The sequence below is a fragment of the Pseudomonas sp. V88_4 genome (genome assembly GCF_029967985.1).
In the GTDB taxonomy this organism is placed as follows: Bacteria; Pseudomonadota; Gammaproteobacteria; order Pseudomonadales; family Pseudomonadaceae; genus Aquipseudomonas; species Aquipseudomonas glycinae.
In genome coordinates, this window is record NZ_JASCAF010000008.1 from 1 (window position 1) to 40,666 (window position 40,666).

The 40,666-nt window shown below is 59.9% G+C and carries 38 protein-coding genes and 1 tRNA gene; 20 read left to right on the forward strand and 19 right to left on the reverse strand.

Going from position 1 to position 40,666, the window contains the following annotated elements:
* Positions 1-168: 168 nt before the first annotated feature.
* The 3 genes from QLG12_RS06535 to QLG12_RS06545 form a co-directional block, all read right to left on the reverse strand.
* Complete coding sequence (locus tag QLG12_RS06535; RefSeq protein WP_282474165.1) at positions 169-669, reverse strand: DUF3916 domain-containing protein; 501 nt, start codon at positions 667-669, stop codon at positions 169-171.
* A 134-nt stretch (positions 670-803) separates the two neighbouring features.
* Positions 804-1,259, reverse strand: a complete 456-nt coding sequence (locus QLG12_RS06540; RefSeq protein WP_282474166.1) for a GNAT family acetyltransferase — start codon at positions 1,257-1,259, stop codon at positions 804-806.
* Between the two features lie 160 nt (positions 1,260-1,419).
* Positions 1,420-1,782, reverse strand: a complete 363-nt coding sequence (locus QLG12_RS06545; RefSeq protein WP_282474167.1) for a hypothetical protein — start codon at positions 1,780-1,782, stop codon at positions 1,420-1,422.
* A gap of 571 nt (positions 1,783-2,353) precedes the next feature.
* Between QLG12_RS06545 and QLG12_RS06550 the strand changes: the two genes are divergently transcribed.
* Positions 2,354-3,568 (forward strand): aldose 1-epimerase family protein, encoded by a 1,215-nt coding sequence (locus QLG12_RS06550; RefSeq protein ID WP_007958156.1) that lies wholly within the window; start codon positions 2,354-2,356, stop codon positions 3,566-3,568.
* Positions 3,569-3,895: 327 nt separating this feature from the next.
* Positions 3,896-5,302, forward strand: coding sequence for a GABA permease (gene gabP / locus QLG12_RS06555; RefSeq protein WP_282474168.1), 1,407 nt, complete (start codon positions 3,896-3,898; stop codon positions 5,300-5,302).
* Positions 5,303-5,461: 159 nt separating this feature from the next.
* Here the strand turns inward: gabP and QLG12_RS06560 are convergent, their stop codons facing one another.
* The 3 genes from QLG12_RS06560 to QLG12_RS06570 form a co-directional block, all read right to left on the reverse strand.
* Positions 5,462-5,866, reverse strand: a complete 405-nt coding sequence (locus QLG12_RS06560; protein WP_197870718.1) for a hypothetical protein — start codon at positions 5,864-5,866, stop codon at positions 5,462-5,464.
* A gap of 15 nt (positions 5,867-5,881) precedes the next feature.
* Positions 5,882-6,388 carry a peptide-methionine (S)-S-oxide reductase MsrA gene (msrA, locus tag QLG12_RS06565; RefSeq protein ID WP_064381985.1) on the reverse strand — a complete coding sequence of 169 codons (507 nt, stop codon included), beginning with the start codon at positions 6,386-6,388 and terminating at the stop codon, positions 5,882-5,884.
* A gap of 121 nt (positions 6,389-6,509) precedes the next feature.
* Positions 6,510-8,111, reverse strand: coding sequence for a sensor domain-containing diguanylate cyclase (locus QLG12_RS06570; protein ID WP_197870714.1), 1,602 nt, complete (start codon positions 8,109-8,111; stop codon positions 6,510-6,512).
* A 220-nt stretch (positions 8,112-8,331) separates the two neighbouring features.
* Here QLG12_RS06570 and ycaC point away from each other — a divergent pair, with 220 nt between their 5' ends.
* On the forward strand, positions 8,332-8,964 hold the full coding sequence (gene ycaC, locus QLG12_RS06575) for an isochorismate family cysteine hydrolase YcaC (protein ID WP_007958138.1): 633 nt from the start codon (positions 8,332-8,334) through the stop codon (positions 8,962-8,964).
* 77 nt (positions 8,965-9,041) lie between these two features.
* Here the strand turns inward: ycaC and QLG12_RS06580 are convergent, their stop codons facing one another.
* From QLG12_RS06580 to QLG12_RS06590, 3 genes are all read right to left on the reverse strand, one after another.
* Positions 9,042-9,779 (reverse strand): Fic family protein, encoded by a 738-nt coding sequence (locus QLG12_RS06580; RefSeq protein ID WP_282474169.1) that lies wholly within the window; start codon positions 9,777-9,779, stop codon positions 9,042-9,044.
* The gene (locus tag QLG12_RS06585) at positions 9,776-10,039 is read right to left on the reverse strand and encodes a hypothetical protein (protein ID WP_236194742.1); all 264 of its coding nucleotides are present in this window, start codon (positions 10,037-10,039) and stop codon (positions 9,776-9,778) included. The genes QLG12_RS06580 and QLG12_RS06585 overlap by 4 nt, the downstream gene beginning before the upstream one ends.
* A 215-nt stretch (positions 10,040-10,254) precedes the next feature.
* Complete coding sequence (locus QLG12_RS06590) at positions 10,255-11,244, reverse strand: zinc-dependent alcohol dehydrogenase family protein (RefSeq protein WP_282474170.1); 990 nt, start codon at positions 11,242-11,244, stop codon at positions 10,255-10,257.
* 126 nt (positions 11,245-11,370) lie between these two features.
* Here QLG12_RS06590 and QLG12_RS06595 point away from each other — a divergent pair, with 126 nt between their 5' ends.
* The 3 genes from QLG12_RS06595 to QLG12_RS06605 all read left to right on the forward strand — a co-directional run bounded on the left by QLG12_RS06595 (position 11,371) and on the right by QLG12_RS06605 (position 14,735).
* Positions 11,371-12,252 (forward strand): LysR family transcriptional regulator, encoded by an 882-nt coding sequence (locus tag QLG12_RS06595; protein WP_085604866.1) that lies wholly within the window; start codon positions 11,371-11,373, stop codon positions 12,250-12,252.
* A gap of 107 nt (positions 12,253-12,359) precedes the next feature.
* Positions 12,360-12,434: transfer RNA gene (locus QLG12_RS06600), tRNA-Arg, on the forward strand.
* A 24-nt stretch (positions 12,435-12,458) separates the two neighbouring features.
* Complete coding sequence (locus QLG12_RS06605) at positions 12,459-14,735, forward strand: hypothetical protein (protein ID WP_282474171.1); 2,277 nt, start codon at positions 12,459-12,461, stop codon at positions 14,733-14,735.
* Between the two features lie 77 nt (positions 14,736-14,812).
* Here QLG12_RS06605 and QLG12_RS06610 read toward each other — a convergent pair whose 3' ends face one another.
* The 4 genes from QLG12_RS06610 to xylA form a co-directional block, all read right to left on the reverse strand.
* Positions 14,813-15,949 (reverse strand): sugar ABC transporter permease, encoded by a 1,137-nt coding sequence (locus tag QLG12_RS06610; protein ID WP_197870710.1) that lies wholly within the window; start codon positions 15,947-15,949, stop codon positions 14,813-14,815.
* Positions 15,950-17,506 (reverse strand): D-xylose ABC transporter ATP-binding protein, encoded by a 1,557-nt coding sequence (gene xylG, locus QLG12_RS06615; RefSeq protein ID WP_282474172.1) that lies wholly within the window; start codon positions 17,504-17,506, stop codon positions 15,950-15,952.
* Positions 17,507-17,584: 78 nt separating this feature from the next.
* Positions 17,585-18,586 carry a D-xylose ABC transporter substrate-binding protein gene (gene xylF, locus QLG12_RS06620; protein WP_169429994.1) on the reverse strand — a complete coding sequence of 334 codons (1,002 nt, stop codon included), beginning with the start codon at positions 18,584-18,586 and terminating at the stop codon, positions 17,585-17,587.
* A gap of 143 nt (positions 18,587-18,729) precedes the next feature.
* Positions 18,730-20,046, reverse strand: coding sequence for a xylose isomerase (gene xylA / locus QLG12_RS06625; protein WP_282474173.1), 1,317 nt, complete (start codon positions 20,044-20,046; stop codon positions 18,730-18,732).
* A 188-nt stretch (positions 20,047-20,234) separates the two neighbouring features.
* Here xylA and QLG12_RS06630 point away from each other — a divergent pair, with 188 nt between their 5' ends.
* Complete coding sequence (locus QLG12_RS06630; RefSeq protein WP_197870702.1) at positions 20,235-21,410, forward strand: DNA-binding transcriptional regulator; 1,176 nt, start codon at positions 20,235-20,237, stop codon at positions 21,408-21,410.
* 8 nt (positions 21,411-21,418) lie between these two features.
* Here QLG12_RS06630 and QLG12_RS06635 read toward each other — a convergent pair whose 3' ends face one another.
* The 5 genes from QLG12_RS06635 to QLG12_RS06655 form a co-directional block, all read right to left on the reverse strand.
* A complete protein-coding gene (locus QLG12_RS06635; protein ID WP_282474174.1) occupies positions 21,419-22,681 on the reverse strand; it encodes an FAD-dependent oxidoreductase in 1,263 nt (420 codons plus the stop codon).
* Positions 22,671-24,263 carry an aldehyde dehydrogenase (NADP(+)) gene (locus QLG12_RS06640; protein ID WP_282474175.1) on the reverse strand — a complete coding sequence of 531 codons (1,593 nt, stop codon included), beginning with the start codon at positions 24,261-24,263 and terminating at the stop codon, positions 22,671-22,673. The genes QLG12_RS06635 and QLG12_RS06640 overlap by 11 nt, the downstream gene beginning before the upstream one ends.
* A gap of 79 nt (positions 24,264-24,342) precedes the next feature.
* Positions 24,343-25,290: a dihydrodipicolinate synthase family protein gene (locus tag QLG12_RS06645; protein WP_197870696.1), complete on the reverse strand. Its 948-nt coding sequence runs from the start codon at positions 25,288-25,290 to the stop codon at positions 24,343-24,345.
* 58 nt (positions 25,291-25,348) lie between these two features.
* A complete protein-coding gene (locus QLG12_RS06650; RefSeq protein WP_282474176.1) occupies positions 25,349-26,275 on the reverse strand; it encodes a 4-hydroxyproline epimerase in 927 nt (308 codons plus the stop codon).
* 22 nt (positions 26,276-26,297) lie between these two features.
* Positions 26,298-27,929 carry an APC family permease gene (locus tag QLG12_RS06655; RefSeq protein WP_282474177.1) on the reverse strand — a complete coding sequence of 544 codons (1,632 nt, stop codon included), beginning with the start codon at positions 27,927-27,929 and terminating at the stop codon, positions 26,298-26,300.
* 222 nt (positions 27,930-28,151) lie between these two features.
* On the opposite strand from QLG12_RS06655, the gene QLG12_RS06660 reads away from it, so the two are divergent.
* Together QLG12_RS06660 and QLG12_RS06665 are read left to right on the forward strand one after the other, a co-directional pair.
* Entirely contained in the window at positions 28,152-28,922 is a 771-nt protein-coding gene (locus tag QLG12_RS06660) for an AraC family transcriptional regulator (RefSeq protein WP_236194730.1), read from the forward strand.
* Positions 28,923-28,986: 64 nt separating this feature from the next.
* Complete coding sequence (locus QLG12_RS06665) at positions 28,987-29,259, forward strand: hypothetical protein (protein WP_129972637.1); 273 nt, start codon at positions 28,987-28,989, stop codon at positions 29,257-29,259.
* 56 nt (positions 29,260-29,315) lie between these two features.
* On the opposite strand, the gene QLG12_RS06670 is transcribed toward QLG12_RS06665, so the two are convergent.
* Positions 29,316-29,744 carry a hypothetical protein gene (locus QLG12_RS06670; RefSeq protein ID WP_282474178.1) on the reverse strand — a complete coding sequence of 143 codons (429 nt, stop codon included), beginning with the start codon at positions 29,742-29,744 and terminating at the stop codon, positions 29,316-29,318.
* Between the two features lie 143 nt (positions 29,745-29,887).
* On the opposite strand from QLG12_RS06670, the gene QLG12_RS06675 reads away from it, so the two are divergent.
* The 11 genes from QLG12_RS06675 to tssD form a co-directional block, all read left to right on the forward strand.
* The gene (locus tag QLG12_RS06675; protein WP_282474179.1) at positions 29,888-32,014 is read left to right on the forward strand and encodes a TonB-dependent receptor; all 2,127 of its coding nucleotides are present in this window, start codon (positions 29,888-29,890) and stop codon (positions 32,012-32,014) included.
* A gap of 42 nt (positions 32,015-32,056) precedes the next feature.
* Positions 32,057-32,587 (forward strand): hypothetical protein, encoded by a 531-nt coding sequence (locus QLG12_RS06680; RefSeq protein WP_232253915.1) that lies wholly within the window; start codon positions 32,057-32,059, stop codon positions 32,585-32,587.
* A gap of 271 nt (positions 32,588-32,858) precedes the next feature.
* Positions 32,859-33,815: an AraC family transcriptional regulator gene (locus QLG12_RS06685; RefSeq protein WP_197870682.1), complete on the forward strand. Its 957-nt coding sequence runs from the start codon at positions 32,859-32,861 to the stop codon at positions 33,813-33,815.
* A 141-nt stretch (positions 33,816-33,956) separates the two neighbouring features.
* Positions 33,957-35,312, forward strand: a complete 1,356-nt coding sequence (gene benA, locus QLG12_RS06690) for a benzoate 1,2-dioxygenase large subunit (protein ID WP_197870680.1) — start codon at positions 33,957-33,959, stop codon at positions 35,310-35,312.
* Positions 35,312-35,800 (forward strand): benzoate 1,2-dioxygenase small subunit, encoded by a 489-nt coding sequence (gene benB / locus QLG12_RS06695; protein WP_236194724.1) that lies wholly within the window; start codon positions 35,312-35,314, stop codon positions 35,798-35,800. Before benA ends, benB begins: the two co-directional genes overlap by 1 nt.
* Before the next feature lie 46 nt (positions 35,801-35,846).
* A complete protein-coding gene (benC, locus tag QLG12_RS06700; RefSeq protein ID WP_236194723.1) occupies positions 35,847-36,854 on the forward strand; it encodes a benzoate 1,2-dioxygenase electron transfer component BenC in 1,008 nt (335 codons plus the stop codon).
* Between the two features lie 27 nt (positions 36,855-36,881).
* The gene (locus QLG12_RS06705; RefSeq protein ID WP_197870674.1) at positions 36,882-37,643 is read left to right on the forward strand and encodes a 1,6-dihydroxycyclohexa-2,4-diene-1-carboxylate dehydrogenase; all 762 of its coding nucleotides are present in this window, start codon (positions 36,882-36,884) and stop codon (positions 37,641-37,643) included.
* 22 nt (positions 37,644-37,665) lie between these two features.
* Positions 37,666-38,787, forward strand: coding sequence for a muconate cycloisomerase family protein (locus QLG12_RS06710; protein WP_282474180.1), 1,122 nt, complete (start codon positions 37,666-37,668; stop codon positions 38,785-38,787).
* An 18-nt stretch (positions 38,788-38,805) separates the two neighbouring features.
* Positions 38,806-39,096: a muconolactone Delta-isomerase gene (catC, locus tag QLG12_RS06715; RefSeq protein WP_197870670.1), complete on the forward strand. Its 291-nt coding sequence runs from the start codon at positions 38,806-38,808 to the stop codon at positions 39,094-39,096.
* Between the two features lie 41 nt (positions 39,097-39,137).
* The gene (gene catA, locus QLG12_RS06720; protein ID WP_197870668.1) at positions 39,138-40,052 is read left to right on the forward strand and encodes a catechol 1,2-dioxygenase; all 915 of its coding nucleotides are present in this window, start codon (positions 39,138-39,140) and stop codon (positions 40,050-40,052) included.
* Positions 40,053-40,374: 322 nt separating this feature from the next.
* Positions 40,375-40,666 (forward strand): type VI secretion system tube protein TssD (gene tssD / locus QLG12_RS06725; protein WP_282474181.1); only part of this gene is annotated, 292 nt, incomplete at its 3' end.

The window sequence follows — 40,666 nt, forward strand, 5'->3', positions numbered from 1 at the left end:
GTGTCCTTGGTTTTCTGGTGTGTGTTCGCAACTATCACCGTAGACCAAGGCCAGCCCTTCTTCATTTTTTGCTTTCAGCTCAATCGGTTAGCTACTAAGTAAGTGCCATTCGGGACTGATTTATTTGTCTGGAATAAAACAGGCCCTTTTGTTAGCTCTAGCCTTTGATCAAGCACGCTCCCCGATACACCACCACTGAACTTCGACTTCATCATCGTCCTGGGTTACATCATGCCCATGCTCAATGAATTGCTCGGGCACATCCAAGGCAAGCTTGTCGCTCAAGAGTATCGGAGCCAGCGAGTTCTGCTGCCCCAGAAAACTCAAGTAGTACTCACGGTCATAGAACACAGTCACTTCACTCTGGTGTAACCAGGGCCAGGTCAATAAGCAGGCGACGCGGTAGTAGCCTTGGCTGCGATCCGCCGCGCGGGAAAGGTGGGCTGCTGCTTCGAGCAATTGCTGAACACAGAAGGCCTGCACCTCAATACGTGCCTGCGGACCTTGAACGAGGGTATTGATTACCGGGATTTTCCAGTTTGAGTAGCGCTCGTGCTCATCGAAGCGAGGATGGAACTCGCCACTGAAAGTCGAGGCCCAGTATTCCAATGCACGGAGATGGCGGGGGATGTTTCGGAGTTTTTTGTTACTGAGGCGCAATCTTCGCAAGGGCATGTCCTTATGGGGTGTGATGACGCTAACGGCTAGAGCAAAAATTGGGGACGAGAAAAATGGCCACTGCTCACGCCTGCGTCAGCGCCATTCTCTCCCGGAACTTAAGTCAAGGCGACTTGACCGGGCGTTTACCGATAGGACTTATCTTCAGGCACCACTATATTCGACTCGATCTTCTTCCCCATGCTGATGCGAGGTTCGGTCGAGTAGCCCAGCGATTCATAAAAGGCTTTGACACTTTCATTTGAGCTGACGATCTGCAGATTGATTTTCATGCAGCCTCGCGCCGTCAGAGCCCCCTCTGCATGACGGACCAGGCTCATCCCTATGCCTTTTCTGCGGTGCGACGGGTGCACCGCCACCGAGTACAACCATCCACGATGGCCGTCGTATCCGGCGAGAACGGTGCCAACAACTTCATTTCCTGACAGGGCAACAAAGAAAAGGCCATCCGCTGCGGCCAGTTTTTTGTCGATGGCGAGGCTGGGAGTGTTGTGCGCGGTTTCGTAGCCGAAAACGGTTTCCCAGAGTTCCACAACGCAACGGCGATGGTGTTCGTTTGAGTAGTCGGCAATAGCGTCCATGTTGTAGCCCTCACATTGAAGGGGCTGACGCTAGCGCCTTGGCGTGGGTAATGTCCACTGTCTCTTTTTCGCCAATAGCTGCCATTTACCATGGCAGCTATTGGCAACGCTCATTCCCTCTGTCGATGCGTACTATCCGGACGCTATAGAGGGCAGGGGTTTAGTTCTTAACCTCAACATGATCCAGCGCCTGATTCACCGCCAACTCACTCAACATCACCAACTGCGCAATCCCGATCGCAGTCTTGCGATGAGCCGGTTCCAGCGTGGCAGCAAAGTTATTAAGCATTTCACTCGCAGAGCCCAATGATTCGCTGGCGTTGGCCAAGAGGGATTCGGTGTTATAGGCCGGATTGGCCAGGTACATGGGGTCGTGTTTGTGGTGGCTACCCATGATCCGTTGCTGCGGTGTGAGGTAGTGATCGAGCGCGCGTTCGGCCGCTTCGTTGAGCGTTCGGGAATCGGGGAATTTGTAGGGAGAAACCGGATCGGTTTCCGGTGGGTTCGGTGTTGGCTTGAACATAGATGTAACTCCAGGGTGAGAAAGTGGAGCCATCAGCCTCGCTACCAAACGAGGGTGGTGGCCATACGGAGGTTGGTAGACCGGTCACCTGGATACCCGGCGCGTCCGAAGACGCCCTACGCATGGCCACCATAAAACGAGGACGAAAGAGTCCCTGCAATCTGGTGTTGCGATGCGACAGGTAATCCGGGCTACCAAACCCGATCACTGTTTTTCAGTGACCCGGAAACGATAAAACCCGCACCCCAGACGCACAAGCCGGCGGATTCTGGCGTAGTCGTAGGCAATGACGCAAGACGCTGTAGCCGTGGTGAAGTAATGCCGGGCGTTTCTAAACACCATTCATAAAACGCTTAAACACATCGCTCTCGCCATGTCGAATCAGACGTCCATGCCGCTCCTGAATACAAGCGGACTCCAGCCTACGGAATAACGCGATCACATCGATTTCAATTTTGCTGTCCGTACCCATTCTTTCTCGGCCCCTACCAGCGCCGCGTCGCTTTTTAAGCTTGATGAAACGTTTCAGCAGGTTTATAAAAACGGCACAACTCCAAGAAAGGCTGCTCCCATGACCCCGCTCAAACTCGTTGTTGCCCTCAGCGCACTGTCCGCTGCTTCCCACGCCATGGCCTGGGATTACGTTCTGCTCGACACCGACAAGGCCGCTCAGAACTGGCAGATCACCAGCCAGCAACTCGGCGTGAAAACCGACAAACCCTTCAGCGTCAGCCTGCGCACCTTGCATGGTGGTCGGCAGGAGGGCGTCAGCATTGTCGACATCGATAACGGCACGATGAAACTCTCGGTGGTGCCGACGCGGGGAATGAACGTCTTGCAGGCCTCGGTCGGCAATGTGCGCATGGGCTGGGATTCGCCGGTCAAGGAGGTGGTCAATCCGTCCTTCATCGAGCTCAATGGCCGCGGTGGTCTGGGCTGGCTGGAGGGTTTCAATGAGCTGGTGACCCGCTGCGGATACGAATGGGTCGGCCATCCCGGCGTCGACAACGGCGAACTGCTGACCCTGCACGGCCGGGCCGCCAACATTCCTGCAAACAAAGTCACCCTGCACATCGATGAAACGCCACCGTACGCCATCACCCTGCGCGGTGAACTGAAAGAGCAGGCGTTCAAGAAAGTCGACTTCTCCGTCGCCACTGAACTGGTCACCGAGCCCGGCAGCGTAGTGTTCGCCCTTAACGACACCCTGACCAACAACGGTGACTATCCGAAGGAATATCAGGCGCTGTACCACAGCAACTTCAGCACCCCGTTCCTGGAGCAGGGCGCTCGTTTCGCCGCGCCGGTGAAACAGGTTTCGCCGTTCAACGACAAAGCCAAGGGCGATTTGGCTGAATGGCAAACCTACCGCGCACCGACCAAGGACTACGACGAAACGGTTTACAACGTCGTGCCCTATGCCGATGCCAAGGGCGATACGTTGACCGTGTTGCATAACAAGGCCGGCAGCCTGGGTGTTTCGGTTGGCTTCAATACGCAGACATTGCCGGTGTTTTCTCTGTGGAAGAACACCGATACCCAAGGTCAGGGTTATGTCACCGGGCTGGAGCCGGGGACGAGTTTTTCCTACAACCGCCGTTATCAGCGGCCCCTGAACCTGGTACCCACCATCGGGCCGAAGGAACACAAACAGTTCCGCATCAGCTACAGCTTGTTGGCGGATAAGGCGGCGGTGGACAAGGCCTTGAAGCAGGTGAGCGACATTCAGGGCGGGCGGGAGACCGAGGTGCGGCAAACGCCGTTGGTTGATCTGACCAAGGGCTGACACCGGCCAAAAATGGGGGACTGATTTATTTTTCCTGAATAAATCAGCCCCCCCTTTTTATTCTGTGAAGGCGATCTCGAACGGGCCCGAATGCCATTCACCATGTCGAAATCAGACGCCCCCATGCCGCTCCCAGGCTATTTGCGATCAACGCCGGGCACGTAAGGTGACGCATCATTTCATCGCCCTGCGTCGTTGTCCGACCGCGTTGTAACGCTGCAGCGCTTGAGGTGCGCCGCTCTGGAGCAGGGCAACAGGAAGAAATGATGATCGCCTGACACGTCGTCAGTACGCCCAAACGTCGATCACCAGAGAACAACAAAAACAATGAATAGCTTGAACTCGAAGGACTCGAACGGTCAGTTGGCGCAGGGCTTCAAGCCGCGTCATGTCACCATGCTTTCCATTGCCGGCATCATCGGTGCGGGGCTGTTTGTCGGCTCCGGCCACGCCATTGCCGCCGCTGGCCCGGCCGTCTTGCTCGCTTATCTCTTCTCCGGTCTGCTGGTCGTGCTGGTCATGCGCATGCTCGGTGAAATGGCCGTGGCCCACCCGGACACGGGATCGTTTTCCACCTATGCCGATCAGGCCATCGGTCGCTGGGCGGGGTTCACCATCGGTTGGTTGTATTGGTGGTTCTGGGTGCTGGTGATTCCGATTGAAGCGTTGGCCGCCGGGCATGTGTTGAATCAGTGGTTTCCTCAGGTCGATGCGTGGTTGTTCGCGTTGCTGTCGATCATTTTGCTGGTGGTGACCAACCTGTTCAGCGTGTCCAAGTACGGCGAGTTCGAGTTCTGGTTCGCGATGGCCAAGGTGGTGGCGATCATCGGGTTCATCGGTCTGGGTTTTGCGGTGTTGATGGGCTGGATTCCGGAGCGTGAGGCCAGCGGGTTGAGCCGGTTGATGGAAGAGCACGGCGGTTTTGCGCCCAATGGCTTGTCGGCGGTTGTCGGGGCCTTCATCACGATCATGTTCAGTTTTATCGGGACCGAAGCGGTGACCATCGCGGCCGCCGAATCGAGCAACCCGGCGCAGAACATCGCCAAGGCGACGCGCTCGGTAATCTGGCGCATCGGCGTGTTTTATCTGCTGTCGATTTTCGTGGTGATTTCCGTGGTGCCCTGGAACGATCCACTGCTGGCGTCCGTCGGCTCATATCAGCGGGCTCTGGAGCTGATGAACATTCCCAACGCCAAATTCCTGGTCGATGTGGTCGTGCTGATCGCGGTGGCCAGTTGCATGAATTCCTCGATCTACATTTCCTCGCGGATGCTGTTCTCGCTGGGCCGTCGCGGCGATGCTCCGAAACCGCTGAAAGTGACCTCTGCTGCGGGCGTGCCGAGGGCGGCGGTGATCGCCAGCACCGTGATCGGTGCCGGGGTGACGCTGTTCAGCTATTTCATGCCGGCCGGGTTGTTCCAGTTTCTACTCGCCAGCTCCGGCGCGATTGCGTTGCTGGTGTATCTGGTGATCGCGGTTTCGCAATTGCGCATGCGCCGGATGTTGCGCCGGCAGAACATAGAACTAACGTTTCGCATGTGGCTGTTTCCATGGCTGACCTGGCTGGTGATTGCGTTCATCTGCGCCGCGCTCGCGGTGATGATGGTGACGCCCGAGCATCGTCTGGAAGTGACGTCGACCATTGGGCTGGCGCTGGCGATTTCCTTTATCGGGCTGGTGACCACACGGCAGCATGGGCAGGCGAGGGCGGCGGTTGCGGCGGGCAAGGCCTAGGTGTGTCGCAGGCGTGAACTGTGGGACTATCGCCGGCATGCCTGACATACGACCGGAGCTCCAAAACGCAGACCAACCGCCGCGCTCAATCTCAGGATGTCGAGTGCATCAGCGCACTCGTCACTGAGGCCTACACGCCCTACAGTCTTGGTTGTTTCTCTACTGTTTTGGCACTCGTTTCATTGCTTCCAAAAGCTGCCCATCAAAATATTCGGTGTCATCACGTTCATCTGCGACTATGCGCCGTTTCGCCTCAATGAGCATGTGCTCGAAAGCAACATCCTGATTCAGAAAAGTCGCGACCATCAGATCACTCAACTGCTCGATGGGTGTATCCCAGGCCTCTCTGCAGCGCTGCGTGAGCCCTGTCGGGGCATCTCCTGACCAAGGGCCTAAAAGTTTTGCGACGGTCAGCTTCGAGGTCATAGGGTCTTGCTCATAAGGAAATATGAAGGGAGCGCCATTTCCAATGGCTAGAACAAACTGAGGGATTGTTGATGCTCGTACCTCAGGTACGAGGAAGAAAGGGATCAGGCACAACGCGACAAACAACGCGTTGCGCACCGACCCCGCTGCACCTCAACCGCGTTTCGGCAGCTTCCAGTTCGGGCGAATGAAGTGGCAGGTGTAGCCATTCGGAATGCGCTCGAGGTAATCCTGATGCTCCGGTTCCGCCTCCCAGAACGGTCCCGCCGGTTCGATTTCGGTGACCACACGACCTGGCCACAGGCCCGATGCGTCGACATCGGCCGCAGTGTCTTCGGCGATATCGCGTTGCTGCTCGTTCAGGTAATAGATCGCCGAACGATAACTCGGACCGAGGTCGTTGCCTTGGCGGTTGGGGGTGCTGGGGTCGTGGATCTGGAAGAAGAACTCGAGGATCTGCCGGTAGCTGATCACGGTGGGGTCAAAGACGATTTCGATGGCCTCGGCGTGGTTGCCATGATTGCGGTAGGTGGCGTTCGGCACATCGCCGCCGGTGTAACCGACCCGCGTCTGCAGCACGCCGGGGTAGCGGCGCAACAGATCCTGCATGCCCCAGAAGCAGCCGCCGGCGAGAATCGCAGTTTCGGTTTGAGTGGTCATGGCATGTCCTTCCTCTCGAATGGGTCGCAGATGTTCCTTGATATGAGGGAGTGTGGGCTGATTCCAAGGTTGATTCGGTAAATAAATCGTGAAGCGTGGAGTTGGCTGGTGGTCATTGCACTCAGCGATCCATGCGCGGCATTGCCGCAATCGGCTGGATTTGCCGGGAAGCCTGCGCCGAACACCAGCGATTCCGGCCTTGTTGTTTGGCCTGATACAAACAGGTATCGGCTGACTTGAGCAAACTGGCCGGGGTCACCGTCTCGTCTACCGGATAGCGGGTGGTGATCCCGGCACTCGCGGTGACATACCCCAGCGGGTGCGCGGCATGTTCAATCTCCAGCGAACGAATGGTCTGCAGAATGTCTTCAGCCACCTGAATCGCCCCGGCGCTGTCGGTGTTGGGCAGCAGCACGGTGAATTCCTCGCCGCCGTAGCGCACGGCCAGATCCGAGGGCCGCTTGACCGCTTTGCGGATACCGTCGCCGACCGCGATCAGGCAATCATCGCCGGCAGCGTGGCCGTATTGGTCGTTGTAGCGCTTGAAGTAGTCGACATCGAGCATGATCAACGACAGCGGCGAACCCTGACGGCGTGCCAGACGAATCTCATCCGTCAGCGCCGCGTCCAGGCGTCGGCGGTTGCCCAGGCCGGTGAGGCTGTCGGTCAGCGCCATGTCGCGCATCGTTTTGTGCGCGGAACGGATCTCCCGCTCCATTGCCATCCGCTGACGCAACTGGCTCAGCACGATGAGCCCGAAACAGGCCAGCACCAGAATCAGGAACACCAGCACGAAACCGTTTTTCAGCAGATCCTGGCGCCACGGCGTAATGATGGAGTCACGGGACAAACCGGCCTCGACCACCAGCGGGTAGGTAGTCAGGGCGCGATAGCCGTAAAGGCGTTCGGTGTCGTCGACCACCGCCCTGATCTGGACAATGCCCTGGTTGGCGTTGGGCAGGTAGGTCTTGAAGATCTCGCTGTTCGCCAGGCTTTTGCCGACCACCGAGGCAATGAACGGCCGGCGCACAAGGATCGTGCCGTCGCGCATTGCCAGCACCAGCGCGCCTTTGTCATCGATGCGGAAGTCACCGTAATAGTCGACGAAATAACTGACCTTGACCGTCCCCAGCAACACGCCGGCGAACGAGCCGTCCGGGTTATTCAAACGCCGTGAGATCGGAATGATCAGGTCATGGGTGGAACGGCTTTCCACCACCTGACCGATGCGCACGCCTCGGTCTTCATGGGTGCGGTGGTACTGGAAATAATCGCGGTCGGCGTTGTTGGCCGTCTCGGGCGTGACCTCCTTGTCGGTCACGATCCAATGGCCGTCCGGGCCGTAGATGAACAGGCCGTGCAGCTGCGGCATGATTTTCGATTGCTGAATGAGCAGTTTGTGAATCCGCGCCACATCGAGGTTCTGCAGCCCATCGCCTTCGACACGCTCGGCCAGCCCGGCAGTCAACACATCGACCTGGCGAATGGTGTCCTCGGCGTGTTGCGCCGTGGCGCGGGCGAGGTTGGTCACCGAATCGCGCGCGGAAGCAAAGACCGAACGATAGTCGCGCCACGTCCGCCAGCTCTCGACCGCCAGAAAGGCCACAACCACCATCAGCATGAAACTGACGGTCAGCCGAAAGGTCGAGCCGGCGTTCACGCCTTGGCGGGGTGCGCGCGGTGCTTGATCGGGAGTGGGCGCTTGCGTGTTGCGTCCGGGCATCAACATTTCCCTGGAGGTCGTTCTGAGCGGGTGAGCATTATGACAAGGATAGGCGCGAAGGTCGGGCTGGCTGTGTGAACTGGCTGGCAGTTTGAGTTGATTGTCCGCTTTGGGTTGACGGTGAAACGCTTTTCAGACGATTTATCGCTTTAAGGCGAGTCAGTAATCTGTGCCCATCTTGAACGCAAACGCACTTCCACAACTAAAAAGGGATTCACACATGAGCACTCCAACCTACAACCGCCTGAACAAAGACGACGCCGTAGTTCTGCTGGTCGACCACCAGACCGGTCTGATTTCTCTGGTTCAGGACTTCTCGCCAAACGAGTTCAAGAACAACGTACTGGCGCTGGCCGATCTGGCCAAGTTCTTCGAATTGCCGACCATCCTCACCACCAGTTTCGAACAAGGCCCGAACGGCCCGCTGGTGCCGGAACTCAAGGAAATGTTCCCGGACGCGCCATACATCGCCCGCCCAGGCCAGATCAACGCCTGGGACAACGAAGACTTCGTCAAGGCGATCAAGGCCACCGGCCGCAAGCAGATCATCATTGCCGGCGTCGTGACCGACGTGTGCGTAGCGTTCCCGACCCTGTCGGCGCTGGCGGAAGGGTTTGACGTGTTCGTGGTGACCGACGCTTCCGGCACCTTCAACACCACCGTGCAACAAGCCGCGTGGAATCGCATGACCCAGGCCGGCGCACAGATGATGAACTGGTTCTCGGTGGCCTGCGAACTGCACCGCGACTGGCGCAACGACATCGAAGGCCTGGGCAACCTGCTGTCCCAGCGCATCCCGAACTACCGCAACTTGATGAACGGCTATGCCGCACTGACGGCGCATCAGAAATAACCGGATGCCGGATAGACGAAAGCCTGCTTTGAAAAAAACAGGCTTTCTTTTTTATCGCGTTATTCCGGGCGCGTCCGTCATTCGATTGGCTGAGCTCTATAGGTTTTATAGAGCTGCTGAACCTCTGGGTCGTCAAGGCTCCCATACGTAATGCCTTCCTTGTCCAGACCATCCAATCCTTTTATGCCGCCGATCATTTCCGGCCATTCGTCACGGCTGGAGATGTCGGTGACGAAAGGTAACAGGTAGGTGTCGAGATGCCCTTTGAATGGATCTTGAATTTCATTGCTGAGTGCGCGGAGATATTCGTCCTTGTTGGTTTTTGACCAATCGATGGCAAATCTCGTCCGATAGCACAGTTCCATGTACACAAGCAGTATTGTGCGGCCATTGCCATCCAGAAACGGGTGAGCAGAGGCGAGCTGCCCCATCACTTCCCCTGGACGATCTCTGAAGCGTTTCTTGTTTGCTGCAAGTTCAAGAGCGTACTCGACGGACCTTTTAATGAGGTCGGGACGTTCAAAGACGGTGTGGTGAGGATCTTCTTTCGATCCCTTGAAAACAGCGAGGTGGGGTACCAGTTCGTTCCTGTCTTTTCCCGCCCAGGGATAAAAACCTGAGAACAGGATTTCATGTGTCTTAAGAACGGATTTGAAATCGATGGTTTTTTTCTTGGCCAGATAGGCCAGAGCGTCTTCGATACTCGCTTCGAAGGCGAGATGCTCGGATTCTTTTACTTCAGTGGGGTCTTTGAGCTTGAGCGAGTTTTGAAGATAGCCCGCTGTTTCGAAATCGCCGAAAGGGTCAAATATCATGCACTAAGCTTCTTTTTCGAACGCCTTTTTTCCTCAAGGTAGCGTCCTTGAAACGACATGATTTCGGATTTGTTCAGCACACCTTTCTTTTTGAGATTGACGAGCAACTGCTCAACGCCGTCCAGCTCAACTACATCTCCTGCCAGACGAGTGATGGTAACCGCCATGCAGCTCATGCTGTCACGGTCTGCGGTAACATGATGCGCCTTGGCAAGCCGACGAACCTCGGTTGCGACACTGTCAGTGGCTGGTTTAGTCATTTTTAAAGCCCTTGTTCACTTGCTTTGAGCATAGCATGACGCCGGTTCCGCAGATTTTCCAGCCGGCGCATTCCGAACTGCCACAGTCTGATGAACGGCTACGCAAGCTCGCAGCCAACCAAAAACTAATGCTTTCTAATAGACGAAAGCCTGCTTTGGAAAAAGCAGGCTTTCGTCGTTTCTACCGCAAACAGAAGAGCAGGGGATTCATCACCTCAAACCGTGACGACAATCTTCCCGACCTGCTGATTGGCCTCAAGAAAGCGATGCGCCTCCTGAATGTCATCCAGGGCGAATGTCCTGGCAATGATCGGGTTCAGCGCACCCGATGCCAGCCCGTCGCCGATGAACGTTTTGGCGCGTGCCAGGATGGCCGGATCGGAGACGATCTCCGTATAGAGGTAACCCTTGAGCGTCAGGCATTTGCCGAGCACGGTGAACAGCGGGAACGGCGTCGGTTCCGGGCTCAGGGCGCCGTACTCCAGCAGGATGCCGCCGCGCGCCATGCTTTGGGTCAGCGGTTCGAACGACGGGCCGCCCACCGGATCGAACACCACCCGCGCGCCTTTGCCGTCGGTCAGCGCCATGACGGCTGCAACCATGTCTTCTTCATCGCTGACGATCACATGCGCGGCGCCGGCGTCGAGCAAGGCCTGTTTCTTGGCACGGGTGCGGGTGACGGCAATCGAGGTGGCACCGACCATTTTGGCGATTTGGAAAGCTGCCAGGCCGACGCTGCTGGAGGCGGCGGTGACGATCACGAAATCGTCCTTTTGCAATTTGGCCTGTTCGACCAGCGCACCCCACGCGGTGACGTATTGCATCCAGGATGCTGCCGCTTGTTCAAACGACAGGTTCTGCGGGTGCTTGACGGTGAGGTGGGCGGGCACGTTGGCCAGCTCGCCGTAAGTGCCCCAGCGCGCGATGTCCAGCGGCGGAATCAGGCTGACGGCATCACCGATCTTGAACTCGCTGGCGTTGGCGCCAACTGCGACCACCACGCCGGCAGCTTCGTAGCCGAGACGACTGGGAAACTCCGCTTCCTGCAGATAGGCGTGGTTGCGGAACATCACTTCGGCGCGATTCAGGCCAAAGGCTTTGACCTCGATCTGCACTTCGTCCGCAGCGGGCGCCGGGACGTCGACGTTTTCCAGTTTCAGGACGCTCGCGTCACCGTATTCATGAATCCTGACAATGCGTGCCATGTGTACTTCCTCGGTTATCGATGAAATTGCACCGGCGTTGTCCGGTGCCATGGACGCCAATTTAGGCTTTGGCCTGCTGCGGATAAAGGCCTAAGATGGCGCAACACTAGAAACAACGAGTTTCCAATGGATCGCCTCACACTCATGGCCACCTTCGTCAAAGCGGTGGAGCTGGGTTCCTTCAGCGCGGTGGCGGACGAACTCAACCTGTCCCCGCAAATGGTCGGCAAGCAAGTTAAAATGCTCGAGCAGCATCTGGGCGTTTCGCTGCTCAACCGCACCACTCGCAAGCAGAGCCTCACGGATTTCGGCCGCACGTTCTATCAGCGGGCGAAGCTGATTCTGGCCGATATGGATGCCGCCGAAGAAATGGCCGCCGTGACCCGGGGCGTGCCCAGCGGTCGGTTGCGGATCAATGCGCCCGTCACGTTCGGCGTCAGTTCGCTGTCGCCGAAGCTGCTGGAGTACATGGTTCGCTATCCGCAAGTGTCGGTGGACCTGACGCTATCGAACGAACTGGTCGACCTGGTGGACGGCGGATACGACGCGGTGTTCCGCATCGGCGAACTCGCCGACTGTGGCCTGAAGGCACTGCCGCTGATGCCCTATCAAATGGTGCTGTGCGCAGCGCCGTCCTACCTCGCACGCCGCCCACCCATCACCACGCCTTGGGATCTCCAGGAACATGAATGCCTGGCATTCGCCTATTCGGACGGCCGCTCACACCTGCGATTCGAAGGCCCGGAAGGCTGTATCGACGTACCGATTAAAAGCCGATTGACGATTAATCAGGGCGATCCGTTGCTGTCCGGAGCAGTGGCGGGGCTGGGGGTGGTGATGTTGCCGCTGGAACTGGTCAAGGATTCGCTGCGAAGCGGGACGCTGGTGAGTCTGCTGCCGCAGTACAAGGTGCCGGTTTCGCCGATGAATCTGTTGTATGCGCCGGATCCGAGGCTGACGCCGAAGTTAAGGAGTTTTATTGATTTTGTGCGCGTAGCGTTTGGATAAGAGCTGCATTGAGTGATGAAGGCTTAACGATCAGAGATTTGTCGCAACAAAATCCCTGAATCCGAGCTTCACATACTTTCGCGACTCATCGACAATGCGCGCTCTGTTCCGGGGTAGTTCAGCGGTAGAACACTCGGCTCCTAACCGGGTGGGCGCTGGTTCGAATCCAGCCCCCGGACCCACTACATAGTAGGTCACAAGGAAGTATGTTCAGGCCTGAGGGTGAATCGGGTGCGCTCGGCGAAATAAACGCCGGTTATGCGCACTTTCAAGTGTCTCGCGCGCTTACTGCACGCGACAACGACGCCAGTCCGAAAGCAATTGCCAGGATCGAACGCTGGCAAAAGGTTCTCGAAAACCTGATGCATGGCCGTGCACTGTATGGCTCGCGGACGCCGTTTGCCGACCTGCCAGAATGGATCACGCTGGAAGTGGCCACCGGCGGCTTTGCAACGGGCAACCTTCTGGCCGGTGGCGAGTTGACCGCTCATGAGCGCCTGTTGGCGTCATCGATTCCTGGCATTCGAGCGGGTTACGAACGGCTCGATTTGAATAGGTGGCATCTTTCAGACGAAGGCGTCAGAACGCTGCAAGAGCGATTGACGAACGAAGACTATCGGATCGATGTACCGGAAGAGGCTGCGTTGCTGACAGTGGCCTGGTTTCTGGGGCAACAACGCGTCGAAGAAGCGAGAACGTTGATCGAGCAGATCGCGCCTTTCTTCGAACGAGTGCGTTTTTTTCCCGTAGCAGCCAATGAGCGCCCGCTCTCGATGGCTGAAGTTGAAGTTTTCAATGCTGGCCAAATCAGTCTGCGCCTGTCCGTTCTCTCACCCCAGCCTCGTCTTGCCGTTCAAAAGCATGTTGTTGAACGCAGGTTGCCTCTCTACGACGCGGCGGTCTCGCTATTCCTGCTGACGTACAACGATGGTTGGCCTTGCCGGCATTACCCTGAAGGGTGGTTCGAGCGTGCTTCGGTGCTTGGTAAAGAGTTTGATAACGCCACTGAGGCTGATCCCCGTCGTACGGATAATTCCAGTGATCGAGTGACGGAGTTGCTGGCATTGCTCAAGCAATGCTCTATCGATCCTGCATCGCTAACGGGGCGCCAGGTTGGGCGAATTCGCAGAATCGTCGATGACTTTGTAGCCAAGCATGGACACCCTAAGTCCGAAGATCATTCCAGCAAGCGCGCACAGCAGCGTCATCACGTATCAGCTTCGGCACACCATCTGATTGCCAAGGCTGCTTCCGTGCGACTTGCGAGATATCCAGTCTCGGAAGGCATCTCTGATTTCGCGCCGTTGCTGACGCCCATCACCAACGAAGAGGCGAAGGTTTATTCATTTATGGAGGGGGAGACCATTCCTCCTTCGATTCGTCGACGCCTCGAACGTTGCAGAAGGGGAACGGTTGCAGAGTTGATTGAACATGGGGTCATTACATCCGCAGATACAGTGGCGAAGGTGCTGCCGGCGATGACGGCGCAAATCTGTAGCGCCGGATATCGAGACGTAGCGCTGCGGGCACTGTCTGTCGCTACCTATCGTGCTTTCAGGCGTCGACGCTCTCTATTGTTGCTGAACATGCAGCGTCAGGTGAGAGTCGATGATTTGCCTTGGGTGAAAGCCCTGAAGACCGAGTACGAGGCTGGCGCTCTTGCGATTGAAGGTGCCAGACAGGCTTTGGTCGAGGCGTCCGCGTTGACCCTTGTTGCATTTCCTCAGGCCATTCTGCCCAACAAGTTGCTTCAGGAATTTTCCTCGCTTGCCGAATCGGCCAAGCTGGATCTTCCCTTCGTAGAGGAGATCGCGGCTGACATTTTCATGGGCGCTTTCTCCGGCAAGTTCGTGAAGGCTGCCAAGCGTTCAGTCCGGCTGATGGCCGGATCACTTTACGAACGTTATTACGATATCGACATGGATCAGTTGGCTGCATTACCCAAACAGCGAAACTCACGAAGCAACAGTGGTGTGCTGGCTGGTTTGTGCGCACGGCGGGCGAATGCCGATATCGGTAGATGGAGTCCAGCGAACAACGGCACGATCATCGAACAGCAACAGATATTGACCACGCAAAACCTGGCGATCCTGTTTGATGATCTGGACCTGAAGACGCTGTTAAATGATCGTTTGGGCTCAATGGCCGAGGCATGTTTCAAGTGGATCTGCAGTCGGCAGCAGATGCAGATCAAGTTCTACCAAGCACGTCTGGTCATGTTGAAAAACACAGCGTATGCATGGCGCCACATGATGTTTTATCTGTCGATGCTGGATCAATCTCGATTGGAGAGTGCGCTTGGAAACATTGAAGTGCATTTCGCGGCTCAATCCGACGCATTTCAGGGGCGATTTCTTCCCGCCATGGTCGGGTTGCGCATGGCGGTATCTGGGTGTCGGTTGACTTCGGTTCACCAAGAGCGCGAGGGTTGTAAGGTTTTTCTCGGGTGGAGCACTGAACGGCACTGGCTGATGCCTTCCTAGATATCGAAAAGCTCCAGGCGTAACGAAAAGCCTGCATTCAAAAGCAGGCTTTTCGCATTTTCAGAGATGCCTTCATTTCAACGCCGCCCAGTCCGCGTACTCACATCCACCCAAACCGCCAACACCAGAATGCTGCCCTTGACGATCATCTGCCAGTAGCTGTCGACGTCGAGCATGGACATGCCGTTGTCCAGGCTGGTGATGACCAGGGCGCCGAGGAGGGCGCCGTAGACTGTGCCGGAACCGCCGCGCATCGAGGTGCCGCCGATGAAGCAGGCGGCGATGGCGTCGAGTTCGCCCATGCTGCCGGCCGAAGGTGAGCCGGCGGCCAGGCGTGCAGTGTTGACCACACCGGCGAGGGCGCACATCACGCCCATGATTCCGAAAATCCACAGCTTCACGGCCTGCACATTGATACCGGACAGGCGCGTCGCTTCCATGTTGCTGCCCACGGAATAGACGCGTCGGCCGAACACGGTCTGGCTGGTCACGTAGCTGAATCCGCCCAGCAGGATCAGCAGAAGCAGGACCGGCACGGGAATGCCGTCATAGCTGTTGAGGGTCTGGACAAACCCGGCCAGTACCGCGCCGATCAACAACACCCGTGCCACGTCTCGCCCCATTGAGTGTGCCGCGAGGCCGTGAAGGGCGCGATTGCGCCGTTGTTTCCAGGTCAGGAACAACGTCAGTGCGAACAGCAGGACGCCCAGACCGGCGCCGACCGTATGGGGCAGATAACCCTGGCCAATGTAAACGAGTTCCGGCGATACCGGAGCGATGGTTGTGCCGCCGGTGATCCCCAGCAAAATCCCCCGAAAAGCCAGCATGCCCCCCAGCCCCACGATGAACGACGGAATGCGCAGGTACGCCGCCATGTAGCCATTGGCGAGGCCGATCAGCAGTCCGCACACCACCACAAGGCTCAGGTTCGCCAGCAGCGGTATGTGATAGACAACGTCGAGAATGGCTGCCACGCCACCGAGCAGGCCCAGCAAGGAGCCGACCGACAGATCGATCTCGCCGCTGATGATCACCAGCACCATGCCGCAGGCGAGGATCCCGGTGATGGACATCTGGCGCAGCAGGTTGGAGAGGTTGCGTGGTGTCAGGAATCCGCCCTCGGTCTGCCAGCTGAAGAACAGCCAGATCAACGCCACGGCAAACACCAGTGCGAGCATCTTGTAGCGGGTGAAGAGTTGTTTGACCTGATTCATTTACGCGGATTTCCGAGCTTTATTGTTATGGCTGTCAGGCTGGCTGAGTGCCGCGGCGAGCACCTGTTCCTGAGTGAGGTCATGGTTGATGAAGTCACCCCGCAGTTGACCTTCGCCGATCACCAGGACGCGGTCGGAAACGCCGAGCACTTCGGCCAGTTCCGAAGACACCATGATGATCGACACGCCTTCGGCGGCCAGCATTCCCATCAACTTGTAGATCTCGTACTTGGCACCGACGTCCACCCCTCGGGTCGGCTCGTCGAGAATCAGCACCCGGGGCCGGGTCAGCAGCATCTTCGCCAACACGGCTTTTTGTTGATTGCCCCCGGACAGGCTGGTGATCGGCAGGAACGGGCTCGCGGTCTTGAGGTGCAGGCGGGAAATTTCCCGGTCGATGCTGCCCAGTTCGGCTTCGGCGTCGATGCGGGTCAGTTTCGAGAAACTGTCCAGCACCGCCAGGGTGATGTTCTGGCCGACACCCAGGTCGGGAATGATCCCCTGACGCTTGCGGTCTTCGGGTACCAGGCACACGCCGGCGCGGATTGATTTGAGCGGCGTACGGGTGTCGATGAGTTGGCCGTCCAGCCAGACTTCGCCTTCGTGGCGACCGGGGTAGGCGCCGAACAGCGCGGTCACAAGCTCCGTGCGGCCGGCACCGACCAGCCCGGCGATGCCGAGGATTTCCCCGCGTCTGAGGCTGAACGAAACGTCGTCGACCCGTTTGCGTTTGGGGTTGTCGACGTCGTAGCAGGTGATGTGGCGCGCTTCGAAAATCACCTCGCCGATGTCGTGGGGTTCGGTGGGGTAGAGGCTGCTCATTTCCCGACCGACCATCTGTGTGATGATCTGTGGGATATCCATGTTTTCCATGGCGGTCGTGGCGATGTGTTTGCCGTCGCGGATCACTGAAATGGTGTCGCACACGGCGGCCACTTCATCGAGCTTGTGGGAGATGTAGACGCAGGCGACACCCTTGGCCTTGAGGTCGCGGATGATGTCCAGCAACACCTCGATTTCCGAACGGGTCAGGGCCGATGACGGCTCGTCGAGGATCAGCAGGCGTGCCTGTTTGTTCAGGGCCTTGGCGATTTCCACCAGTTGCTGATAACCGCCGCCGTACTGCGAAACCGGCAGCGACACGTTCATGTCCGGCACTTTCAGTTCACGCATCAGGGCTTCGGCGCGATGGATCATCGCCGGGTAATTCATCCGTCCACCCGGCAGCGTCAGTTCATGACCCATGAAAATGTTTTCGGCCACTGACAGGTCGGGCACCAGCGTCAGTTCCTGGTGAATGATGACGATACCGGCGGCTTCCGTTTCGCTGATCGACTGCGCCTTGAGTGGCTGACCGTCCCAGAGGATTTCACCGTCCCAGGTACCATGGGGATAAACCGCAGACAGGATTTTCATCAGCGTGGACTTGCCGGCGCCATTCTCGCCGCACAGCCCGACGCACTCGCCCGGCCGGACCTTGAGGTCGATGCCATTAAGCGCTTTGACACCGCCGAAGGTTTTGACGATGCCGTTCATTTGCAGCAGGTAGTCGGACATGGCAGAGACTCATAAGCGGCAGATACGGGACTGAACCCGCAGGAGCGGAACGCCTGCGGGGGCATCACTCAGTGAGTGTCACTGTCCGGCGATCTGCGCCTTGGTATAGAAGCCGTCCTGTTCCAGCAGGTCGATGTTGTCCTTGGTCAACGGAGTCGGGGTGAGCAGGATGGTGTCGACTTTTTTGCTGCCATTGTCGTACTGCGAGCTGTAGGCGGGTTTCTCGTTGCGCGCCAGTTGCACCGAGAGTTTGGCGGCTTCGGAGGCAATCAGTTTCAGCGGCTTGTACACCGTCATGGTTTGCGTGCCGGCGATCACCCGCTTGACCGCTGCCAGGTCCGCGTCCTGCCCGGAGATCGGCACCTTGCCGGCCAATTGCTGAGCGGCCAGGGCCTGAATGGCGCCGCCGGCCGTGGCGTCGTTGGAGGCGACGATGCCATCGATTTTGTTGTCGTTGCGGGTCAAGGCGTTTTCCACAATGCTCAGCGCCTCGGTCGGGTTCCATTCCTTCACCCACTGCTGGCCGACGATCTTGATATCGCCTTTGTCGATGGCCGGTTGCAGCACCTTCATCTGACCTTCGCGCAACACTTTCGCGTTGTTATCGGTGGGCGCGCCACCCAGCAGGAAGTAATTGCCCTTGGGCGCTGCGTGCAGCACGCCGCTGGCCTGCATCTCGCCGACCTTTTCGTTATCGAAGGAGATGTAGGCGTCGATATCGGCGTTGAGGATCAGACGGTCATAGGACACGACCTTGATCCCGGCTTTCTTCGCTTCGGCTACCGCGTTGGTCAGCACGGTGGCGTTGAATGGCACGATGACGATGACATCGACGCCACGGGAAATCAGGTTTTCGATTTGCGAAATCTGCTTCTGCTCGTTGGCATCGGCCGACTGCACGAAGACCTTGGCGTCCATTTTTTCTGCTGCGGCAACGAAGTAATCCCGGTCCCGTGACCAGCGTTCCAGCCGCAGGTCATCAATGGAGAAACCGATTTTCGGATGGGCCGCGTCGGCCATCACCGGCAGCGACAACAGGGCCAGGGCGCTGGCCAGCAGTGTGCGTTTTACATTCTTCATGGTGGTGCGTCCTTTTATTTTTGTTTGAAAGACACGGCCTGACGATGAATATCGGGCTGGTGGAACTGTAGAGAATCAGTAGGCGAAACGGACTACAGATTTGTCGCGCAAATGTCACAGCGCCCGCAGTCCCCGTTTGGCGATCAGCGATAGATAAACCGGTTGACGACGTTTTCGAGCATTTCCTGCCGGCCGCTGACGGCTTGCGGGTTCAATTCGTTGGCGAAAGCGTGCTCGGCCAGGGACTGGAGATTGAACTCACCCGCCAGCACCGACTGGCCGAACGGCTGCTGCCAGCCGGCGTAGCGTTGATCCTTGAGCCGCTGAAGCTGATCGTTCTGGACCATGGCGGCGGCCCGCTCGAGCGACAGGGCGAGGACGTCCATGGCACCGACGTGACCGTGAAACAGATCGACCTCGTCGAGGCTCTGGCGGCGCACCTTGGAATCGAAGTTGAACCCGCCATTGCCGAAACCGCCGGCCTTGAGGATTTCATAGGTGACCAGGGTCATCTCCTCGACGCTGTTGGGGAATTGATCGGTGTCCCAACCGTTTTGCGGGTCGCCCCGGTTGGCGTCGATGCTGCCAAAAATCCCCAGCGAGACGGCCGTCGCCACCTCGTGATGAAAACTATGGCCGGCCAGGGTCGCGTGGTTGGCCTCGATGTTGACCTTGATTTCCTTTTCCAGACCGAACTGCTGGAGAAAACCGAACACGGTGGCGCTGTCGTAATCGTATTGGTGCTTGGTCGGTTCCTGCGGCTTGGGTTCAATCAGCAGGTCGCCTTTGAAACCGATCTTGTACTTGTGCTCGACCACCATGCGCATGAAGCGCCCCAGTTGTTCGCGCTCACGTTTCAAGTCGGTGTTGAGCAGGGTTTCGTAACCCTCGCGACCGCCCCACAACACATAGTTGGCGCCCTTGAGGCGTTGAGTCGCGTTCATGGCGCTGGAGACCTGGGCGGCGGCGCAGGCGAACACTTCAGGATCCGGGTTACTGGCGGCGCCGGCGGCAAAGCGCGGATTGCTGAAGCAGTTGGCGGTGCCCCACAGCAGCTTGATTGAGCTTTCTTCCTGATGCCGTTCCAGGTGATCGACCATTTGGGCGAAGTGGTTGCGGTACTCCTTCAGCGAGTGGCCTTCGGGGGCGACATCCGTGTCGTGAAAGCAGTAGTAGTCGATACCCAGTTTGGAGAAAAACTCGAACGCGGCCTGCGCCTTGCCGATGGCCAACTCCATCGGGTCGCCGGCGTGTTGCCACGGGCGCTTGAACGTCCCGGCGCCGAACACGTCGGAGCCCGGCCAGACAAAGGTGTGCCAATAGCAGGCTGCCATGCGCAGGTGTTCGCGCATGGGCTTGCCGAGGATGATCTTGTCGGCGTCGTAGTGACGGAAGGCAAGGGGAGAATCGCTGGCAGGACCTTCGTAGCGGATCCGCTCGATATCGGGGAAGTACGGCATTGGCAATGTCCTTGTTGTTCTTGGTTGTTGTTCTTGGGCGTGTCCCGATACTAGCAACGGCCCTGTGCCTGCCGTTTACGAAAATCACCAACACGCAGTGCGATTTTGCGTATTGAGATTCGCCGCTGGCGCGCCTAGTCTGTGCAAACCGCCTCTACGGCAAGGGGCCCCGAACAAGCCTGAAAACAATGAAAACCGTACCGCCTGTTCACCGCATCGCCCTGTTGTTCAACGGCAGCAAGATCTATGACCGCGGCATCATCAGTGGCATCGGCAACTACCTGAGCAGCACGCGCGCGTCCTGGGATCTGTTCCTGGAGGAGGATTTTCTCTGCCGCTTGAAGGGCATCGAACGCTGGCAGGGTGACGGGATCATCGCCGACTTCGACGATCCGCTGATCGGCGAGGCGCTGGCCGATATCAAGTTGCCCGTGGTGGCGGTGGGTGGTTCTTATCAGGATGAGCGGGCCTATCCCAAAGGCATCCCGTACGTCGCGACCGACAATAGCGCGCTGATCACCATGGCTTACGAGCACTTGGTCGAGGCCGGGTTGCAACGGTTTGCCTGTTTCAGCCTGCCTGAGGCGCAGGCCAATCGTTGGGCTCAGGAGCGCGAAAAGGCCTTTCTACGATTGATGCAACGGGACGGCTTGCACGGCGAGGTCTATCGCGGCATGGGCACCAGCGCGCCGCTGTGGGACAGCGCCGTCGAACAACTGATCGCCTGGCTGCAAAGCCTGCCCAAACCCATTGGCATCATTGCGGTCAGTGACGCCCGCGCCCGGCAGTTGCTGCAAGCCTGCCTGACCGCCGGGATCGCCGTGCCAGAGCAGGTGGCGTTGATCGGCATCGACAACGACCCGCTGACCCGCAGCCTGACCCGGGTTCCCCTGAGCTCTGTCATCCAGGGCACCGAAACCATGGGCCGCACCGCCGCGCAACTGCTGCATCAGATGCTGCACGGCAAACCGTCAACGGGCGCGCATGTCCTGATCCCGCCTGAAGCGATCAACGTCCAGGTGTCGAGCTTGCATCAACCTTTGGGCAACCCCTATGTGATGCAGGCGCTGCTGTTCATCCGCCAATATGCCTGCCAGGGCATCAAGACCGCGCAAGTGGCGGCCTATGTCGGCGTGTCGCGCTCATCGCTGGAGTCGCACTTTCGCACGGTGCGTGGTTGCAGCGTGCATGACGAGATTCTGCGTTTCAAACTGGCGGCGGCCACTCGCGGGCTGGAAAAAACCGACACACCGATTGCGGACGTTGCCCGCAGTTGCGGTTTCAAATCCGCGCAGTACCTGCACACGGTGTTTCGCCGAGAGTTCGGGTGTACGCCCCGTGAATATCAGCAGGGCGCCCGATAGACGTCCACTCAAAAGCGATCCAGTCGATAGAACTCGCTCGACGGAAGAATACGCGCCGTGTCCTGCGCCGATGGCAACACCATCCCCCCAACCATCTCCGCCGTCACCGCCGCCTGCGTCAGCCCAAGATGCTGATGCCCGAACGCAAGCAAGACCCTCCCGTCACACACACGATCAATCACCGGCAGCGAGTCCGGCAGCGACGGCCGAAACCCCATCCACGGTGTGGCCGCGTCGACATTCAGATCCTTTCGAAACAACCCCTTGCTCAACCGATGCAACTGCCAGGCGCGGGCCATGGTCGGTGGGGCGTCGAGGCCGGCGAATTCGACGGTGCCGGCCAGGCGCAGGCCTTCGGACATGGGGGTCATGATGAACTTGCGTTCCAGCGAGGTGACGGGGAAGGGCAGTCGGTTGTGTTCGTGGGGCAGCATCAGGTGATAGCCGCGCTCGGTGTCCAGCGGGACTTTTTTGCCGGTCAGTGCGGCGGTGAGTTTTGCCGAGTGAGCGCCGCAGGCGATCAATACCTGGCGAGCGGACAGGGTGCCGGTTCCGGTCTTCAGGTCGACGCCATGCTCGTGCAGTTGCCCGCCCTGAACGGCCTGTTTCACAAACTGCACGCCGCTGGCTTTCGCCGCCTCGACCAACTCACGGACGACCCGGTAGGGATCGATGAAATGCCCGGTGTTCGGGAAAAACAGTCCGCCCTGAATCTGTTCGCTGAGTTGCGGCGCGGCCTCGCGTACCGCTCCGGCCTGCCACCCATCGACTGGCACCTGTTGTTGTTGCATGCGGCGCTGCAGTGCTTCGAGTGCCGGGCGTGAGTCGGGTCGTTCGAACACCAGCAGCGAACCTTCCATCTTCAGCAGCTCGGGGCGCTGAATGTCGTTCAGCAAGCGGTGCCAAGCGTCCAGCGAGCTTTCATTCAGCGCCCGCAACCCGGCAACGGTGCGCTGAAAGGGCGCCGAGCGCAGGTTCAGCAACAACCGCGTAAACCAGGGCAGGGCGCGGGGCAGGTATTTCCAGTCCAGACGCAGCGGGCCCATCGGGTCCATGAGCATGGCCGGCAGGCGCTTTAGGATCGAGCTGTCGGCAATCGGAAACACCTGCTCGGTCGCCAGGTGCCCGGCGTTGCCGAAAGAAGCGCCGTGGCCCGGTTCCTGCGGGTCGATCACAACCACCCGCAAGCCCTGACGGGCCAGGCGCAGGGCGCTTGCGACGCCGATGATGCCGGCGCCCACCACGGCGATGTCGTGCGGGTTATTCGGCATTTTTCACGGCTTCCCTTTGGCCATCGAGCAAGCGACGCAGCGACAGTGGATTGGCGTGTTTGAGCGCGGTGGGCAGCAGGCTGTCAGGGAAATCCTGATAGCAGACCGGGCGCAGGAAACGCAGGATCGCCGCCGTGCCCACCGACGTAGTGCGCGAATCGGAAGTCGCCGGGAACGGCCCGCCATGCACCATCGCATCGCAGACTTCGACCCCGGTCGGCCAGCCGTTGACCAGCAGGCGTCCGGCCTTGCGCTCCAGGGTTGGCAGCAAGGCGCGGGCCTGTTGCAGATCCTCGTCATCCAGGTGCAGCGTGGCGGTCAGTTGGCCTTCCAGCTGTTCGAACACCTGACGGATTTCAGCGTCGCTGGCGCATTGCACGATCAAGGAGGCAGCGCCAAAGGCTTCTGCCTGCAACGAATGATCGGCGAGGAAGTCGGCGGCGTCGGTGACAAAAACATGAGCCTGGCCCTGATTCGGATCCGTTGCTTGCTGGCCGACGGCGGCAATACGCGCCCGGGTATTTTCCGCGAGGGCATTCACGCTGGATTCGTAAGCATTGAAGATCCCCGGCGTGAGCATGGTCTGCGCGGGGCTGCGCTGGATGAGTTCGCTGGCTGCACCAATGAAAGCTTCCAGCGCCGGCCCCTTGCGGGCGATCACCAGACCGGGATTGGTGCAGAACTGACCGGCGCCCAATGTCAGCGAAGCCACAAACCCTTGGGCCAATGCTTCGGCGCGATTGTGCAACGCCGCCGGAAACAGCAACACCGGGTTGATCGAACTCATTTCCGCGTACACCGGAATCGGCTCGGGCCGGGCCTGAGCAGCCTTGATCAGCGCGAGCCCGCCACTGCGCGAACCGGTGAAGCCGACCGCCTTGATCCGTGGATCACTGACCAGCGCAATCCCCACTTCACGGCCCGAACCGTAGAGCAACGAGAACACACCTTCCGGCAAACCACAGGCCTTGACCGCCCGCGCAACGGCGCGGCCGACCAGTTCGCTGGTGCCGGGATGGGCGCCGTGAGCCTTGACGATCACCGGGCAGCCGGCGGCCAGCGCCGACGCGGTATCGCCACCGGCCACCGAGAACGCCAGTGGAAAGTTGCTCGCGCCAAACACCGCCACCGGGCCCAGTGGAATCTGCCGCTGACGCAGATCCGAACGCGGCATTGGCTGGCGTTGCGGTTGCGCGGTGTCGACTCGCACATCCAGCCATTCACCGGCCCGCACGGTGCGGGCAAACAGCCGCAGTTGCTGGCAGGTGCGTCCTCGCTCACCCACAAGGCGCGGGCGCGGCAGACCGGTTTCGGCCAGGGCGCGGTCGATCAGTTCGTCGCCGAGGGCTTCGATTTCGCTCGCGATGGTTTCAATGAATTCGGCCCGTGCCTCAAGCGATGTCTCGCGATAACGGTCGAGCGCCGCCCAGGCCAGTGCGCAGGCTTGCTCGACATGCTCGGCAGAGCCGCCGGCGTAGGCCGGTTCCAAAGGCGTGTTGGTGGCGGGATTGATCCCGTGGATGACGTCGCGGTCGCCGGTGAGGGTGTGCTGACCGATCAGCAGTTGGCCCGTCAGGGTCATGGCGCATTCCTTATCAATAAAGCAGGTCACGAAAAGGCCCGCCGCCGTGGATGGCGGCGGGCTTGAGCGCAGCGGCAGGTCAGGCGAAGTTCTGCTGCGCCGACCAGTTTTCGTACCAGTGACGGAACAGCGTGTACTGGGCTTCCGCGTAACGGCGTTGCGAGTCGCTGAGGGCATCGGTTTCGTTGAAATGCAGGGTGTATTCCTTGTCGCCGTTGAGCACCATCAGATGTTTGTAATACAGCACCAGATCCGTGCCTTCGTCGAAGGACGACAGCACCGCCAGCGCCGATTCCAGCTCGCGCGCCTGACGCCGGGCCTTGGCGTCACCCTTGGCCGCCTGCTTGCTCAGGGCCACCAGTTGCAGCACTTCGCGGGGCAGGGCATTGCCGATGCCGGTGATGGCGCCGGTAGCGTTGCAGTTGACGAAACCGTGCACGACCTGGGTGTCGACACCCACCATCAGGGTCACGTCATCGTCCTTGGAAGTGATGTTTTCAGCGGCGTAGCGCAGGTCGGCGCCACCGCCGAATTCCTTGAAACCGATCAGGTTCGGGTATTCGCGGCGCAGTTCGAAGAACAGGTCGGCGCGGGTGGCGAAGCCGTAGTAAGGGCTGTTGTAAATCACTGCCGGCAGGTTTGGCGCCGCTTGCAGAATCGCCGCAAAGTGGGCTTTTTGCGCCGCCGCCGAAGCACCACGGGACAGTACCCGAGGAATCACCATCAAGCCCTGCGCGCCGACCTTCGCCGCATGGGCCGCGTGGGACACCGCTTCCCGAGTGTTGACCGCGCCGGTGCCGACGATGGTCGGAATCCCGGCGGCCACCAGCCGCGCCACGCCTTCCTGACGCTCGGCTTCGGTGAGCAGCGGCCAGTCGCCCATGGAGCCGCAGTACACGACGGCGCTCATGCCGATGTCGATCAGCTCGCGTCCCTTGGCCACCAGCGCATCGAAGTCCGGTTTGCGCGCGGCGGTGCACGGGGTCATCAGGGCGGGCATGCAGCCGGTGAAGATGTTGTCGCTCATTATTGTTCTCCTTGGAACGGTCATTCAGAGAGGGTTGAAAAAAAAACAGCGCAGCGGCTCAGATGCCCCACGCGAACGGATCGGTTTCGTCGATCAGCAGCGTGCTGTCGGCGGTCATGTGGGCGCGGCCGGTGATGTAGGGGCGAACGCGATCGCCTTCCCATTCAAAGCGGCCTTCGAACTGGCTGCCGGTGATGCTCGCCTGCACCCAGCGCTCGCCGGGCGCGAGTTTTTCGTCGGCGGCCAGGCACGCCAGTTTGGCGCTGGTGCCGGTGCCGCAAGGGGAGCGGTCGTAGGCTTTGCCGGGACACATGACGAAGTTGCGGCTGTCGGCCTCGGCGTCATCGGCGAACAGTTCGATGTGGTCGATGATTGCGCCGTCCTCGCCATGGATGCCTTGGTCTTCGAGGGCCTTGAGCATTTTCCAGGTGAAGTCGGTCAGGGTTTCGACGTTATCCATCGTCAGCGTCTGGCCGTGTTCGGAGACCAGGAAAAACCAGTTTCCGCCATAGGCCACGTCGCCAAAGAAACGACCGTATCCTGGAACTTCCACCGCCACCTGCTTGCGTGAGCGATAGGCGGGCACGTTGCCCAGGGTCACGGCGCCGTCTTCATGCAGCGTTGCACTGACCGGGCCGACCGGCGTGTCGATCTTGTGCACGCCGGGTGCGATCAGCCCCAGATGTTGCAGCGATGCAACGAGGCCGATGGTGCCGTGGCCGCACATGCCGAGGTAACCGGCGTTGTTGAAGAAGATCACGCCGCAGGTGGCGTCCGGCGACACCGGCTCGCAATACAGCGCGCCCACCAGCACATCGTTGCCACGCGGTTCCAGCAGGCAGGCGCGGCGCCACTGGTCGTGCTGGTGGCGCAGGGCGTCGCGCTTCTCGGCCATGGTGCGGCCCGGCAGATCGGGAAAACCCTTCATCACCAGACGCGTGGGTTCGCCGCCGGTGTGGGAATCAATGACGTGTACTCGTTTCATGGACAGGTCCCGTTGAGTGATTTCAGTAAGCGCCGGCAGCGCGCGGGTTGGCGGAGGAGGCAGGGGACGCAGAAGCGACTTCGCTTTCATCCTCTTCGGATTCCAGGCGCAGCAGGTGTGCCGGTACGCCGGTAGCCGCGCCCCAGTAATAGATGCCCATCGCACAGGCGGCGACGACCAGGGTGTCGAACGGATGGGTGAGGATGCCCAGACCGCCGAAGGTGCCGAGTTTCGACAGGACGATGGTCACGGCGTAGAAGGCGATCAGCCACGCCGACGAGCGCACTTGCCGGGACAGGCTGAGGTGGGCGGTCGGCACGAAGCGGCCGCAGAGCAGATAGACGACGAACATCAGGATTTGCAGGCCGAGCAGCCAGGACACGGTGTTCCAGCCCGACCAGTAAACGATCAGCGCAGCGATGATGAACGACACCGGCCCCAGCACGCCCATGCACTTGACCCGGAACGGGCGCGGCATATCGGGGGCATTGCGACGCAGCGCGGCGACGGTCACTGGAGCGACGGCGTAGCTCAGCACCAGCGCGGCGGACACCACGTTGATCAGCGCTTCCCACGATGGAAACGGCAGGGTCCAGAACACCGACAAGGCGAAGGTCAGCCACAGTGCCGGACGCGGGATCCCGGACTTCGCGTCGATGTGGGTGAAGACCTTGAAGAAGGTGCCGGTCTGCGCCCAGCCGTAGATCACCCGAGGCGTGGCGTTCATGTAGATGTTGCCGCAGCCGCTGGGGGAGATCACCGCGTCCGCCACCACCAGATACGCTAGCCAGCCCACGCCCAGCGCCAGGGCGATGTCGCGGTACGGCAGGGCGAATTCCTTGGAAACCCCGGTCCAGCCATTGGCGAGCAATTCGGTCGGGATGCCGCCGAGGAAGGCGGTTTGCAGCAACACATAGATCGCAGTGGAAAGCAGCACCGACAGGATCAGCGCAATCGGGATGGTGCGTTGCGGGTTCTTCACTTCGCTGGCCACCGAGATGATCGGGGTCAGGCCGAGGTAGGCGAAGATCACGCCGCCGGCGGAAACGGCCATCTCGATGCCCGAGAGTCCGAACGGGGCGAAGCCTTGGATCTGAAAGTTTTCCGGTTTGAAGAAGGTGAACAGCACGCCGATCACGAGCAGCGGCACGATGAATTTGAACACGCTGACCAAATTGTTGGCCTTGGCGAAGGTCTTCACGCTGCGGTAGTTGAGCAGGAAGAACACGCAGAGCAGGCCGAACTGCACCAGCCAGCCGAGCAGAGTCGGATCACCGCTGCCAGCCTTGGTCAGGCTCGGAAACCAGGCTGCCGCGTATTGGCGCGAAGCAACCACTTCGATCGCCACGAGGCTGGAAAACGCGATCAGCGTGATGAAACCCATCAGGTAACCGAGCAGCGGCCCGTGGCTGTAAACCGGGTAACGCACCACACCGCCGGCCCTTGGCAATGCCGCGCCCAGTTCGCAGTAGACGATGCCCAGCAGCAACACCGCGAATCCGCCCAGCAACCAGGAAAAAATCCCCGCCGGCCCGGCTATCGCCGACACGTGACTGGCCGCGAACAACCAGCCGGAACCGAAGATCGCCCCCAGTCCGATAAAGGTGAGGTCGATCAATGAAAGTTGTTTTTTGAACTTGCCTTGGCCTGACATGGCATCGCCTTCTTGTGAGTTATTGGATAGGCAGGTGTGAGTCACTGGAACGGCTAAACAGTGAACTCATCGGGCGTCGGGCGATTGATGTTTTGCGCAGCTCTGAATGACGAAATCGGCACAGTTGCGAAGAAAGACAGCGGCGCTCGACACGCTTCGAACGTTGCTGCAATCTGCACGCGAACACCTCAGGCCGATCCATTCACCGGGGAAGACCTTCACATGCAGAACGCGTTTGCGATCCTCTGTCAGGGCGATGAGCGCCAGCGTCCTCATACCCTCGACGCACTGCTGGCCGGCGTGGCGCCGCTGTTGCCGATGCTGGACGTGATTCCGAACGCGGCGATCTTCATCAAGGATGTGCAGGCGCGGTACGTCCTGGCCAATCGCACGCTGGTGCAGCGCTGTGGCCTGAAAGATTTGAAACCGCTACTCGGGAAAACCAGTGCGCAGGTATTTCCGGCGCAACTCGGGCCCGGTTATACCGAGCAGGATCGGCGGGTGCTGGAAGAGGGGTTCGTGCTGGAGGATCAGCTGGAACTGCACCTGTACGGCAGTCGCGAACCGGGCTGGTGCCTGACGCACAAGCGTCCGCTGTACAACCGCGACGGAGAGATCATCGGGCTCGCGGGGATTTCGGTAGACCTGCAATCGGCCAGCGAAACCCACCCGGCTTTTCAGCGCCTGGCAGCGGTCGACGAACACATCCGCGCGCATTTCAATCGGCGGGTGACCCTGGGCGAATTGACCCGGATCGCCGGCATTTCCGTGGCGCAACTGGAACGCTACTGCAAACGGGTGTTCCACCTGACACCGAGGCAGATGATTCAGAAAGTGCGGCTGGAACATGCCCATCGCCTGTTGCACACCGAGCTGCCGATCACCGAAGTGGCGCTGCAATGCGGCTACACCGATCACAGTGCTTTCACCCGCCAGTTCAAGGCATCGACCGGGTTCACCCCGCGTCAGTACCGACAGGCGACAGAGCAATGAGCGGCTTGCGAGTCATTGCGGCTAGACTGAACAGGTCAGCCCCACTTGCTGCAGGTGAAACGAGATGAGCGAATTCTGGGTACGCCGATGCTCGTATGGCCTGTGCGCGATCCTGCTGACGCTGACGGCATCCTGTTCGAGCAAGGCTCACTACGCGACCACCGGTGATCGCTGTTATGCCAAAGCGGTGCCGACGTCAGGCGAGGGCGGTCTTGCCTGGGGCGCGACCTTGGGCATCGCGCAAAAAAAATCCATGAATAACTGCATGCGCTACGCCGGCCGCTCGGGCGGAACGCCCGACACCTGTCAGGTGGTGTTGGCCAAGTGCAAGAATTGACGGGGGACCCAGTCGCCACCTCAAAGGCCGGTGGCGCTGTTGTCTTCAGACCAGAACTACCGTACGCGTCTCAATGATTGCGAAAGGGCCAGTCTGGCGATCAGCGAGGCAACGTCCTTGGCACCGTAGCAGCGGAATTTGACACTGTAGGCCTCTGTGTCGAGACGGACGATCTTCGTCACGAAACCGCCTTCGACGGTGACCTTGCGGATCGCCGGCATCGGTATCTCGACATCCAGTGTCCCGTCCTGAACCATGCGGTTCATGGCATTGGCATTCAAGAAAACGGCGTTTTCGGTGACGGTGACTCTGCCGCCCACCCACAATCCGCCATAGTGATTTCTGAATCCCTCGAGCACCCCGGCCAGTACGCCGACATTGCCGCTCCCCACAACCTCGTAGAATTCGCCCACATCGTCGTAGTTCAGTTCAGCATCGGTCACCAGAAAGTTGACCATCTTCGACTTCAGAACTTCTTCGGCCATCCCTGCATCTCCTTGTTCAAATCAATGTCCCGAATTTCAGCCGCCTGTTTACCTGACAAAAAACCAAATCGCCATGTGTTTCCTTCGTTCTTTCATACGTCGCAGTTGTCACTGTCCGTTCCCGCCTGTCTGGAGTTATACCGATGCCTTCGCTCAAAACCCTGCCCGCTGCCTTGCTGGGGCTGGCCCTTGTCTGTCCGCTCAAGGCGCAATCCCAGGGGCTGGAACTGGGGCAAGTGCTGATCGGGGCCGAGGATCAGAGCGGTGAAGATGCGTCGGTGGAAGAGGCAAAGGCTCGTCTGGCCGAGGTGCCGGGTGGCAGCAACGTGGTGGATATGCGCCAGCCATTGCAGGGCAGGGTCGCCAGCAATCAGGACGTGCTGGCGTATCAGCCTGGCGTCTATGCTCAGTCGGCGGGCAACGAAGGGACGAAAATCTCGATCCGTGGCTCGGGCATCAACCGTGCTCCCGGCGCCCACGCTTCGGGGCTGTACACGATGCTCGACGGCCTGCCGCTGACCGGCCCCGGCGGCACGCCTTACGAATTACTGGAGCCGTTGTGGCTCGACCATGTAGAAGTCCTGCGCGGTGCCAACGGTTTTGATCGCGGTGCGCTGGCCCTCGGTGGCGCCGTCGATTACGTCAGCCACACCGGCTATAACGCGCCACTGCTGAATGTGCGCTATGTCATGGGCAGCCACGGTTATGCCCAGCGACAAGTCAGCTCCGGTCAGGTGCTGGGCGATTTCGATTACTACCTGTCGATGACCGATGCGCATTCCGACGGTTATCAGGATCACACCGCCAGCAAGAGTCAGGGCGTGATCGCCAACTTCGGTTATCGCTTCAATCCGAATCTGGAAACCCGCTTCTACATTCGTCACCGCGAGACCGACAACGACCTCGCCGGCCGGGTGACCAAACATTCCATCGAACACGATCCGCGCGCGGCCAACCCGGCCTACGTGACGCGCAACGACAGCCGCGATCAGCCCGGCAGCACCTTCATCGGCAACAAGACCACGTACTACATCGATGACGATTCGAGCATCCAGACCGGTCTGGTTTATCACGATTACCCGATGGACCTGCGCGAAGGCCCCAATCGCCTGAAGGTGGCGTACACCGATGTCAGCGGCACGTTCGACTACAAGCGCCGCGACACGCTCTGGGGGATGGAGAGCAACAGCACCGTGGGCCTGCGAGTGACCAAACACCTGCCCAACGACGGGGCCAGCGAATTGGTGCGTATTCCCGGCGGCAACACCGCTGGTTATGCGCCGGGCACGCATATGCGCAACTTCACTTATCAGGGTTCGGATTCTGTCCTGCACGTGGGCAACGACCTGGAAATCGCCGACGATCTGTGGCTGACCACCGGCCTCGCCGCGATCTACACCCGCCGTGAAAGCGCGGTGACCTACCCGGAAGGTGGTGGCAAGACCAGCCTCGGCGACTGGGACTACGCGCCCCGTCTGGGCCTGCGCTATCAGGTGACGCCGGACCTGCAACTGTTCGGCAACCTGAGCCGTTCGGTCGAAGCGCCACATCCGTGGTCGCTGATCTACAGCTCCAACGTCCGCTTTCCGGCCGGCAGCGGTGCGGCCACCGGCACCCAGCGCGACCCGGTCAAGCTGCAGAATCAGACCGCGACCACCCTGGAACTCGGCGGCCGTGGCGACAGTGCGCTCGGTGAATGGAGTCTGGCGTGGTACTACGCTCAGGTACGTCACGAATTGCTTTCGGTGTTGCCGGACGCCAACGCCACCACGCCTTACGAACTCAACGCCAGTCCGACCGTGCACCAAGGCGTGGAGGCCAGCCTGCTCAGCAACCTGTGGTCAGCAAACGATGGCGGCAAGTTGAGCCTGCGCCAGGCCTACACCTTCAGCGACTTCCACTACCGCGACGACGACCGCTTCGGCGACAACCGCTTGCCGGGCCTGCCGATGCATTACTACCAGGGCGAACTGCGCTACGACTTCCCGCAGGGGTTCTTCGCGGCGGTCAACACGCAACTGGTCTCGAAAACCGCAGTGGATTACGCCAACAGCTATTACGCCGATCCTTACGCCACCTTCGGCGCGACCCTCGGTTACAACGCACCGAAAGGCGACTGGCAGACCTGGCTGGACATGCGCAACCTGACCGACAAACACTACGCCGCTACAGTTACGCCGGGCTATGACGATAAAGGTCTGGACGCCGCACGCTCCACGCCGGGTGAGGGCATGGCGATGTATGTCGGGGTGTCGTGGAGTTTGCTCTGAGGGGCAAGCAGTTCCCTTTTTAAACGTCTCAAGGAATGATTGATGGTCGTCGGTAAATACATGCTCGGTTGGTGCGCACTGCTGGCAGGATCGTTTGCGCTCAGTGGCTGCACGTCACTGCTCATGGGCAAACAGTACGAGTTTCCCCGCCCGGATGAGCCTTCTGCGACCGTTCGCGTTAAATATGATCGTGGCACGACACTGGACGCGATGACGTTCAACGAAAAAAGCTGTTATGCCGGCTATACACCGCTTTCCTATAACGGCGATTTCATCGAGTCCAAAGTCGCTGTCGGTAAAGAACTGGTGCTGACTTACCGCGATGTAGTCGGCAGTACTCAGTGCCAGATTCCCTTTTCCTTCACACCAGAGGAAGGTGCTGTTTACACCATAAAGACCGGCTTCTGGAGCGAGACCAAGCCCGGCATTATTCCGGTGTTCAAGTACGACCAATATCACTGTGGGATCGGTGTAGTGAAAAAGGTTGGCGATCAGGAAAGTGTTCAGCCTATCCAGCAATTGCGTATCAAGACCGGTTTCGCCTGCCTGAAATTTTTACCCGTCACAAAATAGCTTTCGGCACCTTTGCCTTTGCAGTTTGACGGGCGGCCCTGCTGGAGCAGCAGCCAACTTCTGAGTGATCGCGTTTGTCGCCTGGATCAAAACCACCTGTTCGCAGGTGGATTTTTCGTTGGGAACCGTCATTCCCGATTCGCTGAAAACGTTCGATCACCGCACGGCCAAACCTTCGTCCAATTGCCCGATCTTGCTCCCCGGCGTACTGTGACCGGTGATGGCGCAAACCGTGACCATCACCATAACGACAAGATCGAGTGCCTTGCCCATGGACAGCCGCCTGCTGAGCGACCGCAGCAGCGTGTTTCGCCACGCTGACCCGTATGCCGTCTCCGACTATGTGAACCAGCACGTCGGCCAGCATTTCATCGGCCTGTCCAAAACCACCCACCCGCAAGCCAGCCTCAACCACCGCAAACTCGCCGACCTCGATCTGTGCCGCATCAGCTATGGCGGCAGCGTTCGGGTGACGTCGCTGGCGCTGGAAACCGTGTATCACCTGCAAGTCCTGCTGCAAGGCAACTGCCTGTGGCGTGGGCACAAGCGCGAGCATCATCTGGTGCCGGGCGAATTGCTGTTGATCAACCCGGATGATCCGGTCGACCTGACCTATTCCGACGATTGCGAGAAATTCATCCTCAAGGTGCCGGTCAGCGTGCTGGAGTCGGTGTGCGACGAGCAGCGCTGGCTGCATCCTGCCGGGGGCATCCGGTTTCTGCGCAATCATTACCGGCTCGACGAGCTGGAAGGTTTTACCAGCCTGCTGGGCATGATCTGCCAGGAGGCCGAAGCCAGCGATCCGTTGCTGCGGGTGCAGGAGCATTACGCGCAGATCGTCGGCAGCAAACTGATCTCGCTGATGAACACCAACGTCAGCCGTGAATGCCTGAGTTCGCCGAGCGTCAGTTTCGAGCGGATCCTCGACTATATAGAGCGCAACCTGAAGCGGGATCTGCCCGCCGAACACCTGGCGGTCCAGGCGAACATGAGCCCGCGCTCACTGTACGCCCTGTTTGAACGCCAGCTCGGCGTGACTCCGATGCAGTACATCCGCCAGCGCAAGCTGGAACGCATTCATGCCTGCCTCAGCGACCCGAGCTGCCCGGTGCGCAACCTCACCGAACTGGCGCTGGACTACGGCTTCCTGCACCTCGGGCGTTTCTCCGAAAGCTATCGCCAGCAGTTCGGCGAATTGCCGTCCGTGACCTTCAAACGCCGCCACTGAATTCCCGCCCCGAAACAATCTGAAGCACCTGCTGCGCCGTCCTGCACAAAACGGATAGCGCTCTGCAGGATTCGGATATTGCCGCCCGCGTTGCCTCCCTAATCTGACCTGGCCTGAACAATAACAATGGAGGCCCCGGCCATGTCCCTGGGAATCGACTACCTCAATGCCATGCTTGAAGAGGACCCCGAGAAGGGGGCCTACCGCTGCAAGCGGGAGATGTTCACCGATCCACGGCTGTTCGAACTGGAGATGGCGCACATCTTCGAAGGCAACTGGATCTACCTGGCCCACGAAAGCCAGATCCCCAACGCCAACGATTTTCTGACCACCACCATGGGTCGCCAACCCGTGTTCATCGCCCGTAACAAGGCTGGTGAACTCAATGCTTTTCTCAATGCGTGCAGCCATCGCGGCGCGATGCTTTGCCGGCACAAGTCCGGCAACCGTTCCAGCTACACCTGCCCGTTTCACGGCTGGACGTTCAACAACAGCGGCAAACTGCTCAAGGTCAAGGATCCGAGCGAAGCTGGCTATCCCGAAGGTTTCAACTGCGAAGGCTCCCACGACCTGACCAAGGTCGCGCGTTTCGAGTCCTATCGCGGCTTTCTGTTCGGCAGCCTGAACGCCGATGTGAAATCCCTCGCCGAGCACCTGGGCGAGTCGGCCAAGATCATCGACATGATCGTCGATCAGTCGCCCGAAGGTCTGGAAGTGCTGCGCGGTTCCAGCTCCTACATCTATGAAGGCAACTGGAAACTCACCGCCGAAAATGGCGCCGACGGTTATCACGTCAGCTCCGTGCACTGGAACTACGCCGCTACCCAGAACCAGCGTCAGCAGCGCGACGCCGGCGAAGAAATCAAGACCATGAGCGCCGGCAGCTGGGCGAAGAAGGGCGGCGGTTTCTACTCGTTCGACCACGGCCATCTGCTGCTCTGGACCCGCTGGGCCAACCCCGAGGATCGTCCGGCCTACGAGCGCCGCGACGAACTGGCCCGGGATTTCGGCCAGGCCCGCGCCGACTGGATGATCGAGAACTCGCGCAACCTGTGCCTGTACCCCAACGTGTACCTGATGGATCAGTTCAGCTCGCAGATCCGTATCGCCCGGCCGATCTCCGTCGACAAGACCGAGATCACCATCTATTGCATCGCGCCTAAAGGCGAAAGCGCAGAGGCCCGTGCCAAACGCATCCGCCAGTACGAAGATTTCTTCAACGTCAGCGGTATGGCCACCCCGGATGATCTCGAAGAGTTCCGCTCATGCCAGACCGGCTACGGCGCCGGGCGCGGCTGGAACGACATGTCCCGTGGCGCGACCCATTGGGTCGAAGGCGCAGACGCGGCGGCCGAGGAAATCGACCTCAAGCCCTTGCTGTCCGGCATGCGCACCGAGGACGAAGGCCTGTTCGTGCTGCAACACAAGTACTGGCAGGAAACCATGCTCAAGGCCGCTTCGGCCGAGCAGGATCTGATTCCCGTGGAGGCTGTGTGATGAGCAACCTCTACGACACCGTGCGCGATTTCCTCTACCGCGAAGCGCGCTACCTCGACGACGGCCAGTGGGATCAGTGGCTGGAACTCTACGCCGCCGACGCCAGTTTCTGGATGCCGGCCTGGGACGACCACGACACCCTGACCGAAGACCCGCAAAGCGAAATCTCGTTGATCTGGTACGGCAACCGTGGCGGCCTCGAAGACCGGGTGTTCCGGATCAAGACCGAGCGCTCCAGCGCGACCATCCCCGACACTCGCACCTCGCACAACCTCAGCAACATCGAGATCGTCGGGCAGGGCGAAGGGCAATGTCAGGTGCGCTTCAACTGGCACACCCTGAGCTTTCGCTATCAGGTCACCGACAGTTATTTCGGCACCAGCTTCTACACCCTCGACCTGCGCGGCGAACAGCCGCTGATCAAGGCCAAGAAAGTCGTGCTGAAGAACGATTACGTCCGTCAGGTCATCGACATCTATCACATCTGATCGAGACGGCGGCGAGCCGGGCTCGACGCTGTGAGCGAGGTGCACCATGAGTTTCCAGATCGCACTGAATTTCGAAGACGGGGTCACCCGTTTCATCGAGGCCTCGGGCCACGAAACCGTTGCCGACGCGGCCTACCGCCAGGGCATCAACATCCCGCTGGACTGCCGCGACGGCGCCTGCGGCACCTGCAAGTGTTTCGCCGAAGCCGGGCGTTACGCCATGGGCGACAACTTCATCGAAGACGCCCTGAGTGACGACGAACTGGCCCAGGGTTATGTGCTGACCTGCCAGATGCGCGCCGAAAGCGACTGCGTGGTGCGGGTGCCGGTCGGCTCGCAGGTGTGCAAGACCGAACAGGCGAGTTATCAGGCGTCGATCAGCGATGTCCGGCAGCTCTCCGAAAGCACCATCGCGCTGTCGCTCAAGGGTGAATCCCTGAGCAAACTGGCGTTCCTGCCCGGTCAGTACGTCAACCTGCAAGTGCCGGGCAGCGAGCAAAGTCGGGCCTATTCCTTCAGCTCGTTGCAGAAGAACGGCGAGGTCAGTTTCCTGATCCGCAACGTCCCCGGCGGCTTGATGAGCAGCTTTCTCACCGGGCTGGCCAAGGCCGGCGACAGCCTGAATCTGGCCGGGCCGCTGGGCAGTTTTTACCTGCGCGAGATCAAGCGGCCGCTGCTGTTGTTGGCCGGCGGCACCGGGCTGGCGCCATTCACGGCGATGCTGGAGAAGATCGCCGAGCAAGGCAGCGAGCATCCGGTTCACCTGATCTACGGCGTGACCAACGATTTCGATCTGGTGGAACTCGACCGCCTCGAAGCCTTCGCCGCGCGCATCCCGAATTTCAGCTTCGGCGCCTGCGTGGCCAATCCACAGAGCCAGCACCCGCTCAAGGGCTACGTCACTCAGCACATCGAACCGCGCCACCTCAACGAAGGCGATGTCGACGTGTACCTGTGCGGTCCGCCGCCGATGGTTGAGGCCGTCAGCCAGTACATCCGCGAGCAGGGCATCACGCCGGCGAACTTCTACTACGAGAAATTCGCGGCGGCCTGAGTCTTCTTTCTGAATTGCGAGGTTGTCATGAACAACAGATTCGCCAACAAGGTCGCGCTGGTCACCGGCGCGGCGCAGGGCATCGGTCGCCGGGTGTGCGAGCGCTTGCTGGAGGAGGGCGCGCAGGTGATCGCTGTCGACCGCTCCGAGCTGGTTCACGAACTGCAAGGCGAGGGCGTGCTGTCGCTGACCGCCGACCTTGAGCAATACGCCGATTGTGCGCGGGTGATGAGCGCCGCCGTCGATGCGTTCGGGCGCCTGGATGTGCTGGTCAACAACGTCGGCGGCACCATCTGGGCCAAGCCGTTCGAGCACTACGAAGTCGAGCAGATCGAGGCCGAAGTGCGCCGCTCGTTGTTTCCGACGCTGTGGTGCTGCCACGCCGTATTGCCGTACATGCTCAAGCAGGGGCGCGGCGCGATCGTCAATGTTTCGTCGATTGCGACCCGCAGCCTGAACCGCGTCCCTTACGGCGCGGCCAAGGGCGGTATCAATGCGCTGACTGCCTGCCTGGCATTCGAAAACGCCGAGCGCGGGATCCGGGTCAACGCCACCGCGCCCGGCGGCACCGAAGCGCCGCCCCGGCGCATCCCGCGCAACGCCGCCGAACAATCCGCGCAGGAGCAGGCCTGGTATCAGGAAATCGTCGCGCAAACCCTCGATAGCAGCTTGATGAAGCGCTACGGAACCATTGACGAACAGGTCGGCGCGATCCTGTTTCTCGCCTCGGACGACGCCTCCTACATCACCGGTGTAACCCTGCCGGTCGGTGGCGGTGACCTCGGTTGATCACGCTTGAATGGACACTGAAATGAACCGGATCCTGATTGAAAACCTGTCGGCGATCATCGTCGACCTGCCGACCATCCGCCCGCACAAACTGGCGATGCACACGATGCAGAACCAGACGCTGGTGATCCTGCGCCTGCGTTGCAGCGACGGTATCGAAGGCATCGGCGAAGCCACCACCATCGGCGGCCTGGCCTACGGCTACGAAAGCCCGGAAAGCATCAAGGCCAACATCGACGCGCACCTGGCGCCGGCGCTGACCGGCATGGACGCGGACAACATCAATGCCGCCATGCAGAAGCTCGACAAGATCGCCAAGGGCAACACCTTCGCCAAGTCCGGCATCGAGAGCGCATTGCTCGACGCTCAGGGCAAACGCTTCGGCCTGCCCGTGAGCGAACTGCTCGGCGGCCGGGTTCGCGACAGCCTCGAAGTGGCCTGGACCCTGGCCAGCGGCGACACCGCCCGCGACATCGCCGAGGCCGAGCAAATGCTGGAAGCGCGGCGGCACCGGATCTTCAAACTGAAGATCGGCGCCAACCCGCTGGAGCAGGATCTGAAACACGTGGTGGCGATCAAGAAAGCCCTGGGAGAGCGTGCCAGTGTGCGGGTCGACGTCAACCAGTATTGGGACGAGTCCCAGGCGATTCGCGGCTGTCAGGTGCTCGGCGACAACGGTATCGACCTGATTGAGCAGCCGATCTCGCGGGTCAATCGTTCGGGGCAAATTCGCCTGAACCAGCGCAGCCCGGCGCCGATCATGGCTGACGAATCCATCGAAAGCGTCGAGGACGCGTTCAGCCTCGCCGCCGACGGCGCCGCCAGCGTCTTTGCCCTGAAGATCGCCAAGAACGGCGGCCCGCGCGCTGTGTTGCGCACCGCGCAAATCGCCGAAGCCGCCGGCATCGCCCTGTACGGCGGCACCATGCTCGAAGGCTCCGTCGGCACCCTGGCCTCGGCCCATGCGTTACTCACGCTCAGGCAACTGACCTGGGCCACCGAGCTGTTCGGCCCGTTGCTGCTGACCGAAGACATCGTCACCGAGCGCCCGCAGTACCGCGACTTTCACCTGCACATTCCACGCACCCCGGGCCTGGGCCTGACGCTGGATGAAGAGCGTCTGGCGCGTTTTCGCCGGCACTGATTCCCCAAGGAGAACGCCATGCTGTTCCACGTAAAAATGACCGTGAAATTGCCCGCCGACATGGATCCGGCCGTTGCCACCAAGCTCAAGGCCGACGAGAAGGAACTCGCCCAGCGCCTGCAACGCCAGGGCCAGTGGCGCCACCTGTGGCGCATCGCCGGGCACTACGCCAATTACAGCGTGTTCGACGTGCCCAGCGTCGAAGCGCTGCACGACACCCTCATGCTGCTGCCGCTGTTTCCCTACATGGACATCGAGATCGACGGCCTCTGCCGCCACCCCTCGTCGATCCACGCCGACGACCGCTGAGCCCGGACTCGACCCCACAACAACAAGATGAGGTGAACACCATGACCGTGAAGATTGCCCACACTGGCGAACTGCAAAAATTCTTCGAAGAAGCCGCCGGTTTTGCCAACGATGGCGGCAGCTCGCGCCTGAAAACCATCGTCCTGCGAGTGTTGCAGGACACCGCCCGGATCATCGAGGATCTTGAGATCAGCGAAGACGAATTCTGGAAAGCCGTCGATTACCTCAATCGTCTGGGCGGCCGCTCGGAAGCCGGGCTGCTGGTGGCCGGCCTCGGCCTCGAGCATTTTCTCGACTTGCTGCAGGACGCCAAGGATGCGCAGGTCGGTTTGACCGGCGGCACGCCGCGCACCATCGAGGGCCCGTTGTACGTGGCCGGCGCGCCGCTGTACGAAGGGGCATGCCGGATGGACGACGGCAGCGAAGAGGGCATCGCCACGCTGATGTTGCTCGAAGGTCAGGTGTTCGACCCGCACGGCCAGCCGCTGGCCGGCGCCACGGTCGACCTGTGGCACGCCAACACCAAAGGTACTTACTCGTTCTTCGACCAGAGCCAGTCCGAATACAACCTGCGCCGGCGGATCATCACCGATGCTGAAGGCCGCTATCGCGCCCGCAGCATCGTGCCCTCCGGTTATGGCTGCGACCCCCAAGGCCCGACCCAGGAATGTCTGAACCTGCTCGGCCGCCACGGCCAGCGCCCGGCTCATATTCACTTCTTCATTTCCGCACCGGGGCATCGGCATCTGACGACGCAGATCAACCTGTCGGGGGACAAATACCTGTGGGATGACTTTGCGTATGCGACCCGCGAGGGGTTGGTCGGGGAAGTCGAGTTTTTGGAAGACGCAGCGGGACGCCGAGCCGAATTGAAGTTCGATTTTCAGTTGCAGCAGGCGCCGGATTCGGCGGCCGAACAGCGCAGTCAACGGCCAAGGGCGTTGCAGGAATACTGATCTTGCGGGCGCTGATTGAAATTGAACAACTGCGCAAAAAGTTGCGCAGTTGGCCGTAATAAAACCACGTTAAAAATCGCTGCAGGGCTTATAGATCAAGGCCTGCAGCCAAGTGCGCAAGAAGTTGCACAGTACTGCGCAACTTCTTGCGCACTTTTTCGCTGTTTCCTACAGCAAAAGTCGAAAAAATCCCAAGCGAGTTTCGTAAACCCTTGATGGGTAATGGCCATGTGATGACTGGCACGACTTTTGATGACTCCTTGGCCACCTGGGCAGGCAATCACGCCGTCCGGTCCTGTCTTTTGAGCAAGGAGCACACCCCATGGCAACACCCGCGTACATGTCGGTTACCGGCGAAAAACAAGGCCTGATCACTGCCGGCGCCTTCACCGCCGACTCCGTTGGCAACACGTATCAGGAAGGCCACGAAGACCAGGTCATGGTTCAGGCGTTCACCCACGATGTGATCATCCCGCGTGACCCGCAATCCGGTCAGCCAACCGGTCAGCGCGTGCACAAGCCGGTCGTGATCACCAAGGTCTACGACAAGGCTTCGCCTCTGCTGCAAGCCGCTCTGACCTCCGGCGAGCGCATGAGCGAAATCGTTATCCAGT

Bases quoted from the DNA above. Each gene is read 5' to 3' on its own strand.
- QLG12_RS06670 (WP_282474178.1), bottom strand. From the start codon at position 29,744: ATGGCCGAAGAAGTTCTGAAGTCGAAGATGGTCAACTTTCTGGTGACC.
- gabP (WP_282474168.1), top strand. From the start codon at position 3,896: ATGAATAGCTTGAACTCGAAGGACTCGAACGGTCAGTTGGCGCAGGGC.
- QLG12_RS06630 (WP_197870702.1), top strand. From the start codon at position 20,235: ATGAAAACCGTACCGCCTGTTCACCGCATCGCCCTGTTGTTCAACGGC.
- QLG12_RS06545 (WP_282474167.1), bottom strand. From the start codon at position 1,782: ATGTTCAAGCCAACACCGAACCCACCGGAAACCGATCCGGTTTCTCCC.
- benA (WP_197870680.1), top strand. From the start codon at position 33,957: ATGTCCCTGGGAATCGACTACCTCAATGCCATGCTTGAAGAGGACCCC.
- QLG12_RS06540 (WP_282474166.1), bottom strand. From the start codon at position 1,259: ATGGACGCTATTGCCGACTACTCAAACGAACACCATCGCCGTTGCGTT.
- xylA (WP_282474173.1), bottom strand. From the start codon at position 20,046: ATGCCGTACTTCCCCGATATCGAGCGGATCCGCTACGAAGGTCCTGCC.
- benC (WP_236194723.1), top strand. From the start codon at position 35,847: ATGAGTTTCCAGATCGCACTGAATTTCGAAGACGGGGTCACCCGTTTC.
- QLG12_RS06650 (WP_282474176.1), bottom strand. From the start codon at position 26,275: ATGAAACGAGTACACGTCATTGATTCCCACACCGGCGGCGAACCCACG.
- benB (WP_236194724.1), top strand. From the start codon at position 35,312: ATGAGCAACCTCTACGACACCGTGCGCGATTTCCTCTACCGCGAAGCG.
- QLG12_RS06685 (WP_197870682.1), top strand. From the start codon at position 32,859: ATGGACAGCCGCCTGCTGAGCGACCGCAGCAGCGTGTTTCGCCACGCT.
- QLG12_RS06590 (WP_282474170.1), bottom strand. From the start codon at position 11,244: ATGGCACGCATTGTCAGGATTCATGAATACGGTGACGCGAGCGTCCTG.
- QLG12_RS06710 (WP_282474180.1), top strand. From the start codon at position 37,666: ATGAACCGGATCCTGATTGAAAACCTGTCGGCGATCATCGTCGACCTG.
- xylF (WP_169429994.1), bottom strand. From the start codon at position 18,586: ATGAAGAATGTAAAACGCACACTGCTGGCCAGCGCCCTGGCCCTGTTG.
- QLG12_RS06605 (WP_282474171.1), top strand. From the start codon at position 12,459: ATGTTCAGGCCTGAGGGTGAATCGGGTGCGCTCGGCGAAATAAACGCC.
- msrA (WP_064381985.1), bottom strand. From the start codon at position 6,388: ATGACCACTCAAACCGAAACTGCGATTCTCGCCGGCGGCTGCTTCTGG.
- QLG12_RS06660 (WP_236194730.1), top strand. From the start codon at position 28,152: ATGCAGAACGCGTTTGCGATCCTCTGTCAGGGCGATGAGCGCCAGCGT.
- catC (WP_197870670.1), top strand. From the start codon at position 38,806: ATGCTGTTCCACGTAAAAATGACCGTGAAATTGCCCGCCGACATGGAT.
- QLG12_RS06580 (WP_282474169.1), bottom strand. From the start codon at position 9,779: ATGATATTTGACCCTTTCGGCGATTTCGAAACAGCGGGCTATCTTCAA.
- QLG12_RS06655 (WP_282474177.1), bottom strand. From the start codon at position 27,929: ATGTCAGGCCAAGGCAAGTTCAAAAAACAACTTTCATTGATCGACCTC.
- catA (WP_197870668.1), top strand. From the start codon at position 39,138: ATGACCGTGAAGATTGCCCACACTGGCGAACTGCAAAAATTCTTCGAA.
- QLG12_RS06675 (WP_282474179.1), top strand. From the start codon at position 29,888: ATGCCTTCGCTCAAAACCCTGCCCGCTGCCTTGCTGGGGCTGGCCCTT.
- QLG12_RS06610 (WP_197870710.1), bottom strand. From the start codon at position 15,949: ATGAATCAGGTCAAACAACTCTTCACCCGCTACAAGATGCTCGCACTG.
- QLG12_RS06640 (WP_282474175.1), bottom strand. From the start codon at position 24,263: ATGACCCTGACGGGCCAACTGCTGATCGGTCAGCACACCCTCACCGGC.
- QLG12_RS06680 (WP_232253915.1), top strand. From the start codon at position 32,057: ATGGTCGTCGGTAAATACATGCTCGGTTGGTGCGCACTGCTGGCAGGA.
- ycaC (WP_007958138.1), top strand. From the start codon at position 8,332: ATGAGCACTCCAACCTACAACCGCCTGAACAAAGACGACGCCGTAGTT.
- QLG12_RS06585 (WP_236194742.1), bottom strand. From the start codon at position 10,039: ATGACTAAACCAGCCACTGACAGTGTCGCAACCGAGGTTCGTCGGCTT.
- QLG12_RS06635 (WP_282474174.1), bottom strand. From the start codon at position 22,681: ATGCCGAATAACCCGCACGACATCGCCGTGGTGGGCGCCGGCATCATC.
- QLG12_RS06550 (WP_007958156.1), top strand. From the start codon at position 2,354: ATGACCCCGCTCAAACTCGTTGTTGCCCTCAGCGCACTGTCCGCTGCT.
- QLG12_RS06595 (WP_085604866.1), top strand. From the start codon at position 11,371: ATGGATCGCCTCACACTCATGGCCACCTTCGTCAAAGCGGTGGAGCTG.
- QLG12_RS06645 (WP_197870696.1), bottom strand. From the start codon at position 25,290: ATGAGCGACAACATCTTCACCGGCTGCATGCCCGCCCTGATGACCCCG.
- QLG12_RS06705 (WP_197870674.1), top strand. From the start codon at position 36,882: ATGAACAACAGATTCGCCAACAAGGTCGCGCTGGTCACCGGCGCGGCG.
- QLG12_RS06570 (WP_197870714.1), bottom strand. From the start codon at position 8,111: ATGCCCGGACGCAACACGCAAGCGCCCACTCCCGATCAAGCACCGCGC.
- xylG (WP_282474172.1), bottom strand. From the start codon at position 17,506: ATGTCCGACTACCTGCTGCAAATGAACGGCATCGTCAAAACCTTCGGC.
- QLG12_RS06665 (WP_129972637.1), top strand. From the start codon at position 28,987: ATGAGCGAATTCTGGGTACGCCGATGCTCGTATGGCCTGTGCGCGATC.